Origin of the sequence: Gallintestinimicrobium sp. (genome assembly GCF_046968865.1) — a bacterium.
Lineage (GTDB): Bacteria > Bacillota > Clostridia > Lachnospirales > Lachnospiraceae > Gallintestinimicrobium > Gallintestinimicrobium propionicum.
The window spans coordinates 57,672-115,342 of sequence record NZ_JBKVPW010000003.1 but is presented as its reverse complement, the minus strand read 5'-3'; the positions used below and the strand labels follow the sequence as shown (position 1 = coordinate 115,342).

General features: G+C 47.1%; 55 protein-coding genes and 2 pseudogenes (2 of these 57 cut by a window edge). 18 read left to right on the top strand and 39 right to left on the bottom strand.

Features of this window, described 5'->3' with window-relative positions; translation table 11 throughout:
- On the top strand, positions 1–1,538 hold the 3' portion of the coding sequence (locus ACLTOQ_RS04010; RefSeq protein WP_412318800.1) for an alpha/beta hydrolase family protein. Its footprint begins 442 nt before the window's first position; 1,538 of the gene's 1,980 nt are visible here — the last part of the coding sequence; the start codon falls outside the window, past its left edge; its stop codon occupies positions 1,536–1,538.
- Positions 1,539–2,020: 482 nt separating this feature from the next.
- Here the strand turns inward: ACLTOQ_RS04010 and ACLTOQ_RS04005 are convergent.
- Both ACLTOQ_RS04005 and ACLTOQ_RS04000 read right to left on the bottom strand, forming a co-directional pair.
- Positions 2,021–2,950: pseudogene (locus ACLTOQ_RS04005) on the bottom strand (IS5 family transposase).
- On the bottom strand, positions 2,878–4,284 hold the full coding sequence (locus tag ACLTOQ_RS04000; RefSeq protein ID WP_412286749.1) for a hypothetical protein: 1,407 nt from the start codon (positions 4,282–4,284) through the stop codon (positions 2,878–2,880). The pseudogene ACLTOQ_RS04005 and the gene ACLTOQ_RS04000 overlap by 73 nt, the downstream one beginning before the upstream one ends.
- Before the next feature lie 411 nt (positions 4,285–4,695).
- On the opposite strand from ACLTOQ_RS04000, the gene istA reads away from it, so the two are divergent.
- The 5 genes from istA (at position 4,696) to ACLTOQ_RS03975 (ending at position 8,219) form a co-directional block, all read left to right on the top strand.
- Positions 4,696–6,240, top strand: a complete 1,545-nt coding sequence (gene istA, locus ACLTOQ_RS03995; RefSeq protein WP_195523345.1) for an IS21 family transposase — start codon at positions 4,696–4,698, stop codon at positions 6,238–6,240.
- Positions 6,237–7,013, top strand: coding sequence for an IS21-like element helper ATPase IstB (gene istB / locus ACLTOQ_RS03990; RefSeq protein ID WP_178637156.1), 777 nt, complete (start codon positions 6,237–6,239; stop codon positions 7,011–7,013). The genes istA and istB overlap by 4 nt, the downstream gene beginning before the upstream one ends.
- On the top strand, positions 6,985–7,440 hold the full coding sequence (locus tag ACLTOQ_RS03985) for a TnpV protein (RefSeq protein WP_412318797.1): 456 nt from the start codon (positions 6,985–6,987) through the stop codon (positions 7,438–7,440). The genes istB and ACLTOQ_RS03985 overlap by 29 nt, the downstream gene beginning before the upstream one ends.
- 151 nt (positions 7,441–7,591) lie before the next feature.
- Positions 7,592–8,008, top strand: a complete 417-nt coding sequence (locus tag ACLTOQ_RS03980; RefSeq protein ID WP_262584940.1) for a hypothetical protein — start codon at positions 7,592–7,594, stop codon at positions 8,006–8,008.
- A 1-nt stretch (position 8,009) separates the two neighbouring features.
- Positions 8,010–8,219: a helix-turn-helix transcriptional regulator gene (locus tag ACLTOQ_RS03975; RefSeq protein WP_112779153.1), complete on the top strand. Its 210-nt coding sequence runs from the start codon at positions 8,010–8,012 to the stop codon at positions 8,217–8,219.
- 177 nt (positions 8,220–8,396) lie between these two features.
- On the opposite strand, the gene ACLTOQ_RS03970 is transcribed toward ACLTOQ_RS03975, so the two are convergent.
- From ACLTOQ_RS03970 to ACLTOQ_RS03950, 5 genes and pseudogenes are all read right to left on the bottom strand, one after another.
- Positions 8,397–9,239 (bottom strand): carbon-nitrogen hydrolase family protein, encoded by an 843-nt coding sequence (locus ACLTOQ_RS03970; protein ID WP_262584939.1) that lies wholly within the window; start codon positions 9,237–9,239, stop codon positions 8,397–8,399.
- Between the two features lie 134 nt (positions 9,240–9,373).
- Positions 9,374–10,768, bottom strand: a complete 1,395-nt coding sequence (ltrA, locus tag ACLTOQ_RS03965) for a group II intron reverse transcriptase/maturase (RefSeq protein ID WP_412318401.1) — start codon at positions 10,766–10,768, stop codon at positions 9,374–9,376.
- A gap of 535 nt (positions 10,769–11,303) precedes the next feature.
- Positions 11,304–12,233 (bottom strand): RhuM family protein, encoded by a 930-nt coding sequence (rhuM, locus tag ACLTOQ_RS03960; RefSeq protein WP_262584938.1) that lies wholly within the window; start codon positions 12,231–12,233, stop codon positions 11,304–11,306.
- A pseudogene (locus ACLTOQ_RS03955) lies at positions 12,230–13,134 on the bottom strand (hypothetical protein). Before ACLTOQ_RS03955 ends, rhuM begins: the two are co-directional and overlap by 4 nt.
- A 261-nt stretch (positions 13,135–13,395) precedes the next feature.
- Complete coding sequence (locus ACLTOQ_RS03950) at positions 13,396–13,668, bottom strand: hypothetical protein (RefSeq protein ID WP_262584937.1); 273 nt, start codon at positions 13,666–13,668, stop codon at positions 13,396–13,398.
- A gap of 240 nt (positions 13,669–13,908) precedes the next feature.
- Here ACLTOQ_RS03950 and ACLTOQ_RS03945 point away from each other — a divergent pair, with 240 nt between their 5' ends.
- From ACLTOQ_RS03945 to ACLTOQ_RS03915, 7 genes are all read left to right on the top strand, one after another.
- Positions 13,909–14,103 carry a transposon-encoded TnpW family protein gene (locus ACLTOQ_RS03945; protein WP_262584936.1) on the top strand — a complete coding sequence of 65 codons (195 nt, stop codon included), beginning with the start codon at positions 13,909–13,911 and terminating at the stop codon, positions 14,101–14,103.
- A gap of 16 nt (positions 14,104–14,119) precedes the next feature.
- Entirely contained in the window at positions 14,120–14,347 is a 228-nt protein-coding gene (locus tag ACLTOQ_RS03940; protein ID WP_412286747.1) for a hypothetical protein, read from the top strand.
- A 482-nt stretch (positions 14,348–14,829) separates the two neighbouring features.
- Complete coding sequence (locus ACLTOQ_RS03935; RefSeq protein WP_412286746.1) at positions 14,830–15,711, top strand: sigma-70 family RNA polymerase sigma factor; 882 nt, start codon at positions 14,830–14,832, stop codon at positions 15,709–15,711.
- A complete protein-coding gene (locus tag ACLTOQ_RS03930; RefSeq protein ID WP_412286745.1) occupies positions 15,698–16,462 on the top strand; it encodes a hypothetical protein in 765 nt (254 codons plus the stop codon). Before ACLTOQ_RS03935 ends, ACLTOQ_RS03930 begins: the two co-directional genes overlap by 14 nt.
- Positions 16,450–17,340 carry an ABC transporter ATP-binding protein gene (locus ACLTOQ_RS03925; RefSeq protein WP_412286744.1) on the top strand — a complete coding sequence of 297 codons (891 nt, stop codon included), beginning with the start codon at positions 16,450–16,452 and terminating at the stop codon, positions 17,338–17,340. Before ACLTOQ_RS03930 ends, ACLTOQ_RS03925 begins: the two co-directional genes overlap by 13 nt.
- Entirely contained in the window at positions 17,327–18,415 is a 1,089-nt protein-coding gene (locus tag ACLTOQ_RS03920) for an ABC transporter permease (RefSeq protein WP_412318795.1), read from the top strand. The genes ACLTOQ_RS03925 and ACLTOQ_RS03920 overlap by 14 nt, the downstream gene beginning before the upstream one ends.
- 228 nt (positions 18,416–18,643) lie before the next feature.
- Complete coding sequence (locus ACLTOQ_RS03915; RefSeq protein ID WP_412286742.1) at positions 18,644–18,790, top strand: hypothetical protein; 147 nt, start codon at positions 18,644–18,646, stop codon at positions 18,788–18,790.
- Positions 18,791–18,928: 138 nt separating this feature from the next.
- On the opposite strand, the gene ACLTOQ_RS03910 is transcribed toward ACLTOQ_RS03915, so the two are convergent.
- The 9 genes from ACLTOQ_RS03910 to ACLTOQ_RS03870 form a co-directional block, all read right to left on the bottom strand.
- Entirely contained in the window at positions 18,929–19,684 is a 756-nt protein-coding gene (locus tag ACLTOQ_RS03910) for an alpha/beta hydrolase (protein WP_262584931.1), read from the bottom strand.
- A 336-nt stretch (positions 19,685–20,020) separates the two neighbouring features.
- Complete coding sequence (locus tag ACLTOQ_RS03905) at positions 20,021–20,785, bottom strand: DUF554 domain-containing protein (RefSeq protein WP_412318793.1); 765 nt, start codon at positions 20,783–20,785, stop codon at positions 20,021–20,023.
- A 183-nt stretch (positions 20,786–20,968) separates the two neighbouring features.
- Complete coding sequence (locus tag ACLTOQ_RS03900) at positions 20,969–21,442, bottom strand: 8-oxo-dGTP diphosphatase (protein ID WP_412286739.1); 474 nt, start codon at positions 21,440–21,442, stop codon at positions 20,969–20,971.
- Between the two features lie 22 nt (positions 21,443–21,464).
- Positions 21,465–21,683, bottom strand: coding sequence for an aspartate dehydrogenase (locus ACLTOQ_RS03895; RefSeq protein ID WP_117962962.1), 219 nt, complete (start codon positions 21,681–21,683; stop codon positions 21,465–21,467).
- A 168-nt stretch (positions 21,684–21,851) separates the two neighbouring features.
- On the bottom strand, positions 21,852–23,237 hold the full coding sequence (gene argH, locus ACLTOQ_RS03890; protein WP_412318792.1) for an argininosuccinate lyase: 1,386 nt from the start codon (positions 23,235–23,237) through the stop codon (positions 21,852–21,854).
- A 169-nt stretch (positions 23,238–23,406) separates the two neighbouring features.
- On the bottom strand, positions 23,407–24,765 hold the full coding sequence (locus ACLTOQ_RS03885) for a M20 family metallopeptidase (protein WP_337426777.1): 1,359 nt from the start codon (positions 24,763–24,765) through the stop codon (positions 23,407–23,409).
- A 48-nt stretch (positions 24,766–24,813) separates the two neighbouring features.
- Entirely contained in the window at positions 24,814–26,523 is a 1,710-nt protein-coding gene (gene ade, locus ACLTOQ_RS03880; RefSeq protein WP_412318791.1) for an adenine deaminase, read from the bottom strand.
- A 73-nt stretch (positions 26,524–26,596) separates the two neighbouring features.
- Positions 26,597–28,138, bottom strand: coding sequence for an amino acid carrier protein (locus ACLTOQ_RS03875; protein ID WP_308727633.1), 1,542 nt, complete (start codon positions 28,136–28,138; stop codon positions 26,597–26,599).
- Between the two features lie 150 nt (positions 28,139–28,288).
- The gene (locus ACLTOQ_RS03870) at positions 28,289–29,143 is read right to left on the bottom strand and encodes an AraC family transcriptional regulator (RefSeq protein ID WP_117962954.1); all 855 of its coding nucleotides are present in this window, start codon (positions 29,141–29,143) and stop codon (positions 28,289–28,291) included.
- Between the two features lie 159 nt (positions 29,144–29,302).
- Here ACLTOQ_RS03870 and ACLTOQ_RS03865 point away from each other — a divergent pair, with 159 nt between their 5' ends.
- From ACLTOQ_RS03865 to ACLTOQ_RS03855, 3 genes are all read left to right on the top strand, one after another.
- Complete coding sequence (locus tag ACLTOQ_RS03865) at positions 29,303–30,151, top strand: sugar phosphate isomerase/epimerase family protein (protein ID WP_337562918.1); 849 nt, start codon at positions 29,303–29,305, stop codon at positions 30,149–30,151.
- Positions 30,145–31,089: a Gfo/Idh/MocA family protein gene (locus ACLTOQ_RS03860; RefSeq protein WP_117962950.1), complete on the top strand. Its 945-nt coding sequence runs from the start codon at positions 30,145–30,147 to the stop codon at positions 31,087–31,089. Before ACLTOQ_RS03865 ends, ACLTOQ_RS03860 begins: the two co-directional genes overlap by 7 nt.
- Before the next feature lie 142 nt (positions 31,090–31,231).
- On the top strand, positions 31,232–31,408 hold the full coding sequence (locus tag ACLTOQ_RS03855) for a hypothetical protein (protein WP_337426782.1): 177 nt from the start codon (positions 31,232–31,234) through the stop codon (positions 31,406–31,408).
- 248 nt (positions 31,409–31,656) lie between these two features.
- On the opposite strand, the gene ACLTOQ_RS03850 is transcribed toward ACLTOQ_RS03855, so the two are convergent.
- The 6 genes from ACLTOQ_RS03850 to ACLTOQ_RS03825 form a co-directional block, all read right to left on the bottom strand.
- A complete protein-coding gene (locus ACLTOQ_RS03850) occupies positions 31,657–32,607 on the bottom strand; it encodes an Rpn family recombination-promoting nuclease/putative transposase (RefSeq protein WP_412318790.1) in 951 nt (316 codons plus the stop codon).
- Positions 32,608–32,769, bottom strand: a complete 162-nt coding sequence (locus tag ACLTOQ_RS03845; RefSeq protein ID WP_412318789.1) for a hypothetical protein — start codon at positions 32,767–32,769, stop codon at positions 32,608–32,610.
- Positions 32,770–33,144: 375 nt separating this feature from the next.
- A complete protein-coding gene (locus ACLTOQ_RS03840) occupies positions 33,145–33,873 on the bottom strand; it encodes an N-acetylmuramoyl-L-alanine amidase (RefSeq protein ID WP_412318788.1) in 729 nt (242 codons plus the stop codon).
- 159 nt (positions 33,874–34,032) lie between these two features.
- Complete coding sequence (locus ACLTOQ_RS03835) at positions 34,033–35,721, bottom strand: glycosyl hydrolase family 18 protein (protein ID WP_412318787.1); 1,689 nt, start codon at positions 35,719–35,721, stop codon at positions 34,033–34,035.
- A 93-nt stretch (positions 35,722–35,814) separates the two neighbouring features.
- A complete protein-coding gene (locus ACLTOQ_RS03830; RefSeq protein ID WP_412318785.1) occupies positions 35,815–36,009 on the bottom strand; it encodes a hypothetical protein in 195 nt (64 codons plus the stop codon).
- A gap of 99 nt (positions 36,010–36,108) precedes the next feature.
- Positions 36,109–36,321, bottom strand: a complete 213-nt coding sequence (locus ACLTOQ_RS03825) for a hypothetical protein (protein ID WP_117961495.1) — start codon at positions 36,319–36,321, stop codon at positions 36,109–36,111.
- A gap of 578 nt (positions 36,322–36,899) precedes the next feature.
- Between ACLTOQ_RS03825 and ACLTOQ_RS03820 the strand changes: the two genes are divergently transcribed.
- On the top strand, positions 36,900–37,664 hold the full coding sequence (locus tag ACLTOQ_RS03820) for an adaptor protein MecA (protein ID WP_412318784.1): 765 nt from the start codon (positions 36,900–36,902) through the stop codon (positions 37,662–37,664).
- An 85-nt stretch (positions 37,665–37,749) separates the two neighbouring features.
- Here the strand turns inward: ACLTOQ_RS03820 and pflA are convergent, their stop codons facing one another.
- The 3 genes from pflA to ACLTOQ_RS03805 all read right to left on the bottom strand — a co-directional run bounded on the left by pflA (position 37,750) and on the right by ACLTOQ_RS03805 (position 41,679).
- Complete coding sequence (gene pflA / locus ACLTOQ_RS03815) at positions 37,750–38,481, bottom strand: pyruvate formate-lyase-activating protein (protein WP_021913966.1); 732 nt, start codon at positions 38,479–38,481, stop codon at positions 37,750–37,752.
- 462 nt (positions 38,482–38,943) lie between these two features.
- On the bottom strand, positions 38,944–41,211 hold the full coding sequence (pflB, locus tag ACLTOQ_RS03810) for a formate C-acetyltransferase (RefSeq protein WP_118497292.1): 2,268 nt from the start codon (positions 41,209–41,211) through the stop codon (positions 38,944–38,946).
- A 276-nt stretch (positions 41,212–41,487) separates the two neighbouring features.
- Positions 41,488–41,679 carry a DUF1858 domain-containing protein gene (locus tag ACLTOQ_RS03805; protein WP_021915872.1) on the bottom strand — a complete coding sequence of 64 codons (192 nt, stop codon included), beginning with the start codon at positions 41,677–41,679 and terminating at the stop codon, positions 41,488–41,490.
- A gap of 305 nt (positions 41,680–41,984) precedes the next feature.
- On the opposite strand from ACLTOQ_RS03805, the gene ACLTOQ_RS03800 reads away from it, so the two are divergent.
- Positions 41,985–42,155: a DUF362 domain-containing protein gene (locus ACLTOQ_RS03800; protein WP_021915871.1), complete on the top strand. Its 171-nt coding sequence runs from the start codon at positions 41,985–41,987 to the stop codon at positions 42,153–42,155.
- 153 nt (positions 42,156–42,308) lie between these two features.
- Here the strand turns inward: ACLTOQ_RS03800 and ACLTOQ_RS03795 are convergent, their stop codons facing one another.
- The 14 genes from ACLTOQ_RS03795 to ACLTOQ_RS03730 form a co-directional block, all read right to left on the bottom strand.
- Complete coding sequence (locus ACLTOQ_RS03795; protein WP_412318783.1) at positions 42,309–42,959, bottom strand: helix-turn-helix domain-containing protein; 651 nt, start codon at positions 42,957–42,959, stop codon at positions 42,309–42,311.
- A 267-nt stretch (positions 42,960–43,226) separates the two neighbouring features.
- Positions 43,227–44,570 carry a replicative DNA helicase gene (gene dnaB, locus ACLTOQ_RS03790; protein ID WP_021915869.1) on the bottom strand — a complete coding sequence of 448 codons (1,344 nt, stop codon included), beginning with the start codon at positions 44,568–44,570 and terminating at the stop codon, positions 43,227–43,229.
- A 113-nt stretch (positions 44,571–44,683) separates the two neighbouring features.
- The gene (rplI, locus tag ACLTOQ_RS03785) at positions 44,684–45,130 is read right to left on the bottom strand and encodes a 50S ribosomal protein L9 (RefSeq protein WP_021915868.1); all 447 of its coding nucleotides are present in this window, start codon (positions 45,128–45,130) and stop codon (positions 44,684–44,686) included.
- Positions 45,127–47,184, bottom strand: a complete 2,058-nt coding sequence (locus ACLTOQ_RS03780; RefSeq protein WP_412318782.1) for a DHH family phosphoesterase — start codon at positions 47,182–47,184, stop codon at positions 45,127–45,129. Before ACLTOQ_RS03780 ends, rplI begins: the two co-directional genes overlap by 4 nt.
- A gap of 320 nt (positions 47,185–47,504) precedes the next feature.
- On the bottom strand, positions 47,505–47,768 hold the full coding sequence (rpsR, locus tag ACLTOQ_RS03775; protein WP_021915866.1) for a 30S ribosomal protein S18: 264 nt from the start codon (positions 47,766–47,768) through the stop codon (positions 47,505–47,507).
- A gap of 156 nt (positions 47,769–47,924) precedes the next feature.
- On the bottom strand, positions 47,925–48,386 hold the full coding sequence (locus tag ACLTOQ_RS03770) for a single-stranded DNA-binding protein (protein WP_021915865.1): 462 nt from the start codon (positions 48,384–48,386) through the stop codon (positions 47,925–47,927).
- 14 nt (positions 48,387–48,400) lie between these two features.
- A complete protein-coding gene (rpsF, locus tag ACLTOQ_RS03765) occupies positions 48,401–48,691 on the bottom strand; it encodes a 30S ribosomal protein S6 (RefSeq protein WP_021915864.1) in 291 nt (96 codons plus the stop codon).
- Positions 48,692–48,787: 96 nt separating this feature from the next.
- On the bottom strand, positions 48,788–48,970 hold the full coding sequence (locus ACLTOQ_RS03760; protein WP_412318781.1) for a DUF951 domain-containing protein: 183 nt from the start codon (positions 48,968–48,970) through the stop codon (positions 48,788–48,790).
- Positions 48,971–48,995: 25 nt separating this feature from the next.
- A complete protein-coding gene (locus ACLTOQ_RS03755; RefSeq protein ID WP_412318780.1) occupies positions 48,996–49,715 on the bottom strand; it encodes an NAD-dependent protein deacylase in 720 nt (239 codons plus the stop codon).
- Positions 49,675–50,103: a hemerythrin family protein gene (locus ACLTOQ_RS03750; RefSeq protein WP_412318779.1), complete on the bottom strand. Its 429-nt coding sequence runs from the start codon at positions 50,101–50,103 to the stop codon at positions 49,675–49,677. Before ACLTOQ_RS03750 ends, ACLTOQ_RS03755 begins: the two co-directional genes overlap by 41 nt.
- Before the next feature lie 404 nt (positions 50,104–50,507).
- A complete protein-coding gene (sdaAA, locus tag ACLTOQ_RS03745; RefSeq protein WP_021915860.1) occupies positions 50,508–51,374 on the bottom strand; it encodes an L-serine ammonia-lyase, iron-sulfur-dependent, subunit alpha in 867 nt (288 codons plus the stop codon).
- A 14-nt stretch (positions 51,375–51,388) separates the two neighbouring features.
- Positions 51,389–52,051, bottom strand: coding sequence for an L-serine ammonia-lyase, iron-sulfur-dependent subunit beta (sdaAB, locus tag ACLTOQ_RS03740; protein ID WP_117961479.1), 663 nt, complete (start codon positions 52,049–52,051; stop codon positions 51,389–51,391).
- Between the two features lie 30 nt (positions 52,052–52,081).
- Positions 52,082–55,363 carry an ATP-binding domain-containing protein gene (locus ACLTOQ_RS03735; RefSeq protein WP_412318777.1) on the bottom strand — a complete coding sequence of 1,094 codons (3,282 nt, stop codon included), beginning with the start codon at positions 55,361–55,363 and terminating at the stop codon, positions 52,082–52,084.
- 221 nt (positions 55,364–55,584) lie between these two features.
- Positions 55,585–57,671 carry the 3' portion of a glycoside hydrolase family 3 C-terminal domain-containing protein gene (locus ACLTOQ_RS03730; protein ID WP_412318776.1) on the bottom strand. Its footprint extends 43 nt past the window's final position, so 2,087 of the gene's 2,130 nt are visible here — the last part of the coding sequence; its start codon lies off the right edge, out of view; its stop codon occupies positions 55,585–55,587.

Sequence of the window (57,671 nt, the reverse complement as noted above, 5' to 3'; positions counted from 1 at the left end):
CCAGTGGTATACTGGACTTTATAGATACAGATAAAGTGGGGGTTACCGGACTGTCAATGGGTGGAATATGCACATGGACAACAGTACAACATTATGGGCATATGTATAATGCCGCTATTGAGCAAGCGCAAAGCCCCGATTCAGACGGGGGTGAATCCATCACCGAAGATGAGCTTTTAGCAGCTCAATCCTTGCTAAAGGTTACAGCAGCCCTGCCGTGCGGCTCACCTCCCACCGCAAACAATGGATATGATCCATCTGCGCTTCATGTAAATGTCGGCTGTTTGATGGGGTCTATTGAGGAATGTGGTGACCTTGTATCAACAAAAACAAGTCGTATTGTAGGTGATGCAATCGAAGGAATTGAATTTATCAATTCCAGTTTATCTGATGGGGAAAAAGTTGATTATGTGGAGGAAGGAACTTATTACGGAAACAGAGAGGACAACACACTCCGCATTATATATCAACCGCTTTCAATCCATGGAGCAATCCCCATTGTTCCCGAGGCAGTTAGAGACATTATAAGTTTCTTTACATATTGCTTCGAGGTCAATACACCTGTCTCTCCTACAAGTCTCATTTATCCTGCGAAACTCCTTTTCAATGCTATAGCTCTTTTGGCCCTACTCGCTGCGTTACTTCCTTTAATGGATTTGGTTCTTGCTATGCCAGTATTTCAAAAGTTACGTGCTGAGAAGGAGCCCCCTAAAGTACCAGCTTTGACTGACAAGAAGGAAAGCAAGAAGTTCTGGATAGGTGTGATAGCGGGAGGCTGTGTTTCTGTTGTTACGGCATTTATCACTATGCCTCTATACTTAAAAATATTTCCTGACGCTTCCTGCGGAACACCGACAGCTTGGTTCAATATTGCGCCGATGAACCTCATTGTGACATGGACTTTTTTGAATACTATCTGGGTAGCGTTTTGGTTCTGGCTCAATTTCAAACGTGACAAAAAGACCGGACTTCGTTCCGATGAGATGATTGGACTTAAAATTGGAAAGGTCGAATTGTTTAAAACATTCTGTGTGGGTTTGGCTATTTTTGTAATTGTTTATGGAATTGTTACGTTTTGTAAATGGAGTTTCAATACGGATTTCCGAATGTGGATGAGCGCATTAAAACCATTCAAGCCCGAAAAACTTCCTGCCTTACTGAACTACTGGCCGTTTTTCTTCTTGTTCTATGTCCAGTACAGTCTTCTTATCAATGGTGCATTTCGTGTTGAAGGCATGAGCGAGACAAAAAACCTTGTAATCTGCGGCCTAAGTAACAGCCTTGGCTGTATGATTCTTTTAATAATTCAATATTCAACCTTGTTGATAACAGGACAAACCCCTCGTGTTTTTGGGTGGAACTGGAGCGATTTACTTGTCTTGGCGATTAATTTCTGGATGTTGTTTCTTGCTCCGTTCTTTGTCAGAAAGGCTTTTAAAAAGACCGGAAACATCTGGCTTGGTGCAATCGTAGTTTCACTTATCTTTGCTGCTATGGGCGTAATGAAAGCAAGCATGACCACATCGTTACTGCCATAAATAAGAATAGTATATTGAGTAGACAATCTCGTCAATTGAATAGTTAAAATCCGGTTGGAGGGCAGGCGGAGCGGAAGTTAATCTTGCAAAAAGGTACCCGGAAGTAACTTTTACAAACATTACAGCAGCTCTTGACTTGACTCCAACGGTAGTTTACAATACTAATGCTTTACCTATGTGCAGGATAGGGCAACGCTGAGGAGCGACCTGAGCGGCACATAGGGTTTGCGGGAAGGCGGCATCTTAACGGATGCTGCCTTTTTTGCTGCCTTCCTGGAAACAAAAGCGATAAACCTCGGGGTTTAAGGGGCAGAGCCCCTTCGTTTTCTCCGAATGGCGGCAGCTAAGAAACGGAGAAAACCATGGCTAAGAATACACATTTAAGGCAACATCGCATAATAAGGCAAAAAGAACTGTCCTGCCAGCAGGTGGCTTTTGGCAGAACGGTTTGCGCTTAGAATTCTCGCAGAAGGTATACAGATTCAAGCCGCCAGGCAGGGCCTGTCAGCCAGAAGCAGATTCGCTAACGCAAATATGATATTGAATTTGGCTCGTTGCTTTTCGAGCCCTCGGTATCGCGTTTTCCGAAACCCTAGTTGTTTTTTGACGATGCCAAATACGTGCTCCACCTTCGCACGGCCAGAAGATTTTGCATGTTCTGCTTTCTTGGCCGCGTACTGGCCGCTCTTACTCAGTTTCTTTAGCTGGGATGGACGACGGTTGATTTTGTATTTGATTTTGCGGCCAGACTTATTCCGAACGATTGCGTCCTCACGCTTTCCGGAGCCGAGATAGCCGCTGTCACCGTAAACGACCTCTTCCTCACCAGTCAACAGTGATGAAGCCTGCGACACGTCATGAACATTGGCGGGTGTCGCCGCCAATGTGTGGACCAGTCCGCTGTCCTTATCTACGCCGATATGCGCTTTATAGCCAAAGTGCCATGTATTGCCCTTCTTGACCTGATGTGCATCCGGATCCCGCTTCTTCTCCTTGTTCTTGGTGGAGGATGGCGCGGAAATGATGGTGGAATCAACAATCGTTCCCTTTTTCAGGATCAGACCCTGTTCCGTCAGTGCAGCTACGACCTGCGTGAACAGCTTCTCCTGTAATCCGTTTTTCACCAGCAGGTTCCGGAAGCGGCCAATGGTATCCCCATTCGGCACCTGGTTGCTTGAATCAACGCCGCAGAAATCCGAAAACGCCCGGCTGTCGATTGCTTCTGCCGCTGTCGCTTCGTCGCTCAAGTCATACAGATTTTGCAGCAGATACAGCCGCAGCATGGTCTCCAGCGGATAGGGTTTGTTGTCGCGCTCTCCTTTATAATAGCACGGCTAAATCAGCGCAAGCCATTCCTTCCACGGGACGATCCGCTCGATCTGGGCAAGAAACTCTTTTTTCTTTGTCCATATGACAATATCAAACGTTCTGCAGATGTTCTTGCATTGTATTCCAGTTTCCATTCTTTGCTGCTTCGTGGTGGATGATTAAAGAGTCTTGGGTTGTCATCTAACACCAAGTGGACGGTGCGACCATATTTAGCGTTTGAGCATGGGTTGTCACAGGTACAGGAAATCCAACCGCCTGTATGACTGATCTTCGGACATTTGAATTTCATGCGTCCTTTCGCAACTTCGATACCATCGCGCCGCATTCGGTGCCCGGCTGGGCAGACAGGAACCCCGTCGTTATCAATGGTAAAATCATTTTTATAGACAGGTGGTCTTCCAGCTTTGCTGTTAAGATCAATAAATGGTGTGATGTTTTTGCGCCTAAAGTATTGATAGTAAGGCATGGCATCATGTGCGGAGTCTAAAAGTACTTTTGATACTTGGTAATTTGGAAGGAATGATTTCATTCGAAAAAAAGCCTGAAGGAATCCATGTGAATCATGCTTTGAAGCACAGGAATAATGGGGAAATACGGGGAGATCACTCTGTGAATCGATCAGCATATATAAATCATATCCATGATAAAAGCAGTCGCGAGAGGAATCCCAGCCGATGTCACAGTCAGGCTGAGAAAAGTACCGGTCACAGTTACAGTCAGAGATGCCATTTTCCTTACATTTGCATATGCGTTTTTTGCGTTCTCTGTGCGAAGTGACAACAGGAGTCCCATCATCGGCAAGGGCGAGATTATCCTTATGGATAAGACCCTTTTCCACGGAGACATCCAAAAATTCTTTTCGATAGATTTTAAAGAGAGAAGCGTAAGGCTGGTCGTTGATGGAAAAAGATGTTTTTTCCAACTGTGGCAGAAGGGCAGCAACGGTTATTTTTTCAACCGAAGCGGCTTTTTCACCTTTGGCATGTGGCTTTTTCACTTTTGTTTTCATCGGATGGATATGAGGGGACATATGGGGATCATCAGAATCCCATAAGCGCTTCATAAAATCATAAAAAGTACCAACACCCGGAGTGTCACCAACCTGAAAACCACTGAGGATGGCAAAAAGAGGGTTTATTTTAAGCTGGGCAGCCCATTCGGTGATAGAGGAAACTTTAAAATCAATGGATAGCAGGTAAGAGCGCTGCATACAGGAAGGAGTTCTTGGGGCAGGACCAAACCTGGAATATTTATCAGCTAAAAGAACATCGGTATCCGACAAATCCAGATACCAGAAGCGTTCAATGATATCCCAAGTGGAACGTGCAAGGGCATCAGGATCAGTATAATATTTACGAAGGTTTTCAATAACAAAGTTTTGATAATCGGCATGACTGCCACAATTAACAGGTAACAAAAAATCGCCTCCAATCGAAAAATGTACTTTTGATCAAGGGCGCGAAGCGCCGCATTTTTCGGTATATTTGTCAAGCGATTTAGGCAAAAAAGTGGGGGATTTTATAAAAAGAAGGATCTGAAAGCCTTGATTTTACTGGGCTGAAGATTCCGAGAGATTATTATATTATACTGGAGGATTTATTGAATGGACAAGTACATTTTAGATGAAAGCAATGGTTTATGGTATGAACTTGATTATTCCGGGGATCTCTGAGCCACCTGTCCGGACTTTGAGAGCCACCATTCCGGAGAATGAGCGCCATATATTCCGGTAATTCAGAGCCGCCTTATTGGGCTCTATTACATATATTTCCTTTATACTGTAAATACACACCTTTGGTGTGAATACAGATAAAGGAGGTCGTAAGTTATGACCAAGTATCGTGAAATCCTACGCTTGAAAAGCTTAGGATTCAGTGAGAGGAACATCGCACAGAGTTGCGGTGTATCCAGAAACACAGTCGCTAAGGTTTTGAAAAAGGCAGCGGAAATCAATCTTTCATGGCCGCTGGATTTCGACATGACCGACAGCGCACTAGAGGAGCTGATGTTTCCTAAGGATAAGTCGGCAACGAATAAACGCATGCCAAACTTTGACTACATCCGCAAAGAACTTCTGCGGAACGGCGTAAACAAAAAGCTTCTCTGGGTAGAATACTGCGAGGAGTGCCGCATGAGCAGCGAAGAGCCTCTAATGTATTCTCAGTTCTGCTACTATATCCAGAAGGATGAAGAAAAACGCAGGGCTACCATGCATATCCCCAGAAAACCAGGTGAACAGATTGAAGTTGACTGGGCCGGTGATCCTGCTCACATCATTGATCCGGACACCGGGGAAATCACGGATGCATGGATATTTGTAGGTGTATTAACTTACAGTCAGTATGCTTTTGTAAAAGCATATATGAATGAGAAAACCGACAACTGGATCAAAGCTCATGTCCAGATGTTTGATTTCTTTGGCGGTGTCACACCTATGCTCGTTTCTGATAACTGTACAACCGCAGTGAATCATAAAAAGAGTGACTGGTACAACACTGCCTTAAACACAACTTATCATGAGATGGCAGAACATTATAATCTTGCCATCCTTCCGGCCAGAGTCCGGAAACCTAAGGATAAACCGAATGTAGAGGGATCAGTAGGAAAGATATCCACATGGATAACAGCAGCCCTTCGCAATGAGCAGTTTTTCTCTCTTGCAGAATTGAATGCTTCAATCCGTGAAAAACTGGATGCCTACAATGCCCGTAAATTCCAGAAAAAGGAATGTAGCAGACTCAGTTTATTTCTTGGGGAAGAAATGCCATTACTGGCGCCGTTGCCTGCTACACCTTTTGAACTGGCTGAGTGGAAACAAGCCACCGTCCAGTTTAACTATCACATCGCAGTAGACAGAATGTTCTACTCCGTGCCTTATCAGTATATCAAAAATAAGGTTGATGTGCGTATAACAGATACAACGGTTGAAATATTTTATAATCACAATCGTATTGCCTCTCACAGACGGCTCTATGGAAGAAGCGGTCAGTATTCTACAGTGACAGAACATATGCCACCGGAACACCAGAAATATCTGGAATGGAACGGTGAACGGTTCCGTAAGTGGGCTGATTCGATTGGAATTAACACAAGTAAGGTTGTCGATGCAATACTTACCTCCGGCAGGATTGAACAGCAATCCTACAGAAGCTGCATGGGATTATTGAAACTGGCAGAAAAACATTCGCCAGAAAAACTGGAACAGGTCTGCGCCACGGCGCTCTCTTATTCCGGTAAACCCAGCTATAAAAGTATCAAAAATCTATTGGCCGCAACAAAGGATGAACCTGATACCGGATCAGAATCATCTCAGGCAGTAAAACCACACGGCATAACCAGAGGAGCCAGATACTATGGAGGTAAACAAGCATGACAAATCAAAGTACAATCGATAAACTTATTGAAATGCGTCTGACTGCTATGGCAGATGCATTCCGCATCCAGATAGATGATCCTGCAATGAAGGAAGTTCCATTCGAAGATCGGTTCGGCATGCTTATTGATGTCGAATACAGCAACCGTAAAAACAATCGTCTGAAAAGACTGATCCGTCAGGCTGAGTTTGAACAGCCAGATGCCAGCATCGCAGCGATCGATTACCATTCTGGACGAAAGCTGAACAAAGCACTGATCAACCGTCTGGCAACCTGTGAATACATTACAGAATACCGGAACATCTTTATTACTGGAGCAACTGGGAGTGGTAAAACTTATATGGCCTGTGCTTTTGGTATGGAAGCATGCAAGCGCTATTACTCAGTACGGTATGTACGACTTCCCGATCTATTATTGGACTTACAGACTGCCAGGGACAATGGGACTTTCGCAACTGTCCTGAAGAAATATACCAAGCCAATAGTATTGATCATTGATGAGTGGCTGCTTCTTAAACTGACAGAAGCTGAAGCCAGAAATCTTTTTGAACTGATACATAAAAGACGTAAAAAATCTTCAACGATCTTTTGTTCTCAGTTCCGTGAAAGTGAATGGTACCAGCAAATCTGTGATGGTGAAAGTACTCTTGCCGATGCTATCATGGATCGTATATCGTATGATTCCTATAAGATCGATATTGAAAGTGTTGACCCGTCTAAAGACCTCTCTATGAGAGAAATATATGGACTGGATCCAGCAATGGCAAAGTAAACTTAATAAACAAAATGGAGTGGCTCCGTTAGTCCGGACAGGTGGCTCTCGCCACACCGGACTGGCGGCTCTGCCGTACCGTAATATTCATGAACTGCAAGGAGATTATTATATCCCTTGTCTTACCTTATCAGCCGAAGAAGAAAGACCTATTGGCATTTGGGGACAGCGCCACAAACGCTATCTAAAAGAATATAAAAATGTTACCTATACAACGCTCCTGATAAGTGGTAAATTGAACAGCTATCTCGTTGACATTAACGAACAAGCACAGGAACGTTTAGAAACACTTATCGAACAAATGAAACAGGCGCAGGGTGTAACAGAGCAGTTAAAAGCTGAAAATGCTTTTGAATGGATTGGAAGAATGAATAACATTCGAGCTTGTGCTGTGGAGATTGTGAACACGGAAATCATTTACGCATAAGGCAAAGCGGCAGGGAGCAATCTCTGCCGCTTTGCCTTTAGGAAAACAGGAAAGTTATAAATATTTCACTTACTCTATTGACATTCATAAGTCGAGGTGATATATTTATAACATCGTAAGTGCGAAATATATAACACGAGAGGAACCTAATATGAATAAAAAAGTATCTTTAAAAGAAATTGTCGGAACTAAAATTGTTTATGCCATCATTCTTACATCCTACTATTGGATGTGGGCAAGAACCGATTGGGAAGACTGGTATTTAACAGCACAGTATGCACTTGGCGGTGTTCTCATTGCTTTTTTCTTGTTTCAGTATGTGAGAATTAAGAATTACAAGAAAGAAGGCGTTGACGAAATGGCAGAACAAAACTTGAAACGATGTGACTCAATTTGCTTAAAATTATTTGTTGGTGTAATGGTTGTAGTTGCTTTTGGTGCTGCCATTCTCGGTCAAGCAAATGCCGTCAGTACAGGATTTATTGGGTGGACGATTGTTTTGTCAATTTTGGTTTTATCTATTATTCGAACAGTGATATTTGTGGTTATGGATAGCAAGGGGGTGTAATATGGCTCTCATTACAAAAATCAAAGAATACCGAGAGAAGGCAGGATATAAGCAAAGTGAACTCGCTGAGATGGTTGGTGCAAGGAGAGAAACTATTGTTCACCTTGAAAATGGCAGATATAATCCTTCTTTAAAGTTAGCTATGGATATAGCGAAAATATTCAATGTGGCTGTCGAAGAATTGTTTGAATTTGTAGATAGCGAAAAGTGAAGAGTTTTTTATAAAGAAGCAGTAAATGCTGTCCTAAAACTATGTACTCCGCCGTGTATGGGTAAAGCCATAGCGGCGGTTTTTCTTTGCCGAAGTTACCTGTCTCTGTCAAAGGATTTCTTTTTGTGAGACTGCTGTTTGCCCTGTTCCTGAAGCTGTAAACTGAAAGTTTCTGTTTTATTCCTGACCTTCTCGTATAAATGGTTCGTGAATCGCAGGATTTAACAATTCAGCATAGGCTCCCACTTTTCTAAATGTATTACCCATCATTTCTCTGCCTCGGTATTCTCTTATCTTATCCATATCGAACTCTGCATAAAAGATACCTTCGGAACAGTCATCAGCCACCAAAATGGTATTATCAACACATTCACCATTTTCATCCCAACATATAGGACTGTACGCACACGAACATCCCGCATTGACCCCATTGGGATTCGCCATTGCGATGCCCACCATATTCTCATATGCTCTTGTGGATAACGCCTGCAATCTTGGTTTCATAGAACCGCAATCGTTGGGAACGAGGATAATTTCCGCACCTTTCATCATAAGAATTCTCGCACTTTCGGGATACTCTCGGTCATAGCAAATCATAATTCCGATTTTGACCCCATCAAAATTACATACCTTAAATTCTTTTCCTTCTTCGACTTCTTTTTCATCTGCAAAATCACAAGTATGCACTTTTGAATATTTCATCAATATATTTCCTTGCTTACTAATAACAAATGCAGTATTTTGAGGTTTCCGTTCTCCTTTCGTAAAAGAAGTCAAAACCACGCCCATATGATACTCTTTCGCCAAAGCGCATATATTTTGAATTACTTCGTTATCGTCGGATATGCTTTTTTCGTAAGTCATCGGCAAATCATAACCAGTAATAAAACACTCTGGAAGCAAAAGAATATCTGCGTTATTTATTGATGCTTTTTTCATAGCATGATGTATTATATCTACGTTTTTACTGATATTAGCATTCTCTGACCGAGCTTGCAAAATTGCTACTTTGAAAGTCATTCTATTTCCTCCATCAAATTCTAATTTTCTTTATTGTAGCACTGTTTAAAAAGTGATACAACAATCGAGTAGGAGGCGGTGACTAACCGCCGTCCTCTCACAGCACCGTACGTACCGTTCGGTATACGGCGCTTTCAATAGTTGACGTGCACAGACTGATAGGCTGTGGCTAAATCATAAAAGCCACTGTTTATCAGTCTTTCTTTTGTCATGGCCTTCTTGACTGTCGTCAGATTGGCACAATACCAGTGTCCCCTTCGACAGTTTGCCGCCATGTTCGCATAGTATTCATGGACTCCCATTTTTATCAGATTTCTCTTCTTTGTTCTGGGCAATTTCCATTGTTTCCATATACACATACGTATTCTGTGATAAAGCCATCCGTTGATGTCATCTATGTTGTTCTTCATACTTGCGATTCCGTAGTAGTTAAGCCATCCCCTCGCATACACCTTGATTTTCTCAAGGCTTGGCTTGATTGACTGACATCGCTTACGGGAAGATAACTCCTTCAGTCTAGACTTAAACTTCTTCCATGACTTCGGATGAACTCGGACATAAATGCCTTTTCCGTTCCTTCCCAATGCAAAGCCAAGGAATTTAAAATTTCGGATTGCAAACACGCTGACAGTACGGCTCTTTTCTCGGTTGACTGTAAGTTTCAGCCTCTCCTCAAGATATTTTGTACTGCTTTCCAAGAGTCTCTCTGATGCCCGCTTGCTCTTTGCAAGAAGCACGATGTCATCGGCATATCTTATACATGGGACATCTCTTTTCAGGAATTCTTGGTCGAACTCATTGAGGTAGACATTTGCCAGCAATGGTGATAGATTTCCACCTTGTGGTGAGCCTTCCTCTGTGTCAATGACTACTCCGTTTTCCATTACACCGCTTTTCAGATAGCGCTTTATCAACTGTACTACACGTTCATCTTTTACATTCTTTCGGAGAAGATTGATGAGAATTTCGTGATTAAGAGTGTCGAAGTACTTTGACAGGTCAAGGACTACAGCAAATGTATAGCCTTGTTCTGCGTACTTCTTAACCTTAAGTATTGCATCTTTTGCACTTCTGTTCGGACGATAGCCATAGCTGCCTTCTGCAAACAGCGGTTCATAGATTGGCACTAACTGTTGGGTTATTGCCTGTTGAAGTGTGCGGTCTATCACTGTTGGTATGCCAAGCTTTCGCACACCACCATCTGGTTTGGGAATCTCAACTCGTCTTACTGGAGACGGAGTATACTTTCCACGATAAATGCGGTCGGTTATCTCTTGTTGATGTTCCTTTAAATATGGAAGAGCCTCCTCAATGGTCATGCCATCAATTCCTGGCGCTCCCTTGTTTGCCTTAACTCTCTTATACGCTCTGTTAAAGTTGTCTTTATACAGTATCGCTTCCAAAAGTCTCGGCTGTGCACTGTCTCTTTCTTTCCATATCCGATTGAATGACCTAGACGCTTTCACATACCCTTCATGTTCCGCATTATCTCTTTGCGAACAGCCATTGTTTTCAATGTTTTCTGCCATAGACGGTCATTCCTCCTTTCTCGGTCATACTCAAGACTCCTACTGATTCGGTCCTTCACCTCGAACGGAACTTGTTCCGTTTGGCTACTATGGCCTCTGCTGACTTCTGTGCGTTCAGCATTGCTTTATGCAATGGTTACCTCTTTCAAGGCGTACCGCACAGACCTCCCTAGGTACCACACGTTTCTTCCTCTCCATCCATCTGCCTCATTTATCATGCATGATTCCGTGTAGTTATTGGGCTTCAACTTGAATAGCAGTCTTACCCTCATGCATGACCTCATATGAGATTCCTGTTCGTCAGACCAGAGATTTGCCCGTGGGTTAGTAGGTTCCCCACATCCAGCTTCCTTCAGATTCCATCTCACGATGGACACCCTTGCTTTCGGCTATATCCTTCCCACTACCGGGCGGATTCGGGACTTTAACCCGTTAGAAACGTGCGCCGCTAGGCGCACTATAAGAAGGACAGGGCTCAATCAATGCCCTGTCCATATCATTATGCCATGAATGCATCAGCTACCAAGGCTCCAGCCTATCCGCAAATACAGTTCATAATTAGGCTTATCATCATTTCTTTTTCATCTGGTTTTGATTCTGCAATCATAATCGTCAGTGCCACAAGTGTATGATCGTCAATCAGCTTGTTTCCATCAGCAAACAGGATGCCATTTTTATCAAGGAAATACAGAAACATTGTTGCTGCGATTCGTTTGTTGCCATCGGAAAAGCTGTGATTCTTTGTTATGAAATACAAAAGGTTTGCTGCTTTTTCTTCCAGTGTCGGGTAGATATCCTGCCCCGCAAAGCTCTGGTAGATATTACCGATGCTACCCTTAAAGGAATCATCCTTTTCATTGCCAAACAAATCGGAATCAGCCGAAAATTTCATACTGTCAATAACTTGTCTGCATTCTTCATAGGATAATATATAGACTGTTTTGTTTCCATCTGGGCGTTTCATTGTCTGGTGATCATAATCATCCAGTAAGTCCAAAGCAAGACTGTATTTTTCAATTACGGAAAGTACCTGTTTAGCATCCAGACTGTTTTCTGTCCGCTTCATAATCCGTATTACCTCACCGAGTTGGTTCATACGGCTAGTATTTACAGCATATCCCTGAATTATGTATTCCTTCAGGATAGAGTTTGCCCATTTACGAAAAGCGATGCCCTGCTTTGAATTGACACGATAACCGACGGATATGATGACATCGAGGTTGTAGAAAGCAACTGGCTGAGTGACACCAGCAACACGCATTTTTTGCGTGTTGCTCTCTCGATCCAGTTCTCCATCGGCAAAAATCTTGTTGACATGCTTTCGAATGGTTTTTTCGTCTCTGCCATAAAGAAGTGCCATTTGGTTTGAAGACAACCATACGGTTTCCAGTTGTGGAGATACATTTACTTCCAATGCCAATTCTCCATTTTCAAATAAAACTATCTCATCTTTTTCACTGATCATTCGAAATCCTCCTTTTTCGCCCGACACTTATATACATTATACTGATTTTTACATTGCGGAGAACAGAACTGCACATTGGAGCGGCTGGCTACAAATATCTTTCCACAGTGCTTGCACAGTTTCAGCGTAGAGTTTTCATCCGTTATCATAAAGGAAAACATCATCTGAATGGCAAGTAAAAGAGAATGGAAATCCCATACAATAGTGGGCTTATCCAGTAGTTCTATATGGTAGGTCGGTGCAATGCCGCCGAAACATTCCATTCCTTTTCGGTACACATTACGTTCTGCTTCCTCCAACGCATCATAATCTTGATAATACAGAAAGCTGGTAACAAAGGTAAAAGCCCAGTCAGAGAATACCGTGGTAATCCATTCATAGCTTTCAGCATATTCCTTTTGAAAGCTCATAAGCACTGCTTGTGGCTTATCTTGTAAAGTCATAATTACCGCAAACATTTCCTGGCTATCTGTATTCCACATAGATTCCCGACCTTTTTTTACAAAAGAGATCTTGTCAAAAGGAAAGAAGTAGGCGAGGTAATCTTCCGTAGAAAGTGTTTCCTGCCTGATGAAATGATTCTTTGGAAGATACACCGCATCATAGGTGATAAATTCCGGTGTGGTTGGAAGTGCGGTCATCAGTCCCAGAAGTCCAAAGTGTTCTGCAAAATTTTGAATCCTCTGTTTTAGTTCTTCCATAGAAGCTTTTTCTGCATAACATCAAGACCAATTCCAAGAGCGGTCAGTACCAGTTCCTCATACTCCTTGATGGGATTGTAAAGTGACATTACGGCTTCTTTTGCCGGAGTAAGGTACAAAACGCCGTCAGTCGATTCTTTCCATTCATATTTATCATAACGTACCCAGTGAGCACTGGTGCGTTTAAAAATGTTATCCATATTTCTGATGCCTCTGTTTCGTCATAAATGTCTATTTTTATTGTGAGTAATTGCTATAAGTAAAATTCGATTACAAGGCAATCATGTCATCTATCCATCCGTACTGCAATGTCTTTCTAAAAAGTTGCGTTCTTTCATAGTTGTTGACAGTCCGTTATCACATTTATACTGCAAAATCGGAATCAGTTTTTTATGAATCTTCCTTAAAATTGCAGACCTCGTGATAACGCTCACGTCTTTCACAGTTTTTGTTCTCTTTATCTATGCGTCAATGACATCTTCAAAATCCCCCTGTGTTCTGGCAGCAGCTTCCATTCTTGCAATGGCAGCTTTTCGCAGGTCTCTTTTTAATATCAGCCGTTCGGCAACCTCAGGTTCTGCCTGTTCCAGTAAATCCTCTTCCGGGATGACAGCATCTTCTTTAATTTCCTCTTCCAGTGCAATCGTCCATTTATAATGTTCTTCTTTTTCTATCGTATCATCTGATCCCGGATTATCCGAATCATCAAAATAAAAATCTTCTCTGCTCTCCATATAAAAATCCTTTTTCAAAAAATCTTTTCAAAACAGTTCCGTTTTGCATCGGAATTTTCTCCTTTAGATGAAGGGGTAATTGCTCTAGTTAAAACAGATTACTCAAATTCAAGAAAGAAGAAAACGGAAAATGAAAAAAGGAACGATTTACATTTCCATTCGTGCCCCAACTGCTATGCATTTATTATAGCAAACAAACGTTCGATTATCAATTACTTATTGAAGTATGGAGGATTTTTTATGGAAAAGAAACAGAATGGGGAAAAGTATACCAGCACTTTTACAAAAAGGATTGGAAAAACCACCTATCATGTCAATGTGCATTTTGCAGAAGACACAACGGATACCGTAGCAGATAAGCTGCTGCACCTGATGGGTACAGTGGCACTTACAGATGAAATTTCATCAGCTACTGATGAAGCAGAAGCAGTTTAAAAGGAGGAACAATCTTATGGCTAGAACACAGAGAAGTATTGAGGAACGCAAGAAACGCACTCATCTGCTGTGCCAGATTGGAGGAACCGTGGAAAAGGTACTGGATCGTCCGCTAGTGGAGGAAGATGTGATGCGTCTTTTGAATTTTCTAAATCAGCAGGAACGAAATGGAAAATATTTTACCAGAGCAATGGAAAAGTGCCCGGATACGGGCAGTGAAATGGAAGGTACTGAGAATGATTAACACAGTATCTTCTTTTATATGTTGGGAGTTGCAAAGGCAGAAATGCTTTTGCAATTCCCTTTTCTCGTTAGAGAGAAGGGCGCACTTATAGACAGGCAGAGCCTGTCTTGTATAAGTTTGCCACAGGTGGCAACCGGTCTGCGCTTTGCTTGCCGGGCTCGTTCCGTCAGCGGGGATTTGCGCGAGCAACGAGCCAAGCTGACATGCAAGCATGTCAATTTGGCGACTGCCGCGACAACCGGCAAACATGTTTGCCGGTGCAGCCAGACCAAGTTGTGTACTTGGATGACAGCAACTTATGCAGTTGCATCGCACTCTTCGCAGAGAGCGGTCTTGCAGACGCCTATGTGCCGGATACGGCAAAATGGTAAAGCAAAACCCGCCTATACGGTTTCTCAATATCATACGGGGAGGTGGTACGATGGCGATTTTTCATCTTTCCATTAAGATAGTCAGCCGAAGCTCTGGAAAAGGTGCAGAAAGTGGAAAAGAAATCGGATGCCCAGCTTGCAAGGAAAATTGAAGTGGCACTTCCGGTTGAGCTTTCAAGAGAAGACCAGATTACACTTTTGCAGAAGTATATTGCAGAAAATTTCACTTCCGCTGGAATGTGTGCGGATATGGCAATTCACAAAAAGCATGTGGATGGGAAAACCATTATTAGAGATAGTACTGTCTGTTGCACTAATGTGACAGACAGTATAGAAAATGATTTGGAAATTAAGAGATTATTCTTTTCATATGTTTTTGCAAATTTATATTTTTGTGAACTTTTTAAGGTTCATAATGGTTATATAGTATGTAAGACGTTTTACGATGGGAGAAACACTATGACAGACAAGGAACTAATGCAAAAAGTTTATGGTGGAAATCAGGAAGCATTAAGCGACTTGATTGAACTGTATTATGCAGATATTTTTCGATTCTGCTTGTATATGATTCAGAGCGAGGATGATGCTTATGATATCACACAGGAAACATTTCTGAAATTTATAAAATACAGTTCGGCTTATCGTCAACACAACTTAAAAGGATATTTACTGACGATTGCAAGGAATCTGTGTTTCAGCTATTTTAGGATGCAAAAAGAACGCAGTCATTCTTATGAGTGGGAAATACTTGAAAAAATCCCCGTTCAAAAGGACAGCATACAAAACACAGAAAATTCTATTTATTTGCAGAAATTGTTAAGCGAACTATCACCGGAAAACAGGGAGGTTGTGATTTTACGTACTTATGAAGAACTGAAATTTAAGGATATAGCAAAGATGATGGGATGTAGTGTTTCAACCATAAAGTCAAGGTTTCGCTTGGGTGTACAGCATTTAAAGAAAATGATGGAGGACGAAAATGGAAAATCGTGAAATCAAAGAGCTTTTTTTACAGGCTGACAAACAGATTGCGATTCAGGAATCAAGAAAACAACAGGTGCTTACTTCTATGACAAGGGAGCTAAAACAGCAAAAAATTCCGGTACTAAATCAAAGAGAAATTTTATTCAGCCATTTTTTATATATGGATAAGTCATTTCTTATTTTGTATGCAATAGCTGTTTGTTTTTGTATAGGTATATTACTGCTGCTACAGCGAACAGGGGCAGACATAAATACAATGATAATTGCCTGCATGATAGGTGTTTCTGGAATTGCTGTTCTCACTGTATTTTTAATTGATAAATTATTTTTTGGCAGAATGGCAGAGTTGGGAGCAAGCTGCTATTTCAGTACAAAACAGAGTGTTGCAGTCTATATGGTAATTGTCGGCAGCGTAAATCTTGCAATATTTATATTGATTATTCTCTGTATTGGAAGTTCCCTGAATATTGGTGTTTTACAGCTTGGACTATATATGATGACAGCATTTTTTCTGTCTAATATCGTGTCAATGGGAATCCTGTCTACAGAAATCGGACGGGAAAACAGATACTTTCTTTTTATCAACAGTGTTTTTCTGGCGATAGGATATACTGTATTCTCTGCGGTTCCTACAGCATTTTCAGCGGTATCACTTGGAGCGTGGGGAATTGCTTGTTTTATATTGGGAAGTTTATTTGCCCTACAACTCAAAAAGTTATTTGCAGAAATGATAAAAGGAGAAATATTATGCATGAATTAAATCTGGTGGATGTACAAAAAAGGTATAGGGAGAAAGATGCAGTCAGAGGATTCACATTCACATTTACAAATGGAGTCTATGGTTTATTGGGGGAAAATGGAGCAGGAAAAACAACATTGATGCGGTTGATTTGCGGAATTTTACAGCCGACAAACGGAAGTATTACCTGTGATAATATCCGTATATCGGATATGGGCGCAGAATATCGCCGGTTATTGGGATACCTGCCACAGGATTTTGGATATTATGGAGATTTTACCGCAGTTCGTTTTTTGAATTATATGGCGGCTCTGAAAGCACTTCCGAGAGAGTATGCAAAAGGAAGGGTAGAGAAATTGTTGGAATTGGTTGACTTGAAGGATGTCAAAAATAAAAAACTCAAAACATATTCTGGCGGGATGCTCCGAAGAATCGGTATTGCACAGGCTCTTTTGAATGAAGCGGACATTTTGATTTTGGATGAACCTACAGCAGGACTTGATCCTAAAGAACGGGTGCGATTCCGTAATATTATTAGCTCTTTGGGAAAAAACAGGATCGTGCTGCTGTCTACCCACATTGTATCAGATATTGAATATATCGCGGATTGTATTCTGATGATGAAAAACGGAGAACTTATCCGGCAGGGAACAGAGAATGAGATGAATGCTGACGTGCAGGGATATGTCTGGAAATGTGTTGTTCCGGAATGTGAGGTACAGAGGTTGAATGAAAAATATGTGGTAAGCAACTTACGGAACAGCGGCGAGAACGTGGAGTTGCGTATTGTTTCTGATATACAGCCTACGAAAAACGCTGAAACTACGGAAGCAACATTGGAAGATGCATACCTTTATTACACACAGGTGCTTGGAGGGAAAAAGAATGCGGTTGTTTAAAATGGAAATTTACAAGTTGTACCATGAGAAAGTTTTTTTATGGGGAGTTCTTTCTGTAATAGGGTTAATGATGATATTTTTTTGGTTCGCAGAAGTTGGGGATGAGCTTGCAGTAATAGGAGAAAAATCATATTCCGGCTATGAGGCGGTACAGGTAAATCGAAAAATTACAAAAGAATTTGAAGGAATCATCACAGACGAAAAAATAGACCAGATTATAAAAAAATATGGGATTCCATCTAAGTTAGGTGAGAATATGCCAAACTGGAGAGATGGAAATTATTTGAATGATTTTGTTGTTTTGTACTTCACAGATGGAAGCTGGCAAGCGCAAATACTTCCCACGCAAATATATACGCTGGAAGAATCAGAGCTTGGAAAAGTGTGTGAAAACAGAGGGATTACTCCTGCTTTAGAGTATGTAAAGGGATGGCGTGCTTTTGTGGACTTATTACAGTTTGGACTTATTTTAGGCAGTATCGTGGTTATATGCAGCGTCTCAACGGTATTTGCGAAAGAAGGGCAGACAAAAATGCTGCCACTTATTTTTACAACAGAGGAGGGGCGGCGGAAAGATGTGTATTCGAAGGTTTTTGCAGCATTTTTATTGACTGCTACTGTTTTTATTGGAATTGTTCTGCTGGATTTTATTTTGTGCAACTTGGTTTACGGAATGGATGGCTTTACCAACATGACAGGGATAGTACTTGGAGAGAAGATGTTGCGGGCTGTATATCAAGTGAATTTCCCTCAATACTTAGTTAGACTATTATTATTTGGACTGCAAGGACTTTTCCTTTTGTGTGCAATTACATTGGTCATATCAGCTAATTATAATACTTCTTTTGCAACTGTGATTGTATCGGCAGTTTGTTGGGGAATGCCTGTGATTCTTAGGATGTTCTTAATGGGAATGAGCGCAATATTTATTTATGCGACACCTCTTTTTCTTGTGATGCATGGATGTCTTGATGATGTGTATGGTGCAGGGGGAATTGTCCTGTGTATAAGTCTGCTTACAGGAATTATTTGTACAGTAGTTGGATTTTTAAAGTATAAAACGAAGGAAGCTTAATAAATGTAATTAAAAAGAAATCGTATTGATAGAACAACAGATTAACAAAGATGTGCTTAACAATGCTAAACTCATCGTTAAGCACATTTTTTTCGAGAATCTGTTACTGGATTTCACTTATGTTCAGCACATTTCAAACTATCTTTAATACTCCGTTTACCACAATTCAAGACTGTCCTCTGCATCTACTCTCATCTGTATCCGAACAAGCATCAGGAAGTAGTGGATATGATGCAGAATCAGCACCGTTTGGACGAAACCGCCACCCCGGCAGCCATGTTAAATAACACGGGGCCAAATGCTACAAAGTTCAAAGTTGTAAGTCCAAACGGTATTATGAGCCCAAAACAAGCCCACGAGAAACGAGGGGCATGAGATGCAAAAAGCTCAGCCCCTTGTAAACAAAGGGCTGAGACAATATTTTGAATAATATTTAATTACTCGATAACTGTAGTAAAACAACTGCACCGACAAACAATAGAATGCACGCTCTGAGAGCATTCTATTGTTATGTCACCCTTCCCTGTTCTCCATCTCGCCGAGAAATTTCTTCACCGCTGCAGTCACCTGATCAAGATGTTCATCGTAGCAGTGTGTGTCTCCGGGAATCTGTACCAGCTCCGCATTTTTATATTTTTTCGCTGCATCAATGGAGTATTCTATAGGAACTGCCTCATCTGCATCTCCATGAACCAAAAGCACCGGCTTTTCATATTTGCGGATCGCCTCGTCTACATCCAGAAGCTGTGCTGTGCGGATATAATTGCCGCTCAGATGCCGGTCTCCCCATTCCAGCATATCAGGAACATGCTCCGGATCAAAGGGCTGACCAAGCAGATTTCCTTTTCTCGCACCATCCGGGATTACAATTGCAGGAGACAGCGGAATCGCTGCCTTAAAATCATCCGCCCGCATTCCTGCTGCCAGCATTGTAAGCAGTCCGCCCTGGGAATGTCCGCAGATATAAAGGTCTGTCACAAAATCCAGCGTCTTTGCATAATCCGTCACAGTCATGGCATTGTTAATCCACTTCATCAGATTATGCTGTTCAAAGGCACCACCGCTTTTTCCATGTCCGTACAGTTCGACGCGCAGTGTCGCAAATCCGATTTCATTCATTGCGCTGGAAACAGCAGTGATGTGCCGTTCCTCCATATTGCCGGTTAAACCATGAAACACGATAACCAGCGGGCACTTTTCTTTTTCCTCCGGCATGTCCAGCTTTGCATGCAGCTGAATGCCGTCGTCTGTGATATGAAACTCTTTCATACTATATTCCTCCTTTCCAGGATGACTTTTGCAGCCCATTTTCCTGTCCATTTTTATAGTATACCACACTCTGCGGCAGTGCAGGCAAAAAACGTCCTGCCGTGCAAAATTCTCCGCCACGGCAGGACACAAAAAGTCCTCCGGACAGCTTTCTCCATCCGGAGACTTCCGGAATTTTTCCCATCGACAGTTCCAATTCCTGCGCTGCGGTAATCTTAGCACCTCTCGTGTATACAAGATGCGTTTCGATCTCTTCGATTTTTTAAAGCTGGGAAAGCAGCTCTGTCGCCAGTGGAATTTTGCTGCCGCCACTGATTCCCACAATCAGTCTTTTTTTCATCCATGCACCATTCCTGCAAGCATATTGACAGCCGGAGCTACGCAGTCATTCCAGAAAATTGCGATCGGGAAAATCAAAACCATAGCCGGAATCATATCCGCTACCGGAAACTGCTTGATCTTGCACAGTCTAAAGCCGGTCGCCAGCATGATAAAGCCGCCGCACGCCTTGAAGTCGTTGATGATGCAGGTATTGGTTCCAAGATCCAGACCGTTGTAAATCGGGGCACCGAGTAAAAACAGGATAAAGAAAATGATAAACTGTGAAATCGCTACTGCTGCAGTTACTATGCCAAGCGTGCAGGCAAATACAACTGCGGTGAACAGATCCAGAATCGCCTTTGCGATCAGGACACTGTGGTCTGCGGACATACCTGCGATAATGGAGCCATAAATTCCGGTTCCGCTTGCGCAGAACAACGTGATGCAGGTTACTAAAGTAGCCTCAAACTCTGCTTCCGGCACATCGGAAGAGGTTTTTACAAAACGGCTAATGCCTTTCTGCAGAGCAAGTCCGCCCTTGTTGATCAGCTTGCCAAAATGAACCGCAAGTCCCAGTCCCGTACCAAGAATAATCGCAAAAACAACTGCAGGCATGTGCTGCATCAATACGATCGTGCTGACGCCCATGCACATGGAACAGCAGCCCAGAATCAGGTTCATGTTATCCATAAAGTCTTTTTTCAGTTTTTTTCCTGCAACAGCGCCTACGATACCGCCGATTACAACAGCGAGCGCGTCGACAATTACACCAACTGGCATATCAGTTTCCTCCTCCTTATCTTTTTAGAACGATTCTTTCTGTGCGTTACCGCAGTAATCTTGATGACAGGAAGCGCAGGCTTTGCATCACCGGTATACTGCTTCGCCTCTCAGTGCCCCTGCGATCTGCAGCTCGTTATAGCCAAGGGGTGAATGGTCACATCGCTCGTTCCGTTTTCCGGATCAGTTCCCGTGCACAGTCCCCACATACCGGTCTGCTTCCCGGCGTACATAGCATTCTTTTATCGTTTCTGACTCCATCATCTCCAGAACGTACTCCATCCCTGATGCAAGTTTTTTTGCTTTCAATTCTTCCAGCGAAATCCAGTATACCCGTCCTTCTTCGGAGCTTTCCAGTTCGCCGCAAAAAGTGTACGCCCGGTAGAGCGTTATCACATGATGTACGCCGTCTTTATGCCAGTGGTACAGCCCGCGAAATTCCGGATTTTCGATCGTAAGTCCCGTTTCCTCCCAAACCTCCCGGATCATAGACTGAAAAAATAATTCTCCCGGTTCCACATGACCACCCGGAAAGGTCGTTCCGGTGTAGCTGTCGTTTACTTTATCCAGCGCCAGCACATTTCCTCTACCGTCCTGAATCATGCACATGTTCATGAAACGGACTTTTTCGAGCCGTTTTTCTGATGTTTCGCTCAATGACTGTTCCTCTTTTCGTAAATCAGTATTCTTTGGTGATTTCTTCTGTTATCCCGTACATGGCCCTGAAAGCGTCAAGATCGGCTGCGCTGCAGATCAGCATCACTTCTTCGAATTTTCCGGTATGGAGATCCTTGAAGCCGGCAACTTGTTCCCCATTGCAGATACTGGCTTTGATCACAGGTTTTTGTGTGTCTTTATCATAGGATTTTGCAGATGACTTTTTCTTAAATAGTGACATAGCTGTTTCCTGCCTTTCGTCACCATTGTACTATAAACTCCGTAAAAAAGGTGATGCAAAATCCCCAGTTTTCAGGATTCTGCATCACCTTTTTCAATTCATGACAATAGAATGCTCGCAGAGCGTGCATTCTATTGTCTGCTGCCAAAAGTTTCAAAGCTTGCTGCCTTACCGTTCCAGGCTGTTTAACCACTGACGGCCAACCTCGATCTGACGATGTACCTCAGAAGGTGCCGTTCCTCCGAAGGATACGCGGGCATTGACACAGGACTTGATGCTGATGTCCCCCAGCAGCTCTTTTGTCACGCGCTTGTCGATCGCCTGCAGCTCTTCGTCTGTCAGATCTTCAAGGTCACAGCCCTTCTTCTCACATACTTTTACCATATGTCCTACGATAGCGTGTGCTTCCCGGAACGGAATGCCCTGCTTTGCAAAATGCTCTGCAATATCCGTCGCATTTAAGAAGCCTTTTCCAAGCTGTTTTTCGATCTGATCCATCCGGAATTCGGTCTTGTCCAGCATCTTTGCAAAAATATCGATTGTCGCTTTCCAGGTGTCGATCGCATCGAAAAGGCTCTCCTTATCCTCCTGGAAGTCCTTGTTATAAGCAAGCGGAGTTCCCTTCATAACGGTCAACAGCTGCATCAGATCGCCATATACACGACCAACCTTGCCGCGGATCAGCTCCGCCATATCCGGGTTTTTCTTCTGGGGCATAATGCTGCTGCCGGTGCAAAAGCTGTCGTCAATTGCGATATAGGAAAACTCGGAAGAGTTCCACCATGCAAATTCCTCCGCCCAGCGGGACAAGTGCATCATGGAAATGGAAGCGTCGCTCAAAAATTCCAGGCTGTAGTCCCGGTCGCTGACTGTATCCATGGCATTTTCCGTCGGTGCAGTAAAAGAAAGCAGCTCGCTCGTCAAATGACGGTCGATGGGCATCGTTGTTCCTGCCAGTGCACACGCCCCCAGCGGATTATAATTCAGACGCTCCAGCGTATCCGTCAGACGTTCCATATCTCTTTTAAACATCTGGAAATATGCCATAAAAACAAAACCGATCGTGATCGGCTGTGCGTGCTGAAGATGGGTAAAGCCTACTGTAATCTTATCTTCATATTTTTCCGCCTTTTCCAGAATTACGCTTTCCAGATAGCACAGGCTGTTCAAAATCTCATAAATTTCTTTTCGCAGATACAGGCGAATATCTACCTGACACTGGTCGTTACGACTTCTGGAAGTATGGAGCTTTTTGCCCACATCGCCGATTTTGTCGATCAGACGGCTCTCGATGCCCATATGGATGTCTTCGTCTTCTACGGTAAACAGGATCTTTCCTTTCGCAATCTCCTTGCGAATTTCTTCCAGACCTGCGATGATCTGATCTTTTTCCTCATTGGATACGATGCCCTGCTTTCCAAGCATGGTCACATGCGCGATGCTGCCGTCGATGTCCTCGTTGTACATTCTCTGGTCAAAGAAAATAGATGCATTGTATTTTTTTACAATATCATCCATGTCTTTTTCAAATCTTCCGCCCCATAAACTTGCCATTTGTGATTACTCCTTTATTTTGCTGAAACTTTAATGACCATGAATCTTTTTTTATGGCAGCTGCAGCCCCTCTGAGCATATAGCTTCCTGCCACGATGAATAATTATACATTTTCAATGTATATTAGTCAAGAAATGTGCAGGTAAAATCCTAATCCATACAGGAATACTTAAATCGCCAGCAGGTTCTTAATTGCTTCCATGTATACCAGCACCGCTTCCTCCATGCCGGATACAAGGATATACTCGTCCGCACCATGAATGCGATAATCGATTCCGAGCTTTTCAGGACCGAAGGCGATGATATTTTTCAGGGACTTTGCATAGGTTCCGCCGCCGATGACCATCGGCTCGTTTGCGGTGTCGCCGGTCACATCTACATACGCCTTGTACAGAGCTTCTACGAGAGGGGACTCTCTCGGGAAAAATAATCCATCGCCGATGTCCAGAATCTCGATCCGTCCGTTCTCATCCTCCAGCTTATCCTCGCACAGCTTGCGGACCTCGTCGGGCTTTAAGGTAACCGGAACACGGATATCAATCGTGCAGGAAATCACGCCGTCCTGAGTTTTAACGATACCATTGCAGAACGTCAGGTCGCCATAAGCATCGGAAACCTTTAAGCCGATACCGGAGCCGTCACAGGCAGTTCCGAGATGGGTATTATAAAAGGTGACAAAATCATCTTCAAAGCCTGCCTTTTCCAGACACTCAAAGGTTACACCTGCCGCATTGACCCCCAGCGTCGGCGTGCTGGCATGTGCAGGCACTCCCTTTGCATAAATCGTGATCTTTCCGTTTTCTTCTGTCACGCGATACTCCTGAAGCTTCGTCTCAGCCAGCTCTTTCTCCAGCTTTTCCTTCAGACCTGCTGCCGCAGGAATCACTGTCGTGCAGGAATCGCAAACCGCATTTGTAACAAAACCGCCGTTCATGGAAAGGATCTTCGTATGTTTGGAATATGCCATCATTGACATGTGTCCCTTTTCGCCGTGGATGCAGGGGAAGTTCGCGTCCGGCGTAAAGCCGCAGGACAGCTCCTCTTCCACTTCATTATAATGCGCCATGCACTTCGAACCGGTTTCCTCATTACAGCCCATGATCAGGCGGACTCTTTTATTTAACTTCACGCCGGAATCCCGCAGCAGCTTCATCGCATAAAGCGCTTCCAGAACAGGTCCCTTGTCGTCGGTCGTTCCACGGCCGTATACATAATCGCCCTCACGGGTCAGCACGAAGGGATCGTGGGTCCAATCGCCGCCCACCGGCACGATATCGAGATGTCCGGCAATACCGATAATCTCTTTTCCTTCGCCCATCTCTGCATAGCCGCAGTAGTTGTCCAGATTGACCGTCTGAAAGCCGAGCTCATCAGCGATTTTTAAGCCAACCTCAAGGGCTTTTGCCGGGCCTTCGCCAAAGGGCTTGCCTTCTTCGGGCGTGCCGAGCTGGGAATCCACCGCAACCAGACGTCCCAGATTCTGAATCATTTCCTCTGACAGTTCATGAATTTTTTCTTTTATATCCATAAGTTCCTCCATAAAAACTTTTTTTTGCAGGCGCTTTCCAGTCTGGCTTTACTCCTGCAGAATTTCCGGTCCCTTCGCGGTCAGCAGGCACAGACCGCGCGGCGTAATGCGCAGTGCCGGAATGACGGGAAGTGCCAAAAACGATAATGTGATGAACGGCTCGATATCCGCCGGAACGCCCATTTCATGCGCTTTTTTAATCATCCGGCCCAAAGTCTCATTGACGGACTCAAACCCGGCGTCGCTCATCAGTCCCATGATCGGAAGCGGCAGCGTTTCGAATACCTCGCCGTTTTCCACAACGGTATAACCGCCCTGCGTTCGGATGATTTCGTCCACTGCCAATGCCATGTCGCGGTCATTGTCCCCGATGACGATGATGTTATGGGAATCGTGGGATACGGAAGATGCCACTGCACCGTTTCGGATGCCGTAGCCCTTTGCCACTGCAACACCGATTTTTCCGGTATTATGATGCCGCTCCACAGCCGCGACCTTGGAATAGCCGTCCGTCGGAACATAATTTGCCGCAGGCGGCAGGGAAACCGCCAGATCCTCTGTGGTGATCTGGGACGGATTGATGCCGATTACATGGGTCTTCTTTTTTCCAATCGGAAGCACAAACTGCTCTGCCTTCACCTTGTCGAGGTGTACCGTATGTTTCAACGCTCTGCCGCACGTTTTTACACGGATCGGTGCATTCCGGTCTACAAGCTTTCCTTTATAGAACACATCTGTCACATTCAGATCCTGCAGATTATCCAGCACAACAAAGTCCGCCTGGAAGCCCGGGGAAATCGCGCCCAGATGCTTTAAACCGTAGCATTTTGCAGTGTTGATCGTCGCCATTTTGATCGCCTGAACCGGATTCATGCCGAGGGAAACCGCAAGCTTTACGTTGTAGCTGATATGGCCGTCCCGTAAAATATCCTCGATATGCTTGTCGTCCGTACAGAAGGAAAAATATTCCGTATCGATTCCGGTGCGGACAATGCCCTCTACGATATCCTTCAGGTTATGGGCCGCGCTGCCCTCGCGGATATGGACATGAATGCCGCGGCGCACCTCTTCCAGCGCATATTCAAAGCTGGTCGCTTCATGGTCGGTATCCACCCCCGCCATCTTGTAAGCGCTCAGCTCCCGGTTCGGCAGATAAGGGGCATGTCCGTCAATCGTCCGGTTTTCAAACAGCAGCAGTTTGGAAAACATGCTCTCGTCGCCGTTGATAACCCCCGGATCATCCATCACTTCCCCCAGTCCCAGAACCCGCGGATTGCGGACGTACGGATACATATCGTTTGCGGAAAAAATACCGCCGTTATCGTCCACATGCGTCGCCGGTACACAGGACGGCATCATGACGTAGACGTTCGCCGGAGATTTTTCCGTCTGATCAAGAATATAGTCAATCCCGGCCGCACCGCTGACATTCGCCGCCTCATGGGGATCTACGATAAATGTCGTCGTCCCGAAACGTGCCGCCGTGCTGACAAGCTCGTTGGGCGTAACCATGGTGGATTCCAGATGCAGATGTGCGTCGATAAAGCCCGGCGCAAGATATTTTCCACCGAGGTCGATCTCCTTTTTTCCGCGGTAACGTCTCGACACCCCCGCGATCAGACCGTCCTTGACTGCAACGTTTGACTCCACGATCTCCCCTGTAAATACATCCACCAGCTTCAGATTTTTTAATACCAGGTCCGCCGGCTGCTTTCCCAGCGTGACCTTTGAAATTTTCTGATACAGTGCGTAATCCATATACCCTCCCATTCTGCCGCCCCGGCGGCTGTTTTTCTGACCGCGTCAGCTTTTCTTTCTGTGAAAGTACCCGTTATGCTTTTCCGGCTTTTTCCTCCCAGACCGGCACATCGATTCCTGCTATTTCAGACGTAAAGGGCGTACCGTCCTGTTTTTCGAAGTGCTTCCACGCCCGGGTTACATACTTCAGACCAAGATACTGCAGCGGCAGGTTGCAGTAAACCATCAGAATATTGGCAAAATCGCTTAAATCCCAGAGCGCGCCCAGATCCATTCCCGCGATATTGGTAATGACGCCAAAGGAAATGACGAACAGGCACAGCAGCCGGATCAGAACAATAAAACCCTTGCGCGAAGAAATCCGCACCGCGCACATTTCCGTAAAGGACATAAAGCCGATCAGACAGGTAAATGCAAACAGACCAAAGCAGATGCTCACTAAAAACGTTACGATCTGATAAGCGCCGCTCTGTCCGGTCAGCTCTCCGCAGGATGCCAGGAATTTGTCCAGCTTGCCCATATCAAACCACTCTGCTCCACGGTCTGTCGTCCACATCCTTCCCATGATCACCACAAATCCGGTCAGCGTACAGATCACAATCGTATCCAGGAAAACGCCGATGGCCTGAACGCAGCCCTGATCGCAGGGATGATTTGCATCCGCAGCAGCCGCAGGCATCGTGATGGTACCCTGACCTGCCTCGTTGGACATCAGACCGCGTTTGATGCCCTGGCTAAGGACTGTGCCGAAGGCTCCGCCAAATACGGCATCCGGCGAAAATGCCTGTCCAAATACCGCCTGAAAAAACCAGGGAATCCGCGTAAAGTTGCAGACAACCAGCGCAATTACGGTCAGCACATAGATCACTGCCATCACAGGAACCAGCAGATCCGTTACCTTTGTCACTTTTTTGATTCCCCCGAAGCTGATCAGTGCGGCAATCAGGATCAATACCACGAAGGAAATCCAATACAGCGTCGAATTGGTCGCAATCGTCGTCCCGGTGATCTCATTTGCAATGGCACCGACTGCGGAGATGGTATTAAAGCCCTGCGCCGGGAAGCACAAAAAGGCATAGACAATGTAGAGCACGCTCAGCGCAACACCGGCCCACGCTGCATTGTTTAACAGTCTTCTTCCATAGAAAGGAAGTCCGCCGACATACTGCCCATCTCTTTTTTCTTTAAAAATCTGGGACAGCGTGGATTCTGCAAAGGCGGTGGACATCCCGAAAAACGCCGACAGCCACATCCAGAACAGCGCTCCCGGACCACCGATCGAAATCGCACCCGTCACGCCGAGAATATTTCCCGGTCCTACCCGCATCGCCGTAGACAGCAAAAATGCCGCCAGCGCCGAAATACCGGTCTTCGTCGCTGCTTTGCTGTGAAGGAGCACCTTTAAGCCGTACTTAAATTTCCGCACCTGTACAAACCGGAACCGAAATGTCAGAAAAATTCCAGTACCGACCAGCAAAATGATCGCCAGACTGAAATTTCCAAGAATCGGGATCGCCGCATACCATCCGAAGTTGGTCGGAAACTCCCAGAACAGATCTGATACAACCTGAATTTTGCCGCAAATCGCGTTTACGGCATCAAATAATGCCTGCATAACATTTTCTCCCTCCCGATCCGTTTTTTCCATTATAGACTGCGGTGTTTTTGTTGTACAGCTTTTTTTCACTGCTGTGTTTCCTCACATCTGCCGAAACAATACAGTTCACATTACAGTTTACCGCGTCATCTGCCGAAGCATTACAGTTCACCGCGTCATTCGCCGAAACTGCGATGGGGTAAACCCGTACATCTTCCGAAACTCCCGTGTAAAATAGCTTCCGTCCGGATAGCCGCATTTCCAGGCCACCGTCCCCACCTCATCCTCTGATTCCTTCAAAAGCTTCTGTGCATACTCCATCCGAAGCGCACGGACATATTCCGAAAAGGTAATGCCTGTCAGCTCCCGAAAGCGCCTGCAGAAATACGCCTCATGATATCCAAACTGCGCACTCAGCGCCGCCGGGCTGAGTTTTTCCGTATAATGATGATTCACATAGGTTAAAATCTGACCAAACCCGCTGTCCGGACTGACCTTTGCACTGCTTTTTGACCTGCCGTATTCTATCAGACATCCGAGAATTTCATACAACGTTCCGATGGCTGCCAGCGAGCTTTTGCTGTCTTTTCCGTTGTCCCTTCCGGCCAGCAGCCCCACCAGGCGCTCCAGCAGCCCGGAAACCTCTTTCCCTGCAATTTTTTCCACAAAAGTCAGTTCTCCATTTCCCAGGGAACGTAAATATTTTTCAGACGCTGCCGTTCCATTATAAAACCGCTCCACATCGAACATGACCGTATGATAGCAGACCTTTTCCGACACTGCAAAGCCGCCATGCATCTGCCCCGGTCCCGCCACTGCAAGCTCTCCTGCCGAAACCAAAAACTCCTCTCCTTCCGTCACAAACCGCAGCGTCCCCTCCGTCACATAGGTCAGCTCCATCCGGTCGTGCCAGTGCAGCAGAAAACAGATTTCCCCCTCTGCCTTTTTCTGTTCGGTATACAGATATTTTATCGCATTTTCTCCATAGATTACCGGCGTCAGCTCCTTATATCCGTCGATCATACTGTCCTCCGCAAAAGGTAAAAATCATCCTAAAATGAGTCAAAAAAATAATGGGCTTCTTCTGCTTTTCATGATACTGTAAAAATAGTTCCCAGACAACCAAAAAACATCATTTCAGGGCAGTGAAAATCATTTTCTTTGCCTAAAAAGGAGCACTCTATGAAAATCGGAACCTGCGTCAATTTCTCCGAGATCGACGGTATGGGAAAAAAATTCGCCCGGCTTCGGGAACATAACTTCGATTCCTGTCAGCTGGTTTCCTGGAATCCTGCCGCCTGGACGGACGAAAATGCAAGCCTCTTAAAAACACTTTTGGAACAATATCAGATCACCGTTTCCGCATTCTGGTGCGGCTGGAGCGGACCTGCGGCATGGAACTTTTACGATGGACCGCTCACCCTTGGACTTGTCCCTGTGGAATACCGACAGATGCGGATCGAAAACCTTTGCGACGGTGCAGATTTTGCCCACAAGCTCGGCATCACCGATGTCGTAACCCATATGGGATTTATTCCGGAAAATCCCTATGATCCCAATTTCAGCAGCTTCTGCATCGCTGTGCGCACGGTTGCAGAGCATCTGAAGAAAAACGGGCAGTGCCTGCTGTTTGAAACCGGTCAGGAAACTCCCGTCACCATGCTGCGCTGCTTTGAAGCCGTCGGCACGGATAATCTTTATGTGAATCTGGACACTGCAAATCTGATTCTTTACGGAAAAGCAAACCCGGCAGACGCACTTGACGTTTTCGGCAAATACGTCCGCAATCTGCATGCAAAGGACGGCTGCTATCCGACAAACGGACATGAGCTCGGTGCCGAAACACCCATTGGACAGGGAAAAGTAGACTTCCGTGCAGTTTTTACAAAGCTGCATGAGCTTGGCTACAACTCCTATGTCACCATCGAACGGGAAATCGACGGTCCACAGCAGCTGACCGACATTCTGGAATCCAGAACTTATCTGCAAAACATTATAGATGAAATTTACGGGGAGGAAGCATCATGTTAAAAATCGGTTTAGTCGGCGTCGGCGGCATCAGCGGCGCACACATTCCTGCATGGAACGCTATGGAGGACACCACACTCACAGCAATCTGCGATATCCGTCCGGAGCGGATGGAGCCTTATCCGGAGCCACATCACTACACCTCCATCGATGAAATGCTTGAAAAAGAAGAGCTGGACATCCTGGACATCTGCCTGCCCACTTATCTGCATGTTCCCACCGCAGTCAAGGCAATGAAAAAGGGCATCCACGTCCTCAGCGAGAAACCCATTTCCTTAAAAGAAGAGGACATCGAACTGGCCTATTCCACCGCAAAGGAAAATAACGTTTGCTTCATGATTGCACAGGTTCTGCGCTTCTGGCCTGAATATGAGCTGATCAAGGAGCTTTACGATTCCGGCAAATACGGCAAGCTTCTGTCCGGCTACATGGGACGCCTCGGCAGCTATCCTGCCTGGAGCTGGGACAACTGGATGATGGATGAAAAGAGAAGCGGACTTGTTCCTTACGACCTGCACATCCATGATCTTGACTTCCTCGTATACGCCTTCGGCAAACCGGAAGCTTCCCTGAAGCATCGCGCAAAGCAGCCTAATCAGGACTATCTGACCGCTGTATACGAATTCCCCGGCTTCTTCGTTACCACCGAAGCTTCCTGGTACGCATCCGCTTACCCCTTCGGCGCTTCCTACCGCTTCCAGTTCGAGGACGCTCTCGTTACCTACGAAAAGGGCGAATGCAAAATCTATGAAAACAACGGCAGCATCTATTCCCCGACTGAGCAGGCCACCGGCGATACCGGCTCCATCAACCTGCCCAAGAGCGACGCCTACGCAGAAGAGATCAAGTACTTCAAAAACTGCGTTCTCTCCGGCCAGTTCCCGGATAAGGTGAAGGCGGAAGAGCTGCGGACAGTTGTGGGGCTGTTGAATGAGTTTTGATCGCCAATGTGGAAACGACCTTCTCGGCGACCTCTCTTGCAAAGGTTCTGAAAAATGAGCAGCGCCCCGTCGCCCCGGAAATAATTCTGAACTATATCAAGTCCTCCCGCTTTACCTGATAGAACAGGTAAAGCGGGAGGACTTGCAGGACAAACAGATCCTTGCCACCAATGAGAAGTATTATATTGCCGACCACGGCATCCGCGAGGCGGTCTTTAGCAGCAATATGCGGGACATCAATCTCATTTTGGATAATATCGTGTATTTTCCGAAGTACGTTGTTTCCCTCGATGAGTTCTCTTCCCACCTCTGCCCATAACAATCAATCCATTCTTTTGCTTTCCTACTTTGAACAGCTCAGTCCTGAAGTACAGAATATCGTCTTAAAAGAAGTAAAAGCACTTACTAAACCATAATTTATAAAAAAGGCAGCGATACCCACTTTTCATGGGATCACTGCCTCATTCAACTCCACTTCTTATTTTATTGCTTTCTTTCAGAGAATCGTAAGCTGCATCATTCTTCCGCCAGTTTTTCTTTTCAGGTTTCCTTTTGCACCTTATATTCTTACGCTTTCATCCCGTACTTTTCCGCCATTTGCTCAAATACTTCCGGCTCCAACAACCTTGCGATATACTCTGTGTCCCCATTCTCTGACATTTTGGCAACCAGCTTCAGCGTGTTTTTCATCCCAAGCTGTTCACCCTCTTCTCTCAGTTCCTCTGCCCATTCTTCCATCGCTTTGCACATATCAATACACTCCTTTCCGTTTTCCAGATATTTTTCTTTCTTGTCCTGTAGTTCTTTCAGATTTAACATCACGCAGATCATATCGTAAGTCGCTACGTCCATTCTGCTGATCCGATCTGCATGTTTTCTGCAGTATTCCTGAATTTTTGTCTTGCTGCTGCGCCGTTTCATCAAACCAATCAGTTCGCGCAGATTTGTCTGGAAATATTCCTCCTGCAACTCCTCCAACGAAAACACATAAATCTGGTATTCCTGCACCATCTGTTTTAAAATCGGGTCAATCTCTTCCAGCTCCATCATTTCGCTGAGCTTCTTTGGAGCATCCCACGGCTCCGTGCCATGATACAGCACGATCGTTACGATCGGCGTCAGATGATCTTTTCTGCCCATCTTGCTTAAATACTCTACACCGGTTTTTATTTTTCCCTCACTTTTCAACCGGATATAGCGAAGCTGTCTGGCATATTCTGCCAGATCATATTCCATGCAGCGAAACGGCATCGCCAAATGCGGCTGATTCTGCGCTTCTGCTGCCAGCAAAACATAACTTTTCTCGTTCCAAAATGCCCGAATCGCATCCCGCTCCCGCCTTCTGGCAGTTGGTCTTTTCACGCGCTCTGACAATCCTTGTTGATAAAACTGCTGTACCTCACACAGGTTGCCTGCCTTCACGACCTCCTCTCCCTGATACAGGCAACCATTGTACAGATCTGCCAACACCTCGGCACGACCCAAATACGCCGTAAATGCATCGTTTTGTTTCCCCATTCACGCCTCCTGCTTTTTCACTTTAATCTCCATTCCGCAGGCGCTTTGCGCCGAAGGAATCGCGAGGCGAACGTCCAGTTCGGCTCTGCGATCATAGCTACTTTGTGACGCCTGCGGCACAAATAGCTGTGTGAAAAATAAGCGATCACGCTTATTTTTCACACTATTCTCTTTTCAGATTAAAGCAACAGAAATACACGCCTTGCAAACCTTCTATTGCCATAAATTGAAATCTGCAGCACCTGCTGCCTGATGAAAACACAGCCCATCTATGCTGTGTTCGATAGAAAAGATAGATTGTCCGATTCGGAAAGAGTGTTCCCGGACAGTTTTTATTTGCGAGTACACACTGACGCCCTTGCGCCTGCTTTACAGGTGACCCGCTCCTCAGTGGACACGTAAAAACAATAGAATGCACGCTCTGCGAGCATTCTATTGTCATGAATCAAATGCCCCTTCAGCACCTCTTGGTTTCCCTTCGTGTCCACTACAGTTTACCACATTTTCGCAGGAGTTTAAATAGTGAAAAATACGGTACTACGCCTTCTTCGTTTTCAGCTCCTGCATAATCCCCATAAAGATGTTCCACGCCACCCGTTCCTGGTAAACGCTGTCTGTCAGCAGCGCTTCTTCCTGCGGATTGCTCAAAAATCCGCACTCCACAATGACGATAGGGCATGCTGTTTTTTTCAAAAGATAGTAGCTGTCATTCGCCTTTGCCTGCCGATGGTTCTGCGGGTCAAGTCCTTTTACCAGGCGCTCCTGCAGGCGTTTTGCAAGCTGCTTTCCCTCGACACTCGAGGTATAATAAAAAACCTGCGCCCCTTTGATCGCCGGATCGGGATAGCTGTTCTGGTGAATACTGACCGCAAGATCCGCCTTTGCCTCTTCCATCATCGACACTCTCCGCTTCATATCCTGCACTTTTTTCCCGGACGCATTTTCATCATACAGACCGTTATTGTCCGTTCTCGTCATTACAACCGCAACGTCCGCCTGCTTTAACAATGCTTCCAACCGCTTCGCAATCGCCAGATTGATTTCTTTTTCCAGAGTTCCGGCTGTGCCGATTTTCCCCGGATCGTCTCCGCCATGTCCCGCATCAACCACAACGCAGTATTTCGTCTGACTCTGTCTATTCTGCTCCCTCTCTACCCGAAACTTTCCGGTCAGCACAGCGGCCTGTCTGCCTGTAAAAAAAGCGGCAGTAAAAAATACTGCCGCCGTTATCAGAGAAAAAAGACTCTGCATTTCTTTTCGTCCCATACCCGAAAAAGCCTCACCCGCTTTTTTCTATTGTATGGCATCTTCCGCTTCTCTATGTCTGTTTACCGCGCAAGGGTTCCGCCAGTCTGCATAGCACCTCCGTGCATAACACTTCGGTGCGTGGCATCCCCCGCCGTATTCCTTATTCTATTTTCCGGTTTACTCTGCCGCAAATTCACTGATGACGCCCCAGATATTTTTGCGTCCATCATCAAAGCCCAGCTTCCATGCTGCAATGCCGCCCAGGTTGTGCTCCTTCATCACGTTGATTTTGGCTTCCAGGGACTGTTCGTCCTCCAGCCAGATCTGCACGGTTCCATCGCTCGTCTCAAACTCTACATAATTCTGTCCAACGCTGTTGTCCCAGGTCGCAGCCGCCTGATTTTTGTTCATGTAATCATAAGCAGTCTGAATCCCGACTGCCCGGCTCGTCACCGCGCCGTCCTCTGCAGTCGTCCAGATTCTTGTATACAGCGGAACTGCATTGATGACTTTTTCTGAGGAAACCTCCTGCGTCATCCGCTCAATTCCTTCGGTCACATAGCCAAGGGAAGCTACGGAACCGGCAACCTCTGAACCGCCCCAGTGCTCGTCATAGCCCATGATAATCACATAGTCTGCCATCACGCCCTGCTCTGCCCATTTATAATGTGCGTTATAGTTGTGGGGCACATAGTTATCGACGGAAAGCACAAGCCCCTTCTGTCTGCACGCTACGGACAGCTCCCGGATAAACTGAATATAATCCTGACTTCCATCCTCGGTCACCTTTTCAAAATCCACATTGATTCCATCAAAGCCGCAGCGATCTGCCTCACTCATCAGAACCTCGATAATCGCAGTCCGCTTACTCGTATAAGATAGAATTTCCTGCGGGTCAACGCCGTTATCCTCACGATGCGTAAAATCATCAATCAGTGCCCACACCTCCAGACCGAGGGCGTGTGCCTGCTGCACATAGGAGGGGCTGGCAATCCCATCCACAACGCCCGTATTATCGTAAAGAGAATACCAGGTCGGAGAAATTACATTAACGCCTGTCACACCGCTCATAACGCCCGGAAACGTGGAATTTGCCGACTCTACGGTCACCTGATGCCACGCCAGATCGATTTTATGGTCCCGCAGATTGCCGGTATAATCCGGCTCCACATATCCGGTGTCCTTCACCGGAGTTTCCTCTGCCGGATCTGTCAAGTGCTTTTTCTGGACATAGCCAATATAGCCATCCTGCGTCTGCACCTGATCCCAGTTTTCCATCTCCTCCAAAACAGTGACCTTCGTCCCTTTTTCCAGATTCTGCAGAACCTCGCTCTTGACGCCGCCCCTGACGCGAAGTGCTGTGTTCTTCTTCAGCTCTGCGCTCTGAAGCGTATCCCAATTGGTCGTCAAAACAACCCGGTTTGGCTCTGTATACAATGCATAATTAAAATCCGAATACTGCTTTACATAATCCAGCGCAAGCCAGACATCCCCGTTCTGCTCCACAGCCGCTGTATATCCGTCTGCAGTCTGCTCCCCGATTCCAATCTGTACCGTTTCCTCCGGGAGGGTATACAAAAGCAGCTTTTCATTATGATCCACATAAAACCGCTCATTAAGCATCTCATGAACCGTATCCAGCTTCAGATAGCAGCGCTCATCCTGCAGCAGTCCCTTTTCCTCTGTCAGCTCCTGATTCCAGACAATCGCGACCTCCTGTGAACCGTTCAGCCCGAAATATGCGTTTAAATCCGCTTCTTCCTTCGAACCGGAATATCTCTGGAACAAAAAAACGCCCGCAGCGCCTGCCAGAATCAGAACAATCAGCAACAGTCCGATTAACACCGGTATTACTTTCCTTTTCATTTGTCTGTATCTCCTGTGTTTTCTCTTTTTCACCCACACACGTTATAGTGTAACACACCTTCCAGACAGCGTCATTACAAATTTGTCAGATTTTCAGGGGATCTGCCGCAATCTGTCCCTGTCCGGACCGCCTGAAAATACGACAACCGACAAAACGTCCATCTCTTTTTGTACACTCTCTGTTTCGAACGAACCGCAGAATACTGTCCGGCATTTCGAACAGTATTCCCGATCCGTTAAAGGTCCGGCTGCGATCCACAGACCGCCTGTAAACCGCAGCTTCTCCAATATCGGCTTTCTGCAGCATCTATGGAAATGGGGTTCCTTTTTCTACGCTTTTCCAAACCGATATCAGTACCTCCAACCATTCATGACATTCCTATCTGTTTACCATTTTGTCACTTCATCGTACCGGACTTCGCAGAGCTTTCCTTCCTCATCCATGACAAAATCCGGCATGTATACAGCCTTTTCCCGCATGCAGCAGGTTCGGATAATTTCCCTCGGCGCAGTTTTTTTCCCATTCAGGTAAAATCCGACGCCTTCCTGTTCCATCTGCTCCAGCATCCGTTCCCAGGTATCCGTTTTTAATCTTCCCATGGCAGTTCTCCTTTGCCAATGCGCTTTTGTCCCAAAAAGGAGCCGCGTGATATATATTCCTGTTCAGATCTGACACAAAAGCGAAAACGATAACGAGATGGATAGACTGTGTCCTGACACCTATACAAGCACCAAATAAATAGTCGTAAAAATGTTAAAAAACTTCATCGTTATGATAATTGGTAAATTTTGAATTTTTGAATTTCCGATAGAGTCACATAACTCTACGAGACTGCTACATACTATAAAGAATGATGAGAACAACTTTGCCGCTGATGTTCTCTCATAAGAATGCAGCCATATCAGCATGGCTGTCCCTGATGATTGGTATAAAATCGGTATCCTGCAAACCTCCGCTCCGACACGGACTGTCCGGAACCATCTCTGGCTTGTATTATAACGGATTCCGACCATACAATCAAGCAATTTCTAAAAAAACAAGAAACTGTTTCCCCATGCGCTTGACTTTTGCACTTTCTTGTGTATATGATAACTCTCACAGGAACGCAAATTTTTCGTTTCTGTGCGTCACACCGGCAGGATTCCGTAAGTATTTTATAAAGTAAGGATGTGATTATATGAAAATAGAAAAAGTGAATGACCATCAGATCCGCTGTACCCTGACCAAAGCCGATCTGGCTGACCGGGAGCTCAAAATCAGCGAGCTGGCATACGGCACTGAGAAAGCCAAAAGCCTGTTCCGCGACATGATGCAGCAGGCCTCCGCCAAATTCGGATTTGAAGCGGATGACATTCCTCTTATGATAGAAGCGATCCCGCTCAATGCCGACTGCATCGTTTTAGTAATCACCAAGGTGGAAGATCCGGAGGAGCTCGACACGCGCTTTTCCAAATTTGCTCCCGCAATGGAGGATGACGACGAGATTGATCCCGACGATTTTTCCGATAGCAGCTCTGACAACACCGACAGTATTTTCGACCTGTTCCGTCAGATCCAGGAAAGCCGTCATGCACAGGCTGCAGGCACTCCGACAGTCCCTGCTTCCAAAGAAGACAAAACCACAGCTACAGCAGAGGTAAAACAGCCCCAGGAGGCACGGATTTTCTCCTTCCCTTCCATGCACACGCTGCTTCGCCTTTCCCATGTGGTGAACGATTTTTACACCGGTCACAATACCCTTTACAGAAACCGTAAAAACGACTCTTATCTGCTGATCCTCAAAATGGATCAGACTTCCGTAAAGGATTTCAACCGGATCTGCAACATTGCTTCCGAATACGGTCGTCTCGAGCGCTCCGCTGCCGGCAGCGAAGCATATTTTAAAGAACACTATGAACTTGTGGCGGAAAACAACGCACTGCAGACGCTCGCCGCAATTTAAAGGTTACAAAAAGCTCCGGTAGGACTTCCTGCCGGAGCTTTTTTACAGCGCGCATTCCTTTTATCATCTGCGCACCGCCTCTTTTTTATTTTTTAAATTCCAGAATCTTCTTCGCATTCTGAATTCTGTCCTCTGTCGGAGGTTCTACCCCCTCCAGCTTATAGGGAATTCCAAGCTCTTTCCATTTGTATGCGCCAAGTGTATGGTACGGAAGCACCTCAACCTTGGTAACCGTTTTCAACGTATCAATAAACTCTCTTGTACGAATCAGATACTCGTCTTTGTCCGTAATGCCGGGAACCAGTACGTGACGGATCCACATCTTGATACCCTGATCGGAAAGATATCTTGCACAATCCAGAATATTTTTATTCGTATGACCGGTCAGTTTTTTGTGTTCTTCATCATCGATATGCTTGATGTCCAACATAACCAGATCGGTGTACTTCAACAGCTCGTTAAATTTGGAGAAAAACGGCTCTTCTCTTGTAAACGGCTGTGCGGAAGTATCCAGCGTCGTATTGATGTCGCGCTCATGCGCTTTTCGGAACAGATCAATCAGAAAATCAATCTGCAAAAGTGCCTCACCGCCGCTGACGGTAATGCCGCCTTCTTTGCCCCAGTAGCTGCGGAAACGTTCTGCTTTGTCCAACAGTTCGTCTGCCGTCATCAGGTTATCCGTCTCCGGATTCCAGGTATCTACGTTGTGGCAATACTGGCAGCGCATATTACATCCCTTTAAGAAAATCAGATAACGGATTCCGGGACCATCTACTGCCCCAAAAGACTCCAACGAGTGAATTCTGCCTTTAATCATATCGTCCTTTCCCTGCCTTGCAGGCATTCACTGCGGATATGCGTCAGACATCGCTGCAGTCATCCCCTGCGGGCAGCACGAGGTATTCCTTTTGCTGTATTTTACTATCCATTATTCCACATAACGGATGTTTTATGCTCGACCAGGAATCTGGTCGAGTACGGGACAAAATGCTGCGCATTTTGCCCGTGTAAATGGAATCCCGCAAGCGGGATTCCTCCGCCTGCGGCGGATCGCGTAAGCGACTTGTTTCCACGCCGCCGCAGTGCGATCCACCCGGAGGGCTTTTCTCGACCAGGAATCTGGTCGGGTACGGGACAAAATGCTGCGCATTTTGCCCGTTATCGCGGTATTCGCCAACGTCTCGAGCAAGCTCGGACTTTGGCTCATTACTCGCGTAAAAAGGAGCCGGGCAAGCTGCCCGACTCCTTTAAAATACACCTGTTAAAAACTGTAGTTAAGTTACAGAGACTTATGGCAGGTTCTTGCGATAACGTCATCCTGCTGTTCCTTGGTCAGGCTGATGAACTTAACAGCGTAACCAGATACACGGATGGTGAAGTTAGCGTACTCAGGCTTCTCAGGATGAGCCTGTGCGTCTAACAGCTTCTCTGTACCGAATACGTTTACGTTCAGATGATGAGCACCACGATCGAAGTAACCGTCCATAACTCTTACCAGAGTGGTCTTCTGCTCATCCAGGTCGTGACCCAGAGCGCTGGGAGCCATGGTCTGAGTATTGGAGATACCATCCAGAGCGTACTCGTAAGGCAGCTTAGCAACAGAGTTCAGGGAAGCCAGCAGGCCGCTCTTCTCTGCACCGTAAGACGGTGAAGCACCAGGAGCGAAAGGTGTGTATGCCGGTCTGCCATCCGGAAGAGCGCCGGTAGCCTTACCATATACTACGTTAGAAGTAATGGTCAGTACGGAAGTTGTAGGCTCGGAATTTCTGTAGGTCTTGTTCTTCTTGATCTTCTCCATGAAGGTCTTCAGAAGCCATACAGCAAATTCGTCTGCTCTCGGATCATCGTTACCGTATTTCGGGAAGTCGCCTTCGGTCTGGAAGTCAACAGCACAGCCCTGCTCGTCACGGATAACTTTAACCTTTGCATATTTGATAGCGGACAGAGAGTCAGCTACATGGGACAGACCTGCAATACCGGTAGCGAATGTTCTTCTTACATCGGTATCGATCAGAGCCATCTCAGCTGCTTCATAGTAATATTTGTCATGCATGTAATGAATCAGGTTCAGGATGTTTACATACAGAGATGCACACCAGTCAAGCATGATATCATATTTATGCATAACTTCATCGAAATCAAGGTACTCGGAAGTAATAGGAGCGATTTCCGGACCACACTGCATATGTTTGCCGTTCTTGTCCAGATGCTTCTCATCCTTACCACCGTTGATCGCGTACAGTAAGCACTTAGCCAGGTTTGCACGAGCGCCGAAGAACTGGATTTCCTTACCGGTCTGAGTAGCGGATACGCAGCAGCAGATGCTGTAGTCATCGCCCCAGATAGGCTTCATAACATCATCGTTCTCATACTGGATGGAAGATGTGTTAACGGAAATCTTAGCTGCATACTTCTTGAAGTTTTCAGGAAGCGCGCTGGAGTACAGAACTGTCAGGTTCGGCTCCGGGCTGGGTCCCATGTTCTCCAGAGTATGAAGGAAACGATAGTCGTTCTTTGTAACCATGTGACGGCCATCCATGCCGATACCGCCAACTTCCAGAGTAGCCCATACAGGGTCACCGGAGAACAGCTGGTTGTAAGAAGGAATACGAGCGAACTTAACCATACGGAACTTCATGGTCATATGGTCGATCAGCTCCTGAGCTTCTTTCTCGGTCAGGGTGCCTTCCTTTAAGTCTCTTTCAATATAGATATCCAGGAATGTGGAGATACGTCCAACGGACATAGCTGCACCGTTCTGGGTCTTGATTGCTGCAAGGTAACCGAAGTATAACCACTGTACAGCTTCCTTAGCGGTTGTAGCCGGGCCGGAGATATCGTAGCCGTAAACAGCTGCCATCTTCTTCATGCCCTGCAGAGCTTTGATCTGTTCAGCGATCTCTTCTCTCAGACGAATGGTCTCTTCATCCATAACGCCTACGCCGCAGTTCTTCTTATCTTCCTGTTTCTTCTGGATCAGGAAATCGATACCGTACAGAGCAACTCTTCTGTAGTCGCCTACGATACGGCCACGGCCGTAAGTATCCGGCAGACCTGTAACGATATGGGTATGACGAGCAACCTTCATCTCATCTGTATAAGCATCAAATACAGCCTGGTTATGAGTCTTATGATACTCATTGAAGATCTTGTCATATTTCGGGTTTACTTCAAAGCCGTAAGTGCTTGCAGCCTGCTGAGCCATTTTGATACCGCCATAAGGCATGAATGCTCTCTTTAAAGGCTTGTCTGTCTGCAGACCAACGATCTGCTCCAGATCTTTCATAGACTCATCGATATAGCCAGGGCCATAAGCGGTCAGACCGGATACAACCTCAGTTTCGCAATCCAGAACGCCGTTGTGCTCACGCTCTTCCTTCTGCAGCTCCTGCAGTCTGCCCCAAAGCTTATCTGTAGCTTCGGTAGGACCTTCCAGGAAGCTCTCATCTCCATCATAGGGAGTGTAGTTGGTCTGGATAAAGTTACGTACGTTGACGTCTACATCCCAGTGGCCATCTTTTTTAAAGCCTCTCCATGCTTCTGCCATGAAAATTTACCTCCTTTTGGTAACATGAAAAAAAATGATAAATAATATCAACAAGGAATCCCTCTTTTATGATTCCCATGCTGTTCTTTATGTACCAATTCTACTTCCCAACGCGAAAAGTGTCAACAGTTTTGCGCAATGTACATTGTTTTATACATTTTCTTTTTTCTTCCTTGCACATTGCCAAAAAACAACAGGAGGAACTGTGCACAAGTCCTGCGTCAGTCCCTCTGAAAAAACATATTATTGTTTAAAATAGCTGCATTTTTGAATGCTTTACAGCTCATCCAGCATTTCCATCAGATTCTCGATCGGAATCCCATGCACCATAGCAGCCTCTTCCAGTGTCTCACCCTGAGAAGCAGGACAGCCAAGGCAGTGCATACCGATTTCCATCAGGACAGATGCGGCATTCATATCGATGCGCAGTACTTCACCAATTGTCATATCCTTATTGAATTTACTCATCCGGCAAACCTCCTTTTTTCTTCCGTCGGCAGTTTTCTGCCGCTTTATCAGCTTTACCAGTATAATACATTCCCATTCATCTGGCAACCGGTCGGTCCATTTTTCTTCCGTTCTGCCCCTGTTTTTTCCCGTCCCGGAAGTGGTTGTTCATCTCTTACTCGAGTTCGTTTTGGCTTACTATTTTCCCAGTATTTATGCGGGTTTGCGGGTTTTTAAATTTCCGTTTTGTACCCCATTTGGTACTTGTCTATTTTGCCTTTTTGAGCTAAAATAAGAAAAAGAAATTTCAAAGGAGGATTTATATCATGGCATACGTAATTGGTGATTCCTGTATCTCATGTGGTTCTTGTGAAGGTCAGTGTCCTGTTGGCGCTATCTCTATGGGAGAAGGCAAGTTCGAAATCGACGCTGCTAAATGCGTTGACTGCGGTTCCTGCGCAGGTCAGTGTCCTGTTGGCGCTATCTCTGAGGGCTGAGTCTAAGCCACACAAGCAAAACACATAAAATAGGCGGAGGTTGATTTTCATCGGCTTCCGCTTATTTTTTTGCGTCTTCCCATTTTCGCGCACGCTTTTTGCGCATACCGGGTTTGTGTCAAGTGTGCGCAGGCACAAATCTTTCCCGTCCTTTTACCGTCTCCGTCTGCCCTTTCTTCTCCCTTTCTGGCAAAGCAGCTCGTCCAGCTTCCGATAATGCTCCTCTTCCCGCTCCATCCGCTGCCGTTCCCGCTCCTGCGCATTTTCTTCCATCTGCCGAAACCGGTAATCCAGCTCTTTTAACACCATCTCATTGCTCTCCTGTACTGCGCGGGAAACGAGATTTTCCAGAAGATACTGAAGTTTTGCAGCCTTGCTGCTGCGTTCATCCAAAAGGATGTTCTCCACCGTATCGGCACCGCCCGGTGTGAGCGCATGCTGCGAATGAAGCGTATCCGAATTGTCTGATGTAAACGCACACTGTGCGTGTTCCTGCTGCGCTGCTGCAGCGCCTGCGTCCCCCTTCTCCAGCATCGACTGTGCCTCCCGCACGATTTCCTGCGGAACGGAAAGTCTGCCATTTTCCGACAGCATCAGGCGGATCGCTTTGAGCTGCATTCCCTTCTCCTTCCACTGGCGAATCCGTTCAAGCAGCTCCATATCCTCCTCGCTGTACTGTCGGTAGCCCTGATCATTCCTGCTGATTGAAAGCCCCAGCTCTTCCTCCCAGTAGCGCAGCGCATGCGCCTCGACATGAACCTTTTTTGCCGCTTCTTTAATCGTATACATTCCCTCTGCAGTCATCTTAACCTCCATTCCCTGCTTGACAAACAACTGTAAAAAAATCCTGCTCTACAGGATTCTCCGCCTGCGGCGGGTCGCGTAAGCGACATTCTACCATTCCGCCGCAGTGCGATCCTCGCGGAGCGTTTTTATCGTATAGAAACGAAGTTTCCTATACGATAAAAAAAGAACAGGCGCGGATAAAATCTTTTCCGCCTTCTGTTCTCTTTCGTCGTTCTGATTTTAAAACGTACCGCCGCACTGCTTAAGCAGTGTGCGCACGTCTGTTTACTTTTGTAAATTGGCAAATTTTGTATAGTCCGGCAGCCATACCAGCTCTATCGTGCCGATCGGGCCGTTTCTCTGTTTTGCGATAATGACTTCTGCGATGCCTTTTTTCTCCGTGTCCGGATTGTAATAATCGTCGCGGTACAAAAACATTACGACGTCGGCATCCTGCTCGATGGCTCCCGATTCACGCAGGTCGGACAGCATCGGTCTGTGCTCCGGACGCTGCTCTACCGCACGGGACAGCTGGGAAAGGGCGATAACCGGAACCTGCAGTTCTCTCGCAAGTGCCTTTAAGGAACGGGAAATATCGGAAATCTCCTGCTGTCGGGAATCCGAAGACCGTCCGCCGCTGCCGCTCATCAGCTGTAAATAGTCGATGATGATCAGCTTCAAATCATATTCCAGCTTATATTTCCGGCATTTGGAACGTAACTCTGCAATCGTGATGCCCGGCGTGTCATCAATAATCAGATTGGATTTTCCGATCACGCCGGCACTTTCGATCAGGCTCTCCCATTCTGCATCGGTCAGGTTACCGGTACGCAGATGCTGGGAGTCCACCTTGGATTCGAGGGAGAACAGTCGGTTCACGAACTGTTCCTTACTCATTTCCAGGCTGAACATTGCTACCGTCATTCCCTGCTTGAACGCCACATTCTGTGCGATATTCAGGACAAACGCGGTTTTGCCCATGGAAGGACGCGCCGCAATCAGAATCAGGTCGGAGGGCTGCAGTCCCGCTGTCTTATAGTCCAGGTCAATAAAACCTGTCGGGATTCCCGTTACGTTTCCTTTATTGCGGGAAGCCTTTTCGATTCGATCCATCGCGTTCATAACGACCTGACGGATCGGGACAAAATCACCCGTATTTCGGCGCTGAACCAGATCAAAGACCTTTTTCTCCGTCGTCTCAAGGATTTCTTCCAGACCCTCCTTGCCTGCATAGCAGGTGTTCGCGATTTCCTCATTCAGCCGAATCAGCTTGCGCAGTGTGGATTTTTCCGCAACGATACCGGCATAATATTTTACATTGGCAGAAGTCGGCACCGCCGTAATCAGGTCGCGGATAAACTCCAGACTTGAAATTTCAGGCGGCACATCTTTTTCCCGGAGCTTGTCCTGCAGCGTGACCAGATCCACCGGTCTGCCACTGTCGTTTAGCTCCACCATCGTTTCAAACAGCACGCCATACTGCCGGTTATAAAAATCCTCTCCCGTAATAATTTCGGACGCAACCACAATCGCTTCCCGGTCCATAATCATCGAACCGATGACCGACTGCTCCGCCTCAATGCTGTGGGGGAGTACCCTTTTTAAAATCGCCTCATCTGCTGCTGCCATGTTTTCCGCTCATTTCTGCGCACGCTTTTTGCGCATGTCAAGTTTGTGTCAAGTGCGCGCAGACACAAATCCCGCAATTGAAAAATTTTATTTTTCAATCTTATCCTCTGTCTTTACGCTTCCACTACTTTCACATGAAGCTTTCCGGTTACCTGCGGATGCAGTTTTACGGGCACTTCATGCATGCCGAAGGTCTTGATCGACTCCGGAAGCTGAATTTTCTTTTTATCAATTTCCATATTGCACTGCTCCTTGTAGGCAGCTGCGATTTCCTTGCTGGATACGGAGCCGAATGCCTTTCCGCCCTCGCCAGCCTTGATCGACAGGGTTACGGATTTTTCTTCCAGCAAAGCCGCCTGCTCTTTTGCAGCGTCGAGCTGCTGCTGCGCAACCTTTTCGTCTCTCGCTTTCTGGAGTTTCAAATCGTTCATGTTAGCGCCGGTCGCTTCCAGGCCGAGCTTTTTTTTCAGAATAAAGTTCTTTGCGTATCCGTCGGATACCTCTACAACCTGTCCCTTTTTGCCAAGTGCTTTGACATCTTCCAGTAAAATTACTTTCATGATATTTCACCTTCCTCAATCATTTTATCCAGCGTCCGCTTCAGTACAATAATACCTTCCTCCACGGACGTATTTTCCAGCTGACAGCCTGCGATGTTCAAATGTCCGCCGCCGCCCATCCGCTCCATGATGACCTGTACGTTGACTTCGTCGATGGAGCGTGCTGAGAAAAACAGTTTATTCTGATATTCCGTCAGGACAAAGCTTGCCTTGACGCCCCTGATATCCAGAAGCTCGTTTGCAGCCTGCGCGCCCACAACAGTCGGGCTCGCAATTCCCTCGGAATGACAGATCGAAATTGCATAGGCATTGCGGTAAATTTCCGCCTGGCTGACAGCGTCCGCCTTTGCCTTATATTCTGCCGCATTTTCCCGGAAAAGCTTGCGGACACGGGTTACGTCCGCGCCGTTTCTGCGCAAAAATGCAGCTGCTTCAAACGTGCGCACGCCGGTTTTTGTCATAAAGTTCTGCGTGTCTACCACCATGCCGGCATACATGCTGTCCGCTTCTTCGCTCTTGATCCGGATTCCATCGCTCGTATACTGCAGGATTTCCGATACCATTTCGCAGGCGGACGACGCATAGGTTTCCACATAGGAAAGGGTCGCGTTTTCAATCGTCTCCGTTCCGGCTCTGTGATGATCCAGAACGACGATGGATTTACAGATTTTTAAGAGTTCCGGGCATTCCGTCAGTGACGGACGGTTGGCATCCACAACCACCAGAACGGTATTGGGCCCCGCACATTCCAACGCCTGAGCGCTCGTCAGCAGCATGTCGTTTTCATATTCCGGATTGTTCAAAAACAGATCGACCATCGGGCGAAGCGAAGTCGTCACATCGTTCAACACGATCTGTGCACGCCGCTCCAGTGTCCGCGCGATCCGATAAATTCCCACTGCCGCGCCGAAGCTGTCCACGTCGCCGATCTTATGCCCCATAATCAGGACATTGTCCTTGCTCGTAATAATTTCACGCAATGCATGGGCTTTGACCCGGGCCTTGACACGCGTATTTTTTTCTACCTGCTGGCTCTTGCCGCCGTAATAATTGATCTTGTCCGGCATCTTGACTACCGCCTGGTCGCCGCCGCGTCCCAGTGCAAAGTCAATCGCCGTGCGGGCAAATTCGTAATTCTGTGCATAAACCAGACCGTCCAGACCAATACCGATGCTCAGTGTCACCGCCATCTCATTGCCAATGTTGACCGTCTTTACATCCTCAAGCAGTTCAAAGCGCTGCTCCTGCATCTGCATTACGGATTTTTTCTTCAAAATAACCAGATATTTATCCTTTTCGATATTCTGGCAGATTCCGTCGAAGCTGGAAATATATTTGTTTACTTTTCGGTCGATCAGCGCCTTTAACAGGGATCGCCGTACTTCTTCCACACTCGCAAGTGCCTCTTCGTAGTTATCCAGGTAAATCAGACCGACTGCCAGCGACTGCGCGTCGTTTTCCCGAAGCGCAAGCTTTAATGCGGTCTCATCATACAGGTACATCGCATACAGGCAGCTGTCATAATCCTCGTCATCTAAAACGTCGCTGTCTTCCGATATCATCCCCCGCAGCGATACCCGCGTAATATGCGCAATATAATCGCTCTCTTCAAAGGAGATCTCGATTTCCGCCTCCTGCTCGCCCTGCGGCAGCCGTTCCCGCGTGATTGCCGGAAATACATAGGTAATCGACTTATGAAAGCCCTTTTCGCTGTGGATTGCAGCACGGAAGGCATCGTTGCACCAGATAACCCGTCCAGTTTCATCCAAAAGCGCATAGGGAATCGCCATATCCCGAAGCAGCGTCTTCTGTACCTGCCCGTACTGCGTTGCGAAGCTGATCAGCTCGTTTAAAATGATCGGTCTGTTATAGAACATCAGTAAAATGATCATTCCAAAATAAAACAGCAGAAAGCAGGTCAGCAGAAAGCCTGCACGGACATCCAGAAAATACGTTCCGATATCCACGATCAGGAGTAAAATCCCCATATAAAGGGAGGTCTGCATATAGATACGCAGCCTGCCTTTCAGCCTAATTCTCTTTTTTGTTCTCATAAACACACCTATGCCCTGTCAGAAAGACAGGCACCTTTATCATTTCTGTGTATGATTGCAGTAAAAATGCCCCGTTTTGGAAGCATGCATTCAGTATACCATTTCTTTTTGGAAAATTCCATAAAAATAACTGGCATCTGCGCGCAGGGTACGACAAAAAGGTACAGTTGTACAGTTCACTCGCGCCATTCGTACCTTTTTGTAGACAGATTTTCATGCGAGCATGAAATCTGCCCCCAAACGGTACGAATGAACTGCTAACTTAAAAAGACTGCCGTTTGTGAATTTCACAAAAACGGCAGTCCCAAATGTCTGATGATTTATTCAGCAACGTAAGGCATAAGTGCCAGATGACGTGCTCTCTTGATTGCAACAGTCAGAGCTCTCTGATGCTTTGCGCAGTTGCCGGTAATTCTTCTGGGAAGAATCTTACCTCTCTCGGAAACGTATCTCTTTAACTTATTGGTATCCTTGTAATCGATCACATTGTCCTTACCACAGAATACGCAAACTTTCTTTCTTCTGCGCATGCCGCCTCTTCTCCGTGCGGGAGCGTCAGGTCTTTCAGATTTATTGAATGCCATGATGGTTTACCTCCTGTTTGAATATAGAAACTTCTCAAATGCTTTGCATCCGAGAAGCAGCGCAATTTTCCGCGAGCGGAAAATTAAAACGGGAAACATCTCAAACACTTCGTGCTCGAGATGTAGCGCAAAATTTTTGCGAAACAAAAATTTTGCTTAGTTGAACGGCAGCTCCTCGTCGATTCCATCCGGAATGTTCATGAAGCCGTCTGTCGCTGCAGCAGGCTGGGGTCTTGCAGGTGCACTGTTATAACCGCCGCCATTGTAACCCCCATCGTTACTGGCTGCACTGTTCTTGCTCTCTGCAAACTCCTGATCTTCCACAACAACATCAGTCGTATACACTTTGACGCCATCCTTATTGACATAGCTACCAGTCTGGATTCTGCCGGTCGCCACAATCTTGGTTCCCTTATGGAGATACCGCTCTGCGAACTCTGCGCTCTTGCCGAATGCAACGCATCCGATAAAGTCTGCGGAATTCTCATCGTTATTATTGCGGTTAAATCTCCGATCCACAGCCAGTGTATATCTGGCGATCGCCATAGCGTTGTCTCCCTGGGAATACCGAACCTCGGGATCCCTGGTAAGACGGCCCATAAGAATAACTTTATTCATATTGACTCTCTTTCTTACTTCGTCTCATTCTTGACAACTAAGTATCTCAATACGTTGTCCATGATGCGAATACGGCTTTCGATCTCTGCAGGTGCAGAAGATTCAGCCTCGAACTGGATGAAGTAATAGAAGCCTTCTTTCATCTTCTGGATCTCGTAAGCGAGTCTCTTCTTGCCCCAGTCATCAACGTTGGTGATGGTGCCGCCAAATCTTTCGATCAGCGCCTTGCACTTGTCAACAACCGCAGCTCTTTCTTCATCTTCGATTTTCGCACTGACAACCACAGCTAATTCGTACTTGTTCATGCTAATTACCTCCTTTTGGTCTCTGGCCCCTTTCCAATAAAAGGAGCAAGGAATATATATCACGGTTATCTATAATACCATGAAATCATATTGTTTTCAAGCTTTTCTTTTAATATCACGCAGATTTTTTTCAACCAGTCTGCGTGTGATCATAATCTGGTGACCGCAGCCTGCACATTTGAGCCGAAAATCCGCTCCGATCCGCAGGACTTCCCATTCCCGGCTGCCGCAGGGATGCTGTTTTTTCAGCGTCACCACATCTCCGACCTGAATATCCATGAAAATCTCCTTATAAGATTCCGTTTTACAGGGAATCAAAAATCTCCCCGATGCTGCCTGCAACCACCAGATCCGCTGCCGAATCCCGCGCCGTAGGCGTCCGGTTGATCAAAACCAGTTTGTTGCCGCGATAGTAATCGATCAGCCCCGCCGCCGGATAAACCACTAACGAGGTTCCTCCGACAATCAGTACATCCGCATGGCTGATAAAGGAAACCGCTTCTTTCAGCACTTTCTGATCCAGGCTTTCTTCATAGAGCACAACATCCGGTTTGATCACGCCGCCGCATTCGCAGTGCGGAACCCCTGTGCTTTCCAGAATTGCATTCTGATCGTAAAACCGCCCGCACTTCATGCAATAATTGCGGAGCGTACTTCCGTGCAGCTCCAGTACTGTTTTGCTGCCGGCAGCCTGATGCAGTCCATCGATATTCTGCGTGATGACCGCTTTTAATTTGCCTTCCTTTTCCCACTGGGCAAGCTTTTTATGCGCAGCGTTTGGTTTTGCGTGCGGCGCCAGCATCTTGGCACGGTAAAACCGGTAAAATTCTTCCGGATTCTGTCGAAAAAAGGTATGGCTTAAAATCGTCTCGGGCGGATAACGGTATTCCTGATGGTACAGACCGTCCGTACTGCGAAAATCCGGGATTCCGCTCTCCGTGGACACGCCCGCACCGCCGAAGAAAACGATATTATCGCTCTGATCAACAATCTCCTTTAGTTTTTTCCATTGCAAATCTGGCATATTGCATATCCTCAACTTTGATATGATCTTGCAGCCACTGCTGCAGATACTCAAACAGATCCTGGATCATGGCGTCCTGCGTACCAAGCGAAAGCTTCGATACCCGATCGGTAAACTCTTCCAGCTTCTGCACGAACATCCGATGCTGTTTCTTCTGTTCTTCGATTCCGCCATAGCCCATCTTTTCCATCAGCTGCTCTTCATGTGTAAAATGCATCGTCGTGTAATCCTCCAGCCGCTTTAAAAGCTGTCGAATATCCGCACATTTAAACAGCATGTTTTCATCTGCCAAAAGCGCACCCACCTGGTCTGTCAGATCCAGCAGAACCACATGCTCTGCATCTACTGCTCCTACACCCGTCAGAAAATCTTCTTTGTTCTGTTTCATTCCTGCTTTCTCTCCTGTCATTTTCACGTTCGTTAAACGTCTGTTGGCGTCTTAGCGCATCCAGACAACATCATGTTCTGGCGCTGACAAACTCCAACCATGTCCTTCCCTCTCCCATCGAACCAAAACGTTTCAGATAGAAAAAGTGTACCATAAACAGCCATAGTTTACAACAAATCTTGCCTTCCGAAAGTGTGCATTTTCAGATACACGTTACTGTTCACACGCGCCATTCGCAAAACCGCGTCTTCGACGCTCTCCGCTGCTTCGCAGTTCATTTTTGCTCATAAAGTGGCGCTCCCTTCGTACCTTTTTGTAAGCAGATTTTCATGCGAGCATGAAATCTGCCCCCAAACGGTACGAGTGAACTGTAACAGATACACAGACCTTTTTTCAGCGCATACTCAGTCCATGATGCGATCCCGCATTTTAATTCCCTCCGGCGTCGCGGCAAGACCGCCCTCTCCGGTTTCCCGAAGACATGCCGGCATCGAAATTCCGACCTCCCGCATCGCGTCAATCACCTCGTCAGGAGGAATTCTGCTGCGCACTCCGGCAAGCGCCATGTCTGCCGCCGAAAGGGCGACAACCGCGCCGGATACGTTTCGTTTTACGCAGGGTACTTCTACCAAACCTGCTACCGGATCGCACACCAGACCCAGCAGATTTTTCAGTGCCATTGCTGCTGCGTGCGCCACCGCCTCTGCAGAGCCGCCCCGCAAATGCACCGCACCTCCTGCTGCCATTGCCGATGCCGAACCGATTTCCGCCTGACAACCGCCCTGCGCGCCCGCAATAAACGCCCGGGATGCGATTACCCCGCCAATGCCGGCCGCCACATACAGCGCTTTTGTCATTTCTTCATCCGTATAATGATATTTTTCCTGCATGCTCAGAAAAACTGCCGGCACAACGCCGCACGCACCCGCCGTAGGCGCTGCGACAATTCGTTTCATACAGGCGTTGGACTCTCCCATTTTGACCGCCTTTTCCATCACGCGCCCAAGAAAATCGCCGCAGATCGGCTCTTCCTGCTCCACATAGTGCTCCAGCTTGCCGCCGTCCGTGCCCACCAGCCCGCTGCGGGAATGCAGGGTTCCGTCATAGTCCTGATCCGCCTCTTTCATCGCCTGGTACATGCGCTGCAGCTGCACAAAGGATTCCTCCTGTGCAATCTGCCGCTCCCGGCAGTCATCTTTTTGGATCAGCTCCCAGAAACTGCAGCCTGTCGCTGCAGCTTCCTTGCAGATCTCTTCCAATGAACGATACATATCTTTGCTGCCTCCTATTCTTCCAGACACAGGTAGATTACTTTTTCAATGCCCTCTTCCTGCTCCAGTGCTGCAATCCGCTCCCGCGGTACTTCCTGATCCACTTCGATTACCATAACGGCATGTCCGCCGCGTTCGTCCCGGTACACCTGCATCGTCGCGATATTGATCCCGGCTTCGCCCAGGCGCGACGTTACTTTTACAATACAGCCCGGCTTGTCCTGATTGTATACAACCAGTGTCGGAGCTTCCCCGGAAAAATTTGCAGTCAGTCCATCGATCTCGCAGATTCTGATCCGTCCGCCGCCGATCGATGCACCGATCGCTTCCAGCTTTCGCCCGCTCTCTCCGGTCACCTCCAGCCGAACGGAATTCGGATGCGCATTCATAAGGCTGATTCCTTCAAAGGAAAACGAAAGCCCTGCCTTTTTTGCTTCTGCGAAGCTTTCCGGAATCCGCGGGTCGTCCACTGCCAGCCCCAACAGTCCCGCCACAATCGCGCGGTCTGTTCCATGTCCGCGCCCTGTTGCCAGAAAAGAGCCGTGCAGCCCGATCTTTGCATTCACGACCCGTTCTCCCAAAAGCTTTCCCACCGTCTGACCGATCCGCACCGCCCCCGCCGTGTGGGAGCTGGAGGGTCCTACCATCACAGGCCCAACAATATCCAGTATGTTCATAGCTTCTCCATTCCTCAGACACGCTTTTTCTCACAGCTTTCCGCACAGATATGCGCAGGCCTTCAACAGCGTCTCTAATTTTTTCCCTACAATAATATAATAATCCGGCTGCTGCGTACCTTCCAGACAAATCTGGTTTCCGTATACGGGCAGGCTGCAGAAGATCACTTCTTTGGACGATGCCAACAAAATGCCATAGCCTCGGTCGGAAATCAGATATGGAAGTTCGTTTTCGACTCCATGGGAGATGCACCGCGCCGTCTTTTCCAGATGGATTCCGCCTTTACCGAGCGCGCCTGCTGCATAGAGCCCTTCTCCTTTTTTCCAGTCAAAAAACAGCCTGCTGCGCCCACCGTTTGGTGCATTTTCGATCAGGCAGCGATCCTGTCCGCTTTCTTCCAGCAAGATTTCGCTGTCCTTATCCAGAAACCGCAGCGCACCTGTCTTTTTGTCCGCAACCACATACATTTCCGGCGTTCGCATCTCCACAAGCGTCGGTTTTTCGCGCATCTGCCAGTTTTTCTCCACCCGGGTGACGGCGATTGCAGGATGCACCGGCGGCATCTCGCCCCGTGAAAAAGTGACGCGCAGAATTCCGCTGCCGACAGGGCTCAAACGGGTCACTCCATAACGGCTCTGTAAATACAGACCGTCCTCCTTACGCTGTACCCAGCGAATCGAATGGTCGATCTTCGCATGTCCCGCCGCCCGCAGCTTCGCGGTATCCGGAAGTTCACCGAACGAAAGGACACCGGATGCTGTGCTGGCATGCATATCGCCTGTGACACGCGGCTGTACCGTGCCGTTCACCGTTCTGCCAGCTGCCTGTGCAGATTGTCTACTGCCTACAGCTCTGCCAGATCCCTGTGCAGTCTGGCTGTTGCTCCCGTACAGCGACGCCAGCGGATGGAGGGCTTTCTGCGGCTGACCGGAAATAACCGGCTTCGGGCGCGACGTCCAGCCGGCACCAGCAGACGTCGGCCGGGGTGCAGCTGCCGCCGGATGGGCACTGCCCTGTGTTTTTCCGCCTGCGCTGCGTGCGTCCGCACTTTCCTGCATCGCACCCGTTCCATATGGCAACGGTGCTTCCTGTCCGCCGGGCGGATTCTGCACGATGACGACCTTTTTCTTCGCGCCGGATACTCGCTTTTTGTTCTTTTTCGGAATCGGGTCTGCGATCAGCCCAGTAAGGTTGCCGGTGTGCAGAACCTCCAGCCGGTGCAGTGCTCTTGTTGCCGCGACATACAAAAGCTTCGCATGTCCATCGTCTATCGGATAGGACTCCCGATCCGGGCTGAGCAGCAGAACCGCGTCGAATTCCAGTCCCTTGGTATATTCCACCGGAAATACCATGATTCCTTTTTCAAACGACGCTTTTTCCGGATCCCAGGGCATGACCGGCAGCTCTTTTTGCAGAAGCTCTGCCGTCTCCTGCGCCTGCTTCTGATCCCGGCAGATCACCGCGATCGTGTCAAAACCGTCCGTCTGCCATCCTTTGCAGATTTTTGCCGCTTCCCGGTACAGATCCCTTCCTGCTGTCTGTCGGATGCCAACCGCTTCGCCATGCCGGATGACCGGCTCTGCCCCATACCCCGGGAACTCTCCGTGCGCCAGGATGTCCGATGCAAAATTTGCAATTTCTACGGTATTCCGATAGCTTTTTCTCAGTACGCAAAAGTTATCCCGTTCTCCGGTCAGCAGGATGTTTTTCACCCCTTCCCAGTCGCTGATACCGTAATCCATGCGGATATTCTGGGATACATCCCCCATGACCGTGTAAGTGCAGCTTCTGACGCATTCTTTTAAAACTGCATAGACCATAACACCGAAATCCTGCGCTTCATCCACAACGATATGATGCGCTTCGCTGATGACCTCCGTTTCCCGCATTCTGCGATACAGATAGGCAAGTGCCGCCAGGTCGTACACATCCAGCTCCTCCTGCGGTTCTTCGACGCAGACGCCCTGCTGTTTCTGCTCTGTCAGGAAATCATGATACATCTCATAAACGGATTTTTTCCATTGCCTTGCGCCGAACCTTTTACGCATTGAGCGGCGGATTGCCTTTTTTTCTTCTAAGGTATAGCTGATGCCCTTTCCTAAAAATTCGTCCTCCACTTTTCCCATCAAACGCTCCTGCAGCATCAGCACCTTGCTCTGCGCGGACACGGACGGATTCTGACGGATATAACGTTCAATTGCCTCGCCTGTCATCAAAACGACCATATCTTTCGGGTCATTTTTGCCGCCGCTCTCATCGAACACACCGACACGACCGTCCCGAAGCCCCTCTACAAACTGCTTCCGGTTAAACAACACCGTCGTCCTCGGGATCGTGTTCCACTCCACTCTGCTGCAAAACTTCTGCAGCTTTTCAAACCACGCAAGAGTTCCTCGCACCGCACCGTCTTTCCCGGCATCGCGCACCGGGCAGATGCGGTAGGTTTCGTCCCAGTCCTCATATAAAAGGCGTACAAACAGCTGCTCCATCGTCATCTGTCGGATGCCATACACATCCAGATCCGGCAGGACACCCGTGATATAGTCCAGCAAAATCCGGTTGCTGCCGACGATATAAAAATCCTCCGGCTGAAACCGTTCTTCATAATTGTATAAAATATAGGAAATCCGGTGCATCGCCACCGTGGTCTTGCCAGAGCCTGCCACGCCCTGCACGATCATGCTGTGATAGGGCGATTTCCGGATAATTTCGTTCTGCTCCTGCTGGATCGTCGCAATGATCTCCCCCAAAACCGCCTTTTTATTTTTTGCAAGATACCGCGTCAGAAGCTCATCGTTTGCCACGACTTCCGAATCATAATAGTCGATCAGCTTTGCATCCTCGATCTCATACGTCCGTTTGAGCAAAAGCTCGATCTCCATCTGCTGACCATCCGGTACGGGGTAGCTGCATTTTCCCAATCCGTTTTCATAATAGGCATTGGCCACCGGTGCACGCCAGTCTGTCACCATTTGGTGGGTGGTATCCTTTGCGATGCCGCCCCGCCCGATATAGAGGGATTCTTCTCTATTTAATGCCTCGTCATGAAAAACAATTCGCCCGAAGTAGGGCTTTTTCAGCGCCTTTTCATTGCGCTCCAATGCCCGCTTCATATGGGTGTGCATGGTTACGGTATTGTTCAGGATCGTCAGGACTTCCGCATCGTTATCATGATAATGCTCAAGCATTTCATCGATATCCTCCTGCATCTTCGCAACTTCCTGTCCATATTCCCGCACGTTGTCACGCACGACCCTCAGAGTTTCCGCCAGATAAGCTTCTTCCGCCTTACGGCTTATATTTCGCTTCATACAGCGCTCCTTTCTTCTGTTGCTCTTTCCTTTAGCTGTCCCTCTATTGTACCTGTTCGTCCGCGCGATTACAACCAAAAGACACTGCTTTGCCGACTGTCAGGCAAATTTCTTTTTCTGTATCCAAAACAGGACGTCCTGCAGTGCAGGGCGCCCTGTAGTTCATGACAATAGAATGCTCGCAGAGCGTGCATTCTATTGTTTTTGTTCGTATTGCTGCCTTACAGCTCCTTTGTCTCACTGCAGTGTACCTTCAGAACACTGCAGGTCTGTCCGGTCAGCTCGCTGCTTCTGCGATCCGGCTGCTGCATGCCGACGGAAACCTCGTAATCTCCTTCTTCCAGCATAAAGTGTGCGTCCTCGTCGTACAGAGCAAACGCCTTGTCAGCCAGCACGATTTCCACTTCTTTTGCCTCGCCGGGCTGCAGGGAAAGCTTCTTCAAGCCTTTGAGCTGCGCGTTCGGTGTATTGTCCCGAAGCGCTTTGACATAAACCTGAATGGTCTGTCCGCCTGCAAATTTTCCGGTATTTTTTACGGAAGTTTTGATTCGAAGCTGTCCGCCTGCCTCGATTTCCATACGGTCTGCGCTCGTCTTTCCCTGTTCAAAGGAGGTATAAGAAAGTCCGAAACCGAAGGGATAAAGCGCTTCCTTTTCCATGTAGCGATAGGTGCGTCCCTTCATCGCATAGTCAGTGAATTCCGGCAGTTCCTCAGAGGTGCGGTAGAACGTTACCGGCAGCTTGCCCTCCGGGCTGTATTCTCCGAAAATCGCCTCTGCGACAGCTTTTCCGCCTGCCGCGCCGGGATACCATGCCTGCAGAATTGCCTTGCAGTGCGCATCCTCCCATTCCAGCGCCATTGCAGAGCCGGTCATGGATACCAGGATCACGGGCTTTCCGCTGCTATATGCGACCTCAAGCACCTCACGCTGCAGACCGGGGAACAGCAGGTCTTTTTTATCGCCGCTTGCAAATTCGTTGCCGGCGTCCCCCTGCTCTCCCTCGATGCTGGAATCCAGTCCCATCACCGCGATAATCACATCGCTGACCTCGCAGACTGCTTTTGCTTCGGAAATCCGGTCGTCCGCCTGTGCCAGTCCACTGGTTCTGTCCTTCCAGAGGTCGCAGGCTTCGGAATAATAAACCTTTACATCATCCCCGACATAATCCTCAATGCCTTCCAGCACTGTGATATAGCGGGATGCAGTTCCTTCATAGTTGCCCACCAGCGCTTTTCTGGAATCCGCATTCGGACCGATCACGCCGATCGTATGAAGTTTGCTCTTGTCAAGAGGAAGGAAATTGTCCTCATTTTTCAAAAGGACAAGGCTTTTTCTGGAAACGGTCTGGTTCAGTGCCTTGCTGGAAGCAAGATCTACCTGATCGTAACCGATTTTATCCAGTTCTTCCTGTCTCTCATCGCCAAGGATTCCCAGCTTCATCCGACATTCCATCAGGTTTGTCACCGCTTCATCCAGACGCGCTTCATCCACATAGCCGCCGCGCACCGCATCTCTCAAATTCGGAAAAACGCAGCCGCAGTTTAAGTCACAGCCATTGTTCATCGCCATCGTCGCGGATTCCAGCGGCGTCTTGGTAATTTTATGGTTTTCGTGGAAATCCGCAATCGCGCCGCAGTCACTGACAACGTGACCCTTAAATCCCCACTCTTTTCTCAGAATATCCTGCAAAAGTGTCTTGCTTCCGCAGCAGGGCTCGCCATTTGTCCGGTTATAGGCGCCCATCACGGCTTCTACCTTCGCTTCCTGCACACATGCCTTGAATGCCGGCAAATAGGTTTCATACAGATCCTGCTTCGATACGACTGCGTTGAACTCATGTCGAATGCCCTCCGGTCCGGAATGCACCGCAAAATGCTTCGCGCACGCCGCAGCCTTTAAATGATCCGGGTCTTCGCCCTGCAGACCTTTAATAAAGCCGACCGCCAGACGGGAAGTCAGATATGGATCTTCTCCGTAGGTTTCCTGTCCTCTGCCCCAGCGGGGATCGCGGAACAGATTCACATTCGGTGCCCAGAACGTCAACCCTTTGTAAATATCGTGGTCGCCAGCTTTCTGCTGTGCGTTATATTTTGCACGTGCCTCGGTCGCGATCACATCGCCGACCTGCTTTAACAGCTCCTCATCAAATGTCGCCGCCATGCCGATTGCCTGCGGAAATACCGTCGCCGTGCCCGCTCTTGCCACACCGTGCAGCGCCTCATTCCACCAGTTATAGGACACAATGCCAAGGCGCTCCACCGCCGGAGCGGTGTAAAGCGTCTGTCCTACTTTTTCTTCCAGATTCA

Coding starts and splice junctions, on each gene's coding strand:
- sdaAB (WP_117961479.1), bottom strand. CDS start 52,051: ATGAACATACTGGATATTGTTGGGCCTGTGATGGTAGGACCCTCCAGC.
- ACLTOQ_RS03945 (WP_262584936.1), top strand. CDS start 13,909: ATGGAAAAGAAACAGAATGGGGAAAAGTATACCAGCACTTTTACAAAA.
- ACLTOQ_RS03760 (WP_412318781.1), bottom strand. CDS start 48,970: ATGGATATTCAGGTCGGAGATGTGGTGACGCTGAAAAAACAGCATCCC.
- ACLTOQ_RS03970 (WP_262584939.1), bottom strand. CDS start 9,239: ATGACTTTCAAAGTAGCAATTTTGCAAGCTCGGTCAGAGAATGCTAAT.
- ACLTOQ_RS03840 (WP_412318788.1), bottom strand. CDS start 33,873: ATGGGACGAAAAGAAATGCAGAGTCTTTTTTCTCTGATAACGGCGGCA.
- ACLTOQ_RS03980 (WP_262584940.1), top strand. CDS start 7,592: ATGAATAAAAAAGTATCTTTAAAAGAAATTGTCGGAACTAAAATTGTT.
- ACLTOQ_RS03755 (WP_412318780.1), bottom strand. CDS start 49,715: ATGCCAGATTTGCAATGGAAAAAACTAAAGGAGATTGTTGATCAGAGC.
- ACLTOQ_RS03870 (WP_117962954.1), bottom strand. CDS start 29,143: ATGATCGACGGATATAAGGAGCTGACGCCGGTAATCTATGGAGAAAAT.
- ACLTOQ_RS03735 (WP_412318777.1), bottom strand. CDS start 55,363: ATGAAGCGAAATATAAGCCGTAAGGCGGAAGAAGCTTATCTGGCGGAA.
- ACLTOQ_RS03885 (WP_337426777.1), bottom strand. CDS start 24,765: ATGGATATAAAAGAAAAAATTCATGAACTGTCAGAGGAAATGATTCAG.
- ACLTOQ_RS03865 (WP_337562918.1), top strand. CDS start 29,303: ATGAAAATCGGAACCTGCGTCAATTTCTCCGAGATCGACGGTATGGGA.
- ACLTOQ_RS03975 (WP_112779153.1), top strand. CDS start 8,010: ATGGCTCTCATTACAAAAATCAAAGAATACCGAGAGAAGGCAGGATAT.
- ade (WP_412318791.1), bottom strand. CDS start 26,523: ATGGATTACGCACTGTATCAGAAAATTTCAAAGGTCACGCTGGGAAAG.
- ACLTOQ_RS03825 (WP_117961495.1), bottom strand. CDS start 36,321: ATGGGAAGATTAAAAACGGATACCTGGGAACGGATGCTGGAGCAGATG.
- pflB (WP_118497292.1), bottom strand. CDS start 41,211: ATGGCAGAAGCATGGAGAGGCTTTAAAAAAGATGGCCACTGGGATGTA.
- ACLTOQ_RS03920 (WP_412318795.1), top strand. CDS start 17,327: ATGCGGTTGTTTAAAATGGAAATTTACAAGTTGTACCATGAGAAAGTT.
- sdaAA (WP_021915860.1), bottom strand. CDS start 51,374: ATGTATCGTTCATTGGAAGAGATCTGCAAGGAAGCTGCAGCGACAGGC.
- argH (WP_412318792.1), bottom strand. CDS start 23,237: ATGGCAAGTTTATGGGGCGGAAGATTTGAAAAAGACATGGATGATATT.
- rhuM (WP_262584938.1), bottom strand. CDS start 12,233: ATGATCAGTGAAAAAGATGAGATAGTTTTATTTGAAAATGGAGAATTG.
- ACLTOQ_RS03915 (WP_412286742.1), top strand. CDS start 18,644: ATGATGCAGAATCAGCACCGTTTGGACGAAACCGCCACCCCGGCAGCC.
- istA (WP_195523345.1), top strand. CDS start 4,696: ATGACCAAGTATCGTGAAATCCTACGCTTGAAAAGCTTAGGATTCAGT.
- ACLTOQ_RS03905 (WP_412318793.1), bottom strand. CDS start 20,785: ATGCCAGTTGGTGTAATTGTCGACGCGCTCGCTGTTGTAATCGGCGGT.
- istB (WP_178637156.1), top strand. CDS start 6,237: ATGACAAATCAAAGTACAATCGATAAACTTATTGAAATGCGTCTGACT.
- ACLTOQ_RS03875 (WP_308727633.1), bottom strand. CDS start 28,138: ATGCAGGCATTATTTGATGCCGTAAACGCGATTTGCGGCAAAATTCAG.
- ltrA (WP_412318401.1), bottom strand. CDS start 10,768: ATGGCAGAAAACATTGAAAACAATGGCTGTTCGCAAAGAGATAATGCG.
- ACLTOQ_RS03805 (WP_021915872.1), bottom strand. CDS start 41,679: ATGAGTAAATTCAATAAGGATATGACAATTGGTGAAGTACTGCGCATC.
- ACLTOQ_RS03910 (WP_262584931.1), bottom strand. CDS start 19,684: ATGAAAGAGTTTCATATCACAGACGACGGCATTCAGCTGCATGCAAAG.
- ACLTOQ_RS03985 (WP_412318797.1), top strand. CDS start 6,985: ATGGACTGGATCCAGCAATGGCAAAGTAAACTTAATAAACAAAATGGA.
- ACLTOQ_RS03770 (WP_021915865.1), bottom strand. CDS start 48,386: ATGAATAAAGTTATTCTTATGGGCCGTCTTACCAGGGATCCCGAGGTT.
- ACLTOQ_RS03750 (WP_412318779.1), bottom strand. CDS start 50,103: ATGAAACAGAACAAAGAAGATTTTCTGACGGGTGTAGGAGCAGTAGAT.
- ACLTOQ_RS03895 (WP_117962962.1), bottom strand. CDS start 21,683: ATGTCACTATTTAAGAAAAAGTCATCTGCAAAATCCTATGATAAAGAC.
- rpsF (WP_021915864.1), bottom strand. CDS start 48,691: ATGAACAAGTACGAATTAGCTGTGGTTGTCAGTGCGAAAATCGAAGAT.
- ACLTOQ_RS03930 (WP_412286745.1), top strand. CDS start 15,698: ATGGAAAATCGTGAAATCAAAGAGCTTTTTTTACAGGCTGACAAACAG.
- dnaB (WP_021915869.1), bottom strand. CDS start 44,570: ATGGCAGCAGCAGATGAGGCGATTTTAAAAAGGGTACTCCCCCACAGC.
- ACLTOQ_RS03835 (WP_412318787.1), bottom strand. CDS start 35,721: ATGAAAAGGAAAGTAATACCGGTGTTAATCGGACTGTTGCTGATTGTT.
- ACLTOQ_RS03850 (WP_412318790.1), bottom strand. CDS start 32,607: ATGGGGAAACAAAACGATGCATTTACGGCGTATTTGGGTCGTGCCGAG.
- pflA (WP_021913966.1), bottom strand. CDS start 38,481: ATGATTAAAGGCAGAATTCACTCGTTGGAGTCTTTTGGGGCAGTAGAT.
- ACLTOQ_RS03950 (WP_262584937.1), bottom strand. CDS start 13,668: ATGGAGAGCAGAGAAGATTTTTATTTTGATGATTCGGATAATCCGGGA.
- ACLTOQ_RS03795 (WP_412318783.1), bottom strand. CDS start 42,959: ATGACTGCAGAGGGAATGTATACGATTAAAGAAGCGGCAAAAAAGGTT.
- ACLTOQ_RS03800 (WP_021915871.1), top strand. CDS start 41,985: ATGGCATACGTAATTGGTGATTCCTGTATCTCATGTGGTTCTTGTGAA.
- rpsR (WP_021915866.1), bottom strand. CDS start 47,768: ATGGCATTCAATAAATCTGAAAGACCTGACGCTCCCGCACGGAGAAGA.
- ACLTOQ_RS03820 (WP_412318784.1), top strand. CDS start 36,900: ATGAAAATAGAAAAAGTGAATGACCATCAGATCCGCTGTACCCTGACC.
- ACLTOQ_RS03780 (WP_412318782.1), bottom strand. CDS start 47,184: ATGAGAACAAAAAAGAGAATTAGGCTGAAAGGCAGGCTGCGTATCTAT.
- ACLTOQ_RS03940 (WP_412286747.1), top strand. CDS start 14,120: ATGGCTAGAACACAGAGAAGTATTGAGGAACGCAAGAAACGCACTCAT.
- rplI (WP_021915868.1), bottom strand. CDS start 45,130: ATGAAAGTAATTTTACTGGAAGATGTCAAAGCACTTGGCAAAAAGGGA.
- ACLTOQ_RS03860 (WP_117962950.1), top strand. CDS start 30,145: ATGTTAAAAATCGGTTTAGTCGGCGTCGGCGGCATCAGCGGCGCACAC.
- ACLTOQ_RS03925 (WP_412286744.1), top strand. CDS start 16,450: ATGCATGAATTAAATCTGGTGGATGTACAAAAAAGGTATAGGGAGAAA.